Source organism: Microcoleus sp. S13_C3, assembly GCF_036700905.1.
GTDB lineage: Bacteria > Cyanobacteriota > Cyanobacteriia > Cyanobacteriales > Microcoleaceae > Microcoleus.
The window spans coordinates 1-57,671 of sequence record NZ_JAUBPT010000032.1 but is presented as its reverse complement, the minus strand read 5'-3'; the positions used below and the strand labels follow the sequence as shown (position 1 = coordinate 57,671).

General features: G+C 46.1%; 39 protein-coding genes, 1 tRNA gene and 1 pseudogene (1 of these 41 running past the window's edge). 28 read left to right on the top strand and 13 right to left on the bottom strand.

Features of this window, described 5'->3' with window-relative positions; genetic code table 11:
- Positions 1–823: the 5' portion of a DNA cytosine methyltransferase gene (locus QUA16_RS11730; protein WP_333181144.1), read on the bottom strand. The gene continues 164 nt to the left of window position 1, outside the view; 823 of the gene's 987 nt are visible here — the first part of the coding sequence; its start codon is at positions 821–823; its stop codon lies off the left edge, out of view.
- 151 nt (positions 824–974) lie between these two features.
- On the opposite strand from QUA16_RS11730, the gene QUA16_RS11725 reads away from it, so the two are divergent.
- Positions 975–2,240, top strand: a complete 1,266-nt coding sequence (locus tag QUA16_RS11725; RefSeq protein WP_333108819.1) for a folylpolyglutamate synthase/dihydrofolate synthase family protein — start codon at positions 975–977, stop codon at positions 2,238–2,240.
- Between the two features lie 5 nt (positions 2,241–2,245).
- Here the strand turns inward: QUA16_RS11725 and QUA16_RS11720 are convergent, their stop codons facing one another.
- Complete coding sequence (locus QUA16_RS11720) at positions 2,246–2,821, bottom strand: Uma2 family endonuclease (protein WP_333108818.1); 576 nt, start codon at positions 2,819–2,821, stop codon at positions 2,246–2,248.
- A 440-nt stretch (positions 2,822–3,261) separates the two neighbouring features.
- Here QUA16_RS11720 and QUA16_RS11715 point away from each other — a divergent pair, with 440 nt between their 5' ends.
- Complete coding sequence (locus QUA16_RS11715; protein WP_333108816.1) at positions 3,262–3,879, top strand: hypothetical protein; 618 nt, start codon at positions 3,262–3,264, stop codon at positions 3,877–3,879.
- The gene (locus QUA16_RS11710) at positions 3,876–4,259 is read left to right on the top strand and encodes a hypothetical protein (protein ID WP_333108815.1); all 384 of its coding nucleotides are present in this window, start codon (positions 3,876–3,878) and stop codon (positions 4,257–4,259) included. The genes QUA16_RS11715 and QUA16_RS11710 overlap by 4 nt, the downstream gene beginning before the upstream one ends.
- A 225-nt stretch (positions 4,260–4,484) precedes the next feature.
- Here the strand turns inward: QUA16_RS11710 and QUA16_RS11705 are convergent, their stop codons facing one another.
- The gene (locus tag QUA16_RS11705) at positions 4,485–5,768 is read right to left on the bottom strand and encodes a sugar ABC transporter substrate-binding protein (RefSeq protein WP_333108814.1); all 1,284 of its coding nucleotides are present in this window, start codon (positions 5,766–5,768) and stop codon (positions 4,485–4,487) included.
- 380 nt (positions 5,769–6,148) lie between these two features.
- Here QUA16_RS11705 and pilM point away from each other — a divergent pair, with 380 nt between their 5' ends.
- The 8 genes from pilM to QUA16_RS11665 all read left to right on the top strand — a co-directional run bounded on the left by pilM (position 6,149) and on the right by QUA16_RS11665 (position 23,098).
- On the top strand, positions 6,149–7,243 hold the full coding sequence (gene pilM, locus QUA16_RS11700; protein ID WP_333108813.1) for a type IV pilus assembly protein PilM: 1,095 nt from the start codon (positions 6,149–6,151) through the stop codon (positions 7,241–7,243).
- Between the two features lie 385 nt (positions 7,244–7,628).
- The gene (locus QUA16_RS11695) at positions 7,629–8,540 is read left to right on the top strand and encodes a PilN domain-containing protein (protein ID WP_333108811.1); all 912 of its coding nucleotides are present in this window, start codon (positions 7,629–7,631) and stop codon (positions 8,538–8,540) included.
- On the top strand, positions 8,537–9,337 hold the full coding sequence (locus QUA16_RS11690; protein WP_333108810.1) for a pilus assembly protein PilO: 801 nt from the start codon (positions 8,537–8,539) through the stop codon (positions 9,335–9,337). The genes QUA16_RS11695 and QUA16_RS11690 overlap by 4 nt, the downstream gene beginning before the upstream one ends.
- A gap of 618 nt (positions 9,338–9,955) precedes the next feature.
- A complete protein-coding gene (locus QUA16_RS11685) occupies positions 9,956–12,358 on the top strand; it encodes an AMIN domain-containing protein (RefSeq protein ID WP_333104274.1) in 2,403 nt (800 codons plus the stop codon).
- An 874-nt stretch (positions 12,359–13,232) separates the two neighbouring features.
- The gene (locus QUA16_RS11680) at positions 13,233–13,541 is read left to right on the top strand and encodes an HU family DNA-binding protein (RefSeq protein WP_278187376.1); all 309 of its coding nucleotides are present in this window, start codon (positions 13,233–13,235) and stop codon (positions 13,539–13,541) included.
- Positions 13,542–13,556: 15 nt separating this feature from the next.
- Positions 13,557–14,837: a threonine-phosphate decarboxylase gene (locus QUA16_RS11675; RefSeq protein ID WP_333104275.1), complete on the top strand. Its 1,281-nt coding sequence runs from the start codon at positions 13,557–13,559 to the stop codon at positions 14,835–14,837.
- Positions 14,838–15,253: 416 nt separating this feature from the next.
- Complete coding sequence (locus QUA16_RS11670; RefSeq protein ID WP_333104276.1) at positions 15,254–16,729, top strand: NAD(P)/FAD-dependent oxidoreductase; 1,476 nt, start codon at positions 15,254–15,256, stop codon at positions 16,727–16,729.
- A gap of 900 nt (positions 16,730–17,629) precedes the next feature.
- Complete coding sequence (locus QUA16_RS11665; RefSeq protein WP_333104277.1) at positions 17,630–23,098, top strand: AAA family ATPase; 5,469 nt, start codon at positions 17,630–17,632, stop codon at positions 23,096–23,098.
- 416 nt (positions 23,099–23,514) lie between these two features.
- On the opposite strand, the gene QUA16_RS11660 is transcribed toward QUA16_RS11665, so the two are convergent.
- The 3 genes from QUA16_RS11660 to QUA16_RS11650 form a co-directional block, all read right to left on the bottom strand.
- Positions 23,515–23,601 (bottom strand) — tRNA-Ser (locus QUA16_RS11660).
- Between the two features lie 60 nt (positions 23,602–23,661).
- Positions 23,662–26,271 carry a ComEC/Rec2 family competence protein gene (locus tag QUA16_RS11655; protein WP_333104278.1) on the bottom strand — a complete coding sequence of 870 codons (2,610 nt, stop codon included), beginning with the start codon at positions 26,269–26,271 and terminating at the stop codon, positions 23,662–23,664.
- A gap of 238 nt (positions 26,272–26,509) precedes the next feature.
- Positions 26,510–26,989: a DUF4079 domain-containing protein gene (locus tag QUA16_RS11650; RefSeq protein WP_015176986.1), complete on the bottom strand. Its 480-nt coding sequence runs from the start codon at positions 26,987–26,989 to the stop codon at positions 26,510–26,512.
- 708 nt (positions 26,990–27,697) lie between these two features.
- On the opposite strand from QUA16_RS11650, the pseudogene QUA16_RS11645 reads away from it, so the two are divergent.
- Positions 27,698–28,773: pseudogene (locus QUA16_RS11645) on the top strand (ISKra4 family transposase).
- A 468-nt stretch (positions 28,774–29,241) separates the two neighbouring features.
- Here QUA16_RS11645 and QUA16_RS11640 read toward each other — a convergent pair.
- A complete protein-coding gene (locus QUA16_RS11640) occupies positions 29,242–30,219 on the bottom strand; it encodes a carbohydrate kinase (protein ID WP_333104280.1) in 978 nt (325 codons plus the stop codon).
- Positions 30,220–30,438: 219 nt separating this feature from the next.
- On the opposite strand from QUA16_RS11640, the gene QUA16_RS11635 reads away from it, so the two are divergent.
- From QUA16_RS11635 to QUA16_RS11600, 8 genes are all read left to right on the top strand, one after another.
- Positions 30,439–30,576, top strand: coding sequence for a hypothetical protein (locus QUA16_RS11635; RefSeq protein ID WP_333104281.1), 138 nt, complete (start codon positions 30,439–30,441; stop codon positions 30,574–30,576).
- Between the two features lie 86 nt (positions 30,577–30,662).
- Positions 30,663–30,938, top strand: coding sequence for a photosynthetic electron transport-dependent transcriptional regulator PedR (locus tag QUA16_RS11630; RefSeq protein ID WP_006633901.1), 276 nt, complete (start codon positions 30,663–30,665; stop codon positions 30,936–30,938).
- 34 nt (positions 30,939–30,972) lie between these two features.
- A complete protein-coding gene (locus QUA16_RS11625) occupies positions 30,973–31,254 on the top strand; it encodes a hypothetical protein (protein WP_333104304.1) in 282 nt (93 codons plus the stop codon).
- 193 nt (positions 31,255–31,447) lie between these two features.
- The gene (gene hisS, locus QUA16_RS11620) at positions 31,448–32,725 is read left to right on the top strand and encodes a histidine--tRNA ligase (RefSeq protein ID WP_333104305.1); all 1,278 of its coding nucleotides are present in this window, start codon (positions 31,448–31,450) and stop codon (positions 32,723–32,725) included.
- 367 nt (positions 32,726–33,092) lie between these two features.
- Positions 33,093–33,863, top strand: coding sequence for a Uma2 family endonuclease (locus QUA16_RS11615; RefSeq protein WP_333104283.1), 771 nt, complete (start codon positions 33,093–33,095; stop codon positions 33,861–33,863).
- Positions 33,864–33,959: 96 nt separating this feature from the next.
- Positions 33,960–35,084 carry a DNA cytosine methyltransferase gene (locus QUA16_RS11610; protein WP_333104284.1) on the top strand — a complete coding sequence of 375 codons (1,125 nt, stop codon included), beginning with the start codon at positions 33,960–33,962 and terminating at the stop codon, positions 35,082–35,084.
- Between the two features lie 73 nt (positions 35,085–35,157).
- Complete coding sequence (locus QUA16_RS11605) at positions 35,158–36,381, top strand: AAA family ATPase (protein WP_333104285.1); 1,224 nt, start codon at positions 35,158–35,160, stop codon at positions 36,379–36,381.
- 2 nt (positions 36,382–36,383) lie between these two features.
- Entirely contained in the window at positions 36,384–36,959 is a 576-nt protein-coding gene (locus QUA16_RS11600; protein WP_333104286.1) for a hypothetical protein, read from the top strand.
- 21 nt (positions 36,960–36,980) lie between these two features.
- Here the strand turns inward: QUA16_RS11600 and QUA16_RS11595 are convergent, their stop codons facing one another.
- Both QUA16_RS11595 and QUA16_RS11590 read right to left on the bottom strand, forming a co-directional pair.
- Positions 36,981–38,195, bottom strand: a complete 1,215-nt coding sequence (locus QUA16_RS11595; RefSeq protein WP_333104288.1) for a class I SAM-dependent methyltransferase — start codon at positions 38,193–38,195, stop codon at positions 36,981–36,983.
- Between the two features lie 242 nt (positions 38,196–38,437).
- Positions 38,438–39,622 carry an NAD(P)H-quinone oxidoreductase subunit H gene (locus QUA16_RS11590; RefSeq protein WP_333104289.1) on the bottom strand — a complete coding sequence of 395 codons (1,185 nt, stop codon included), beginning with the start codon at positions 39,620–39,622 and terminating at the stop codon, positions 38,438–38,440.
- A gap of 57 nt (positions 39,623–39,679) precedes the next feature.
- Here QUA16_RS11590 and rsmH point away from each other — a divergent pair, with 57 nt between their 5' ends.
- The 3 genes from rsmH to QUA16_RS11575 all read left to right on the top strand — a co-directional run bounded on the left by rsmH (position 39,680) and on the right by QUA16_RS11575 (position 43,751).
- Positions 39,680–40,582, top strand: a complete 903-nt coding sequence (gene rsmH, locus QUA16_RS11585) for a 16S rRNA (cytosine(1402)-N(4))-methyltransferase RsmH (protein WP_333104290.1) — start codon at positions 39,680–39,682, stop codon at positions 40,580–40,582.
- A 562-nt stretch (positions 40,583–41,144) separates the two neighbouring features.
- Complete coding sequence (locus tag QUA16_RS11580) at positions 41,145–42,818, top strand: SpoIIE family protein phosphatase (RefSeq protein WP_333104291.1); 1,674 nt, start codon at positions 41,145–41,147, stop codon at positions 42,816–42,818.
- Positions 42,819–43,328: 510 nt separating this feature from the next.
- On the top strand, positions 43,329–43,751 hold the full coding sequence (locus QUA16_RS11575) for an anti-sigma regulatory factor (protein ID WP_333104293.1): 423 nt from the start codon (positions 43,329–43,331) through the stop codon (positions 43,749–43,751).
- Between the two features lie 505 nt (positions 43,752–44,256).
- Here the strand turns inward: QUA16_RS11575 and QUA16_RS11570 are convergent.
- A complete protein-coding gene (locus QUA16_RS11570) occupies positions 44,257–44,691 on the bottom strand; it encodes a nuclear transport factor 2 family protein (protein ID WP_333104294.1) in 435 nt (144 codons plus the stop codon).
- Between the two features lie 17 nt (positions 44,692–44,708).
- Between QUA16_RS11570 and QUA16_RS11565 the strand changes: the two genes are divergently transcribed.
- The gene (locus QUA16_RS11565; protein WP_333181142.1) at positions 44,709–44,873 is read left to right on the top strand and encodes a hypothetical protein; all 165 of its coding nucleotides are present in this window, start codon (positions 44,709–44,711) and stop codon (positions 44,871–44,873) included.
- Positions 44,874–45,028: 155 nt separating this feature from the next.
- Here QUA16_RS11565 and QUA16_RS11560 read toward each other — a convergent pair whose 3' ends face one another.
- Positions 45,029–45,991, bottom strand: coding sequence for an orange carotenoid protein N-terminal domain-containing protein (locus QUA16_RS11560; RefSeq protein WP_333104295.1), 963 nt, complete (start codon positions 45,989–45,991; stop codon positions 45,029–45,031).
- A gap of 209 nt (positions 45,992–46,200) precedes the next feature.
- On the opposite strand from QUA16_RS11560, the gene queG reads away from it, so the two are divergent.
- Positions 46,201–47,166, top strand: a complete 966-nt coding sequence (gene queG / locus QUA16_RS11555) for a tRNA epoxyqueuosine(34) reductase QueG (RefSeq protein ID WP_333104296.1) — start codon at positions 46,201–46,203, stop codon at positions 47,164–47,166.
- Positions 47,167–47,354: 188 nt separating this feature from the next.
- Positions 47,355–47,993: an HAD-IA family hydrolase gene (locus tag QUA16_RS11550; protein ID WP_333104297.1), complete on the top strand. Its 639-nt coding sequence runs from the start codon at positions 47,355–47,357 to the stop codon at positions 47,991–47,993.
- Between the two features lie 150 nt (positions 47,994–48,143).
- Here the strand turns inward: QUA16_RS11550 and QUA16_RS11545 are convergent, their stop codons facing one another.
- Both QUA16_RS11545 and QUA16_RS11540 read right to left on the bottom strand, forming a co-directional pair.
- Entirely contained in the window at positions 48,144–48,971 is an 828-nt protein-coding gene (locus tag QUA16_RS11545; protein ID WP_333104298.1) for an SWIM zinc finger family protein, read from the bottom strand.
- A 279-nt stretch (positions 48,972–49,250) separates the two neighbouring features.
- A complete protein-coding gene (locus QUA16_RS11540; RefSeq protein WP_333104299.1) occupies positions 49,251–54,080 on the bottom strand; it encodes an SNF2-related protein in 4,830 nt (1,609 codons plus the stop codon).
- A gap of 449 nt (positions 54,081–54,529) precedes the next feature.
- Here QUA16_RS11540 and QUA16_RS11535 point away from each other — a divergent pair, with 449 nt between their 5' ends.
- Positions 54,530–56,683, top strand: coding sequence for a polyribonucleotide nucleotidyltransferase (locus QUA16_RS11535; RefSeq protein ID WP_333104300.1), 2,154 nt, complete (start codon positions 54,530–54,532; stop codon positions 56,681–56,683).
- A gap of 366 nt (positions 56,684–57,049) precedes the next feature.
- Positions 57,050–57,427, top strand: a complete 378-nt coding sequence (locus QUA16_RS11530) for a hypothetical protein (RefSeq protein WP_333104302.1) — start codon at positions 57,050–57,052, stop codon at positions 57,425–57,427.
- The last annotated feature ends 244 nt before the right edge of the window (positions 57,428–57,671 follow it).

The window sequence follows — 57,671 nt, the reverse complement described above, 5'->3', positions numbered from 1 at the left end:
GACGGTAAGGCAGAGGCGAATTGGGGTCAAAAATGCGTTTGTCTTTGCCAACCAAAATCATTTTACTAGCTTGAGGATGGAGAGGTGCGTGTCTGCCACTTGCCTGAATTGTAAAAGAAGGTTCTGACCAACTTCTAACTCGATTGCGCGACATATAAATGCTCGAAAACCCCAAATCCGCACATTCGTGATTTGGGACAGAATCGTGATAATTATCTAATTTACCCTTAACTGACAGTGGCGCGGCCTGCAAATCAAAAATCGCATCTTTCAGTGTCAAAACATCGGTTCCAGGTTCGGGAAACTCAAAACCAAAACCCAGATTTTCCCGATAGCCAACAACAATCACCCTTTGCCTATCTTGCGGAACACCAAAATTTTTAGCATTCACCAACTTGTACGAAACCCGATACCCGATTTCCTCAAACTGCGATAATATATAAGTGAAAGCATCCTTGTTTCTGGGAGCCAAAATACCGCTAACATTCTCAGCTAAAAAAAACCAAGGCTGCTTGTCCCGCACAATTCTGATATACTCCCAGAAAAGTTGACCCCGACTGTCATCAATCCCCCGTTTAGCGCCGGCTTCACTCCAACTTTGACAAGGAGGGCCGCCGATTATCCCAATACAGTTGGGAATTTCATCAGATTTGATTTTTCTGATATCTCTGCGATCTAAAATGGTTTCAGGATGGTTAAACTCGTAGGTATCCCAAATAGACTTATCATATTCATTCGCCCAAACCGGATTAAACCCAGCCAAGCGAAAACCCAAATCCAACCCCCCACAACCCGAAAACAGAGAAATAATATCCAAAGCCACCTTTTTTCACCCGCAATAAATACAATAAATCAATTATAAACCTCTCTTTTCTTAGATATCTCTCTCTTTCTTCTCTCACTCTGCGCCCTCTGCGCCCTCTGCGGTAAAAAAAAATATATAATTCACACACAAACAGAATTTATCATCCTCAATGAATGCCAAACCCCTCCTCCAATCTTATCAACAGTTCGCCGTCCACCTCGGGCTAGAAAGAATCAAACAACTCCTAGAAAAACTAGACAACCCCCACCAACAAGTACCCATTATCCACGTCGCCGGCACAAACGGCAAAGGTTCAGTCTGCGCCTACCTATCATCCGTACTCACAGAAGCAGGTTATCGAGTTGGACGCTACACATCCCCGCACCTAATCGATTGGACAGAAAGAATTTGCATCAACCAAAAACCGATTTCCCCAATAGAATTGCAACAGTATCTAGAACGAGTTGTCGCCGCCAGCGAAAACAACACCGAAACTCCCACTCAATTTGAAATATTTACCGCCGCAGCTTGGCTGTATTTCGCCGAACAAAAAACAGACATCGCAGTCATAGAAACTGGATTGGGCGGAAGATTAGACGCGACTAACGTTTGCGAAACACCTCTCGCTAGCGTCATCACTTCTATCAGTCTCGACCACTGGCAAATACTCGGCCCCACCGTCGCCGATATTGCTGACGAAAAAGCGGGAATTCTTAAAGCAAAATGTCCGGCAGTGATCGGAGAATTGCCAGAATCAGCTAGAATAGTAGTAGAAAAAGGCATTCAAGAATTAGATTGTCCGGCAACTTGGGTAAAACCAGCAAGAGATTTAGGACAAGGATTCGCAGAATATCAGTTAAATCAAAATGCGGTTAAAATAAAATATCAATTGCCGCTGCTGGGAAAAATTCAACTAATGAATTCAGCAATTGCGATCGCAACTTTGCAAACTCTCCAAAACCAAGGATGGCAAATATCCCCAACCGCCATCGAAAACGGTATCGCCAAAACCCAATGGCCCGGAAGACTCCAGCAGACAACTTGGAAAAACCGCAATATATTAATTGACGGCGCGCACAACCCCGCCGCAGCTATCGCCCTGCGTGAATATGTCGATCGCCTGAACAATCACCCGTCACCGATTAACTGGGTAATCGGCATTCTTGCGACTAAAGACTGCGATGATATTTTGAAAGCATTACTCAAAAAGGGCGATCGACTTTACCTAGTACCCGTACCCGATCAAAATTCATCATCCCCCGCAGAATTAGCCACCCTAGCTCAAATTATCTGCCCGGAATTAACACTCTGTCAAGCCTTCCCCGACTTAACAACGGCCTTAGATGCTGCTGTTACAGGTGACAACCTAACAATCCTTTGCGGTTCCCTTTATCTCGTCGGCTATTTTCTGCAACAACAACAATCCCAAGCTTAAACGCATCAGAGTTGTGTTTCTTCCTCAGTAAAGATAGGAGGCCACAATTCCGAAACGGGCAATTCCCAACCGGGAAAAAGTTCTGCTACTGTTAAGATATCGCCATTTCCTAAAACAGTCGGTTCACCTGTAGAGCGATAAATAGTCACTGTTTCTTCATCAGGATCGATCAGAATTCCGACGATCGCACCCAGTTCTATAAACTTCAAAACCTTGGTTTCTATAGGCTTAATGCGATCGCTCTGAGATTTAACCTCAACCACCAAATCGGGGACAAGTTCTCCAAAATAACGCGGACTTTGGCGCAAGCGGGCGGCGCGCACAAAAGAAACATCCGGTGCTTTGACATTCGTATCCGGCATGATGAAACCGCCTGCGGAGTCAAAGACTCTCCCCAAGCGACGGGGATAAACCCAGTTACCCAGCAAGCGAATCAAAATACTGCTGATTTCACTGGATACGATGTCTGATGGCCCCACAATTGAAAGTCTCCCGTCTTCTAGTTCAATTTTGTAATCTAAACCCGCTTCGGAAAAAAGGGTTTGAACTTGGTTTAAATCTTTGAGTGTCATCGCTGGCATAAGAATTTTATCCTATTCTGAGCTGAGCTTTGATTTTAACACGAGTTAAATTTCTGAATATTTGAGGGATTTAGGCTATTTTTGTAGAAATCATCAATCAAGCTGAATTGAGAAAGGATCTCGCACGGGATAAATAAACCCGGTTTCTGGGATGAGCGATCGTTCTTATCAACAAACCTTTACCTCTAAAATAGTCGAGATTGAGCTATCCAGAGTTCTCCTCCGACTCCGGGTTGTGAAGAGGCCGTAATTTCATCACTCGATAATAACTTAAAAGCTGATATCTGCTTATATATGGCGACACAGATTCCCATTATTTAAGAATACGTCAAGTAGCAGAAAAAAGCAAGAGGCGATATAAAAAAAATTAATGCCAATGCCCAATGCCCAATTTTTGTTACAATACAAGTGAGTTTAGAAAAACTTAGAGATAGAAGTTTATGAGCAGCCTTATATCGGTGCAAACGCTAATTGAATATATAGAAGCTTTGCCAGCCCAAGAGCAAACTTTACTATTTGACGAGCTTTTCAGGCGAAACATAATCAAGCAGCTTCAGGAAAACAATACATTAGCACTAAAGGCGTCTATCATTGGAGAAAGAGAAAAGCCGCGCCAGGAAAACACCAAGGAGACAGTCAAGACAAAAACACTCTTAACAGGTAACGCTACCTGCGACATTCGCGCAGCCGATCGCACTAACTCTGGGGGCAACCTCGACAGCTCAAAGGCTCACGTAATCATTAAAAACGAATCAGACAGAACAGTCAGTGCAGCGTTGCTGGGATGGCCAGAATGTAAAGCTTTTGGCGAGACGCGATCGCAAGCACTGCAAAACCTTCACGATTTAGTAAATGCCCAGCTAGCCGAAGCAGAAATCGTCTCTGTCAAACTCACGAATAGTCGATCGAACAATCCTTGGGTGAGGTTAGCAGGTAAGTATGAAAACGATCCGCAATACGATGAGGTATTGGCACACATAGAAGAATATCGCCGCGAACTCGATGCAGAAACCGAAGCTTATTATAGTCAAATTGACGCTGCGGTTGAGACACAATGAGCCGATACATACTTGATACGGATTGTTTCTCCCTTTGGCGAAAGAATCATCCAATGATGGTGCAGCGAATCGAGGTTAACGCAGAAAATCTTGCTGTAACTATCGTAACCCTAGAGGAAGTAATTCGCGGCTGGTTCAATGTTATCAAACAGGCTTCTGAACCTTCGCAAGCGGACAAATTAGTATGGGCTTACACCAAGTTATGGGATACATTAGATGATTTCAAAAATCTCAGCATTCTGAAATTTGACCAGAATGCTTTCAATATCTATCTCATGTCAGATCTATCGCCAATTATACAATTGCCGGGGCGGGTTTGTGAGATTGTCTATTTTTGGCAAATATTATTGGTGAACCCGCCCCTACAGGAATCAGGGTAATCGAGCGGACATGATATTACACTGCGTTCCATCGTCAAATAAGACGCATCGGCAACCGAGATTTGCGGATTGGTGCTATTGTAATTGCTAATAATGCTATCCTCGTTACGCGCAACAACCAAGATTTTTCGGAAGTGCCTGATTTAGAGCAGGAAGACTGGACAATTCAACCTTAAAAGCAAGAGGCGAGTTTAAAAAAAATCCCGCCCCAGCTTCAATTAAAAACTACCTTTGATCCCAAACTTGGGCGGCATCCGCCACAGCTTGATCTACCGACTTTTCCCCTAACATCGCCGCCTGCAAATTGTCATAAATCGCCTTTTGCAACTTCTTAACATCCTTGAGAGGCGGAATCAATAGCTCGGCGGAACTCAACCCAGAAGCACTAACAACGCGAGCTCGATCTGCTGCGGGAGCATCAGCAGAAACTGTCTTAAAATAATCGTCCTGCAAAGCCTCAACCGTAGAAGGCAAAACATTAGCAGCCTTAGCAAAAGCCAACTGATTTTGAGAATTAGTCACGTACAGAGCAAACTTGACAGCATCATCAGGGCGCTTACTGTCGCGGGGCACAACCAAATTCATCACCGCCACAGTCTTCTTGCCTGTTTCCCCCGTAATTTGAGGCGCAGCAGCCGAAACAGCACCAATACTCGGCGCATTCTCAGCAATTGCTTTCAAAAACTGAGGCCCGGAAGCTAAAAAAGTAGTTTCCCCAGCTTGATAAAGCTCGATCGCCCTACGATGTCCCTGCACCAAAACATCCTGTGGCAAAAGTCCGTTCTTGTACAAATCCACCCAATACTGAAAAACAGCTTTGCCCTTAGCAGTATTAAAAGCCGCCTTACCTTTCGCATCAACCAAAGGCACACCCATCTGCACGAAAGATTGCAAAACTTCCGCCGAATCTTCCGGCACAAAAGTCACAAAAAAAGCAAACTTACCAGTCTTCTCCTTCACCTGCTTGGCAACCTGTGCCAACTCGGCATAAGTAGCAGGAGGCTTAGCAATTCCAGCCTTCTTCAACAACTCCGTATTGTAAATTGTCACCCCAGTCGTGAGATACCAAGGAATGCCAAAAGTCTTGCCGTCGAGTACACTAGCTTTCCAGATATTTGGGAGATAGAGCTCACGAACTTGCTGCGGAATCCGAGAATCCAAATCCAGCCAAGCATTGCGTCCCGCCAACAGCGAAGCAAAATCGGGATTTAGGTTCACCACATCCGGCGCAGTTTTCGCCGAAACAGCCCCCAAAATCTTGCTTTCCATCGCCGACCAAGGAACGTCCACCCAACGCACCTTCACCCCCGGATTTTCGGCTTCAAAACCGGCGATCGTCTTGTTGAAATACTCAGTAAACTGAGGTTGAAGCTGCATAGTCCAGAACTCGATTTCCTGCGTATTATTTGCCTGGGAATTAACAGCCGGCTTGCTGCAACTCACCACCGCAGCCAGCAGCAGCCCCACCAGCCCAAAAACAGCAAACAGTTGCCAAGATTTACGTTTCATAGAATAAAATTTGAGAGTTATGGGAACCGTCAGACAAAAAAGCGCTCCCCCGAATCAAGCGCGATGAGTCAGTAACAGAGTTTTGTACCTGGGTTCAGGAGCGAGATAGTCTGTTTTTGTGCAGAATCGGCGGGTTTTCGGTCGATCGAGCTGGAATTTATTGACATTCTCCGCAGAATAGCTATTGTCAAGTAAATTGGATAGCATAAAATCGGAACTAGCGATCGCGCAACACAGACGGAGCTGCGTAGCTACGGCGGGATACCGAGATTACAGCACTCTGGCGGCAGTTGGAAACCAACCCTCCAACAGGGCTGCGCGCTGAATCAGGCTGGCCAACTACAAAAGAAAAAAATAGCAATTATCGGCGACCCAATCACATGGTTAACTTTTTCAAAGGTCTACTTTCCCAACGCCAGCCAGGAATCGGGCTCGAAATAGCCCCAGACCGCATCAACATCATTCAGCTCGAAAAGAAAGGTCAGGCATTAAAATTAGGCATCCTAGCCTCAATAGAAGTTCCAGAAGACTATATACAAGAAGGACAAATAGTCGATCCGCCGGGAATGGCCGAACTAATACGTACCGTCCTCGCCGAAAACAAAATCAAAGCCAAGCGAGTAGCCACAGCCATTCCTGGCCGTGAAGCCGTCATCCGCCTCATCCCAGTTCCTGCAGAGCTCAACGAAGAAGAACTGCGGGATTACATGAACGCAGAAGCAGGACTCTACTTGCCGTTTCCCAGAGAAGACGCCGACGTAGACTATCAAAAAATAGGCCTATTTGTAGATGACGACGGAGTAGAAAAAGTGCAAGTCGTGTTAGTAGCAACCCGCAGAGAAGTTACCGACACATACATCGAAACCTTCAAAGAAGCCGGACTGGTTATAGACGTACTAGAAGTAACCAGTTTTGCCCTAATCCGCACCCTCAAAGACCAACTGCAACAATTTTCCTCCCAAGAAGCCGCAGTTCTCACCGCCATAGAATTTGACAGCACCGAGTTAGCTATAGTAGTGGACGGCATACCTCAGTTCAACCGTACCATCCCGATCGGCACATACCAAATCCAGACCGCCCTCAACCAAGCCATGAACCTGCCGCCAACCAGAGACACCAGCGAACTGCAAGGCATGACCCTGCCAGTCACAGATACAATGGGCGCATCAGGAGACGCTAATCCGGGAACAAATGCGATGATTAAAGTATTAGGAGAACTAGCAGACGAACTGCGCCGCTCAGTAGACTTTTACCTCAACCAGAGCGAAGAACTCGAAGTAGCGCAACTGCTGCTAGCAGGCCCGGGAGCTGCGATCGGCAAACTAGACGAATTTTTTATGCAAAGATTAAGCTTGCCCGCATCTCAAGTCGATCCCATCGAAACCCTAGGAGTCGAAATCAGCCAAGAAATTACCCCAGAACAGCGAGCAGGTTTAGGAGTCGCCCTAGGTTTAGGACTAAGGGAGGTTATGTGACCTAACAGTTTTAGATGAGAGAAAAACAGATTTGAGAATTTTAGGTGAAAACCCCTTCCAAAAGAAGAAGGCAGAAAGCAGAAGGTAGAAGGTAAAAGGTAGAATATATCTGAGCTAGAAGCAGCCCCTTCCTTCAGTAGAAGGCAGAAAGTTGTTTCTTTCTTCCCTAAATAAATCCTTCACTTGTACCAGCAATCTTGGGCTCTGTCTAAAATCTAAAATTTCAAATTTAAATCTATAGCAACAGCCAAAAGAGTTTGGACATTCTTAATTGCTGAAACATAAGCGGTAGATCACTTTTTCCTTCTACCTTGTGCCTTCTACCTTCTACCTTTTACATAGTCCCTTCTTCCTTCTTCCTTCTGCTATAAAATCGAGTGAAGCCATGTACAGCCTAGATATTAATTTTCTCAACGACCGTCCGGACTACAAACCCGTTGCAGCAGCCAAAAGCTCAGCTAAAAAAAGTTCCGGTGGAGCCAAAGACCAACGGCCCCTAATTGGGGCGGCGCTGTTTGCCTTCGGCATCAACGCCGCAGTCATGGGCGCCTGGTGGTCGGCCTATAACGAAAATACCCAGTTGCGAACAAAGCAAGAAAATCTCGACAAAGAACTGGCCCAGTTAAACACTCAAGCCAGCACCATCAAAGCCATCAACGCCGAAACCGACCAAGTTACCGCCGAATACAAAGCATTAGCCGGAGTATTCGACCAAATTAAACCTTGGTCAGCGATGCTGCAAGACCTCAGTGTCCGTACTCCGGCGGGAGTGCAAATTGGCAAAATCGAGCAAATCGACCCAAGTCCCTCCCCCGTTGCAGCAGCACCCCCACCCCCCGCAGCCACCCCCGCAGCCAGCCCGTCCCCAGGGGCGAGTCCGTCCCCAGCCAGCCCTACCCCGGCTGCCGCTCCCCCCCCGCCCGTCGTCCCGCAGCAGGCAGCAAAAGTACAAATTTCAGGGATAGCCAGTACCTTTGCCCAAGTTAACGACTTTATGCTGCTAGTCCAGCGCTCTCCTTTCTTCCTCAACACCAATACCAAACTGATAGCAGCGACCTTAAAAGACAACCCGGCACAAGTACAACTGCGGAACCAAAGTGCAGCAGGAGTAACAGAACTTCCCAAACTGCGGAAAGTAGTGGAATATAAAATTGAAACGACCCTTAGCCCGACGGGGGCCTCCGAGTTGCTCCCCGAGCTGCGAAGCAAGCAAGCAGACGGGCTAGCAATACGGATAGAAACACTTCAAGAAAAAGGAGTGCTAGAACCACAAAAACCAGAGGTGAAAAAACAATGACAGCAAATCAGTTTATTCCCAGCGGCGCACAAGCAGAAGAGACAGGGGCTCAGGAAATATTCGGCATTAAGCTGACACCCCAAGTCCAAGCAATCGGCATCGCGGTTCTCGGCCTCGTCATTGCCGGCGGCCTCGGCTACCAGTTCGTACAGCCAGAATTCCAAACACGCAGCGACATTAAGCAAAAAAATGCCGAAAAAGAGCACACGAGACAGCAATTGAACTCTCTAATTCAAAAAAAGGCAGAAGCAGAAGCAAAGCAAGAAGAAGCAAAACAGCGCCGGGCCAACGTGACGGCAATGTTTGCCAGCGATGCGAGCGCCAACACGCTGCTGCTTGACATGACCCAACTCGTTAATAGAATCAACGCCGGCGTGCAAGGAGATGACTTCAAGGCTAAAATTACCAAATTTGAGCCGGATATGCCCCCAGCAGCAGCAACCGCCGCGCCGGGAGCTCCAGACCCTGATATTCTGGCCGATACCTCCTTCGGGCCGTCCCTGGCTGGCAAGCTCAGACGCAAAAAATTTAAGGTAGAGTTTGAAGGCACTTTCGCTCAAACCCGCAATTTTATGCGTAACTTGGAGTTGATGCAGTCGCTGTTGGTAGTGAAGAATTTGAGATCTGAATTGCTACCATCAACTGGGGCAATTCAAGTTGACTTGGTGAAAGGGAAAATAGTTCCTGTGGAGCAGCCGCCAACTAAAATTAAAACGGCTTTTGAATTGCACGCCCTGCTGCCGTTAAAGCAAGAAGAAAAACCGCCAACTCCAGCTCCGAGTCCTGGTGCTAAGTAGCGGTAGTTGGGCGGATAGATATAGCCTTTCGAGCTCTCATCTGAGGTAATCATGGGCATAGGGCATAGGGCATAGGGCATAGGGCATAGGGCATAGGGCATAGGGCATAGGGCATAGGGCATAGGGCATACCTCACTTTTTTGAGAACCGCTATATTAGCTATTGTTCCCAACTTGCTCTTTCACAAGAAAGGAGAAGGCAGAAGGTGGAATTTTGAAGATTGAAGGTATAAGTCAAAAAATCATGAAGGCCACAAAAATATTTTTTATATGGCACTCAACAATTTGCTCTAAAACCTAATTTCTTCTAATACCAGTTTCTCAAAGTAATGGAACTGTGTAGCAATCCTTGCAGGAGTAGTAAATTTTTTACCCCACCCCAACCCTCCCCTTACAAAGGGGAGGGAGTAAGAAGTACACAAATGATGCGAGGATTGCTGTAGGATAGTTTCTAACCCTTATGTCATCAGTTATTCCCAATCGAAAATCGCCAATCGAAAAGGGCATAACTTCTCCTTTCAAAAAGGCTCGAACCATTGAATATTTTAGTCAGTTTAGCAGCTACCGACAAAAGACTGCGAACAACAAATAAATAACAAAGTGTAGTTGAGGAGAGAACGTGAAACAGCATCTACGGTTAAGTGGAGGACTCTTATGCAGCGTTGCAGGAGTTCTGATCGCGCAAGCCCCCGTCTTGGCAGGGCCGACTCAAGTCACAGGAGTGCAAGTAAGTCAAGGTAATAATGGCGTAAATATTGTCATGGCGACAGAAAAGGGCGATCGCCCGCAAGTTTTCGCCATCAATAACGGCAATACTTACCAAGCCACAATTATCAACACCCAGCTCCGCTTGCCACAAGGCAACAGCTTCCGTCAAGATAACCCCGCTCCGGGAATTTCTTCCGTAGAAATCACCCAGGTAGAGGCTAACAGCATCCGCGTTGTGGTAGCCGGCACCAACGGAGTTCCCAACGGACAAATTGTTCCGGGACAAGGCCAAAGCATCGTCCTCAGCGTTGCCGGACAGGGTGGCACAGCACAGTCTGCCCAAACTCCACCCCCGCCGCCTCCGGGACTGCCGCTGACCCAAACAGCTCCCCGGCCGGCTCCCCAAGTCCGCACCTCGCAAAACCCAGGCGTGCTGCTGCCAAATCCCGAAGTTACTGTTACCAGGAACGATCGCCCGCCCCTCCCCAGCGAAATTCAATCCCAGAGCAATCAGGCTGCGCCTTTCCAACCGCGGGCCGTGGCGCCGCCCTTGGGAGATATCGCGGTGTCTAACATCGCCCCCGGCGTCGGAAATATTGAACTGAGTTCGGGAGAACGCATCCCCCGCTTGGTGTTGCGAGATGCCCCAGTCCGGGACGTTTTGGCTCTGCTGGCTCGCGCTGCGGGCTTGAACATTGCTTTTACAGGCGGTGCTGCCCCTGGTCAACCGGGCCAGCCCGCAGTGCCTGGTCAGCCAGGAGCCTCCGGCTCAGATGAAGGGCCGAAGATTTCTTTGGACATCGAAAATGAGTCGGTGCAAGATGTCTTTAATTACGTGCTGCGGCTCAGCGGGCTGCAAGCTAACCGCCAGGGGCGGACGATTTTTGTAGGGACGAGCTTGCCGATCGACTCCCGCAATATTATCATTCGGACTCTGCGACTCAATCAAGTTCGCTCTACGGATGCAGCTAACTTTTTGAGCGCTCAAGGCGCGGAAACTCAACTGCCGATTACTCGGGTGACGATTCAAAGCGTGGGCCAGGGAAATGCGGCGCGGGATGTGGAAATTAGGGAACCCGACATTAAGGCGATCGGCGCTAGGGAAGGCACCGGGCCGCTCTTGCTGAGGGGACTGTCGGTGCTGGCGGATTCTCGGCTCAATTCCATCACTTTGGTGGGCGACCCGCGCAAAGTTGACATGGCTGTGGCTTTCTTGACACAGCTAGATTTGCGCCGCCGTCAAGTGGCTGTCAACGTCAAGGTGATCGATATCAACTTGTCGGGAAACAACACCAGTAACACCAGCTTCTCTTTCGGGATTAATGACAGTTTCTTCGTCAATGACGGCGGGGCGGCGATCGTCAATTTTGGTGGTATTAATCCGCCCGATAGGAATACTACACTTGGGGGCATCGCTAATCGAGCGATTATTGAGAACCGAGACATTCCCCAAGAATTCAGGGATACTCCTTTCTACGATGCGAACGGCCGGCGTATCGTGCCGTTTACAGGTCAAGGTCGCGATACCGCCGCCAAAGGTGTGTTCCTCCAGCCGACAGCCCCAATTACTAATGACCCCACGCGAGTTGGAATTACGGATTACACTCCAGGCTCGGCGACCGGTTCGGGAGGTGCGCTTTTTGGTCAGTTCCCGCTGTTCCAATATCCAAGACGTTTTCTGTCTAACTTGCAGGCCAGTATTACCAGCCAGAATGCCAAAATCCTGACTGACCCGACTCTGGTTGTCCAAGAAGGGGAAACGGCGAATGTGAATATCACCGAAGAAGTGATTACTAACATTCGATCGGAATCGCAGACAACAGCAGGTCAAACTACCAGAACGGTGACGGCAGAAAAAGGCCAGGCAGGTTTGCGCTTGGGAGTGGCGATCGATCGCATCGACGATAACGGTTTTGTCTCTCTGCGAGTCAACCCAATCGTCAGTGCGATCGGCCCGTCTCGACCCCTGAGCACTGGCGCAGGAGAAAATAACAGTATCACCCTGCTGGCTGAGCGCTCTTTGCAGTCCGGGCTAATTCGCCTGCGGGACGGTCAGACTTTGATTTTATCGGGGATTATCCGCGACCAAGACCGGGTTACAGCGACGAAGATTCCGATTTTAGGAGATTTGCCGATTATCGGTTCGCTGTTCAGGAGCACTAATAAGATCAACGAGCGGGCGGAAGTGATTGTATTGCTGACTCCGCAGATTTTGGATGATAGCGATCGATCGAACTTTGGCTACCAAAACAACATCAGTCCCGACGCGCGCCAACTGTTGCAGCGCAGTCAGCCCGTCCAGCCGAGACAGTAGGAACGAAGGAAAAATGCCTTGCTGTCAACTTTCCACGCTCTTTCCCCTGAGTCCGACACTCCGACAGTCCGACAGGGGTTGAAACCCCTGCCTCAAAGCGAAAGTCCTCTAAAAGAGGACTAAAGAACTCATTAGTCCTCTGCAACAGGACTATAAATAACTCTTTCAGTCGTCTTCAGACGACTTCAGCTATGAGACAGGGACTTCAGTCCCTGGCGGGTTTCGGGAGAAGGAAACAGCCCCGCCTCACGGAGGGCGGTTTCCTTCGACCTAGGGGCAAACCCCCCGTGGTTGCCCCGATACTTGAAACACCGATTCCCTCGTCCGTGGAGGGGGTAGGCACGGGGAGTAGGGGTAGCGCTACCCCTACAAAACGATGATTTCCTTGAGAAGGAAACAGCCCCCCCCACGAGGAAAGAAAGAGGGGAAAGAAACAAGGAAGAAGGAAAAAACTTTTCCTTTAGCCCTTGACAAATTACATTTTATTCCTTCTATTTCTCCTTTTTTTATGCTTTCAAATCCACCGAGGCGAGAAATCTTGTCTCGAAGGTGGTATTTTTTTACCTAAATTTTGGGATTAATTACAAAAATTAGCAAGTTGCATATAAATTAAAGGTTCCACCGATCCATAACGGTCGGCAAGACTTTAGAATAATGCAGTGAAAATTAGATGCTGTGGGGTTTTCAGCAGTTAGAAACAAAAATTCCTTCTCTGACCAATTACCCTAGGGTAATTGGTATTCAGCAGGAGTTGTGATTCGGGGAAGCGGACGGGAGCAATCGGGAACCACCCAAACCTCCCAATCCACACCTCAATCCAGTTGATAACTCACGGCTAATAGTTGAACTAACTCTGTTTAACGTAATTTTGCAAATCCAGAAGGAGTTCGCAATGAACAAAGGTGAATTGGTTGATGCAGTCGCGGAAAAGGCTAGCGTGACGAAAAAACAGGCAGATGCTGTTTTGAGTGCCGCCCTCGAAGCAATCATGGAAGCTGTCTCCGATGGCGACAAGGTGACGCTGGTCGGTTTTGGCTCGTTTGAGTCGCGGGAACGCAAGGCCCGCGAGGGTCGCAATCCCAAAACTGGCGACAAGATGGAAATCCCGGCAACCAGAGTTCCTGCATTTTCCGCAGGGAAGTTGTTTAAGGACAGAGTTGCACCGCCGAAAAACGCAGAATAGCTGGCGAACTGAGTCTTGATTAGACCTTTACACGGTGGGAATTTAGCTTGGGCAGCCGCACTGGCAGGCTGCCCTGCCTCTGCTATTGTCGATTTTTCTGCGAGTATCAGTCCTTTGGGCCCTCCTGAGTCTGCCCTGGCTGCGATTCAAGCTCACTTGAGCAGTCTGACGGCTTACCCAGACCCGGATTATGGGGAACTCAGGACTGCTTTGGGGGAGGCTTTGAATGTTGACCCGGATTGGATTCTGCCGGGGAATGGTTCGGCGGAATTGTTGACTTGGGCGGCTTGGGATTTGTCGAAGCTGGAGGCGACTTATTTGGTGACTCCGGCTTTTGGCGATTACTCGCGGGCTCTTTCGGCTTTCGGCGCGCAGGTGCTGAATTGTCCTTTGGATCTTAAATCTTGCACCATTGTCAAGAACGGGCAAGATGCCCATTCCACAAGAGATGAATTTTGTGGAACAGGCATCTTGCCTGTTCCTAAACAAGTAATTGAGCATGGTGCCACATCTGAGTTGGATCTGAAATCGTTGGACGTTGGGGCAGGAAACGAGTTAGAAACCGATGATTTGTCGGTTTCTAACCGTTCCCTTGTCTCCCCTTCTCTCCGTATCCCAGTTCCTCTTGCTCTCGATGCCCCCTCTCGACGAGGTTTGCTACTGAACAACCCGCACAATCCTACGGGTTTGCTGTTTGCTAGGGAGGCGATTTTGCCTTATGTGAAGCAGTTAGGTATGGTGGTGGTGGATGAGGCCTTTATGGACTTTCTACCGCCTTCTGAGCAGGAAACTTTGATCGATGCTGTTGAGGAGTTTCCGAATTTGGTGATTTTACGATCGCTCACTAAATTCTATTCTCTGCCGGGACTGCGGTTGGGCTGCGCGATCGCCCATCCCGATATTCTCCGCCGCTGGCAGTTACTGCGCGATCCTTGGCCTGTGAATGCTTTGGCTGCTGCTGCTGCTGCTGCTGTGGTGCGAGATACTGTTTTTGAGCGGCAAACTTGGGATTGGCTGCCTGTTGCTCGCCGAGAGTTATTTGATGGTTTGGCTAATTTGCCGGGTTTGCAGCCAATTGCCGGGGCAGCTAATTTCTTGTTGGTTGAGTCGTCGATGTCGGTTTCTTCAATTCAAAAAAGTCTGTTGGAACGACACCGGATTTTGATTCGGGATTGTTTGAGTTTTCCTGAGTTGGGCGATCGGTTTTTTCGGGTGGCTGTGCGCTCCAGGGCGGACAATCTGCGACTGATTGCTGGACTTAAAGAAGTCATTAGTCAGTTGACAGTTGTCAGTTGACAGTTGTCAGTTGACAGTTGACGGTTGACGGTTGACAGTTGACGGTTGACAGTTGTCAGTTGACAGTTGTCAGTTGTCAGTTGACGGTTGACAGTTGACTGTTAACAACCAATAAAAGTTGACAAACTGATTTATTTGTCGTTTGAGCGGACATCCCCAAGAAACCCGGTTTCTATGATAAATCTTGGGTTTTACAGCGAAGTATCTAGGAAGAAACCGGGTTTCTGACCCCGCGCGCCGATCGTCCTAAACTACTAACTAATGACTAATGACTACTAACTAATGACTACTAACTAATGACTACTAACTAATGACTACTGACTAATGACTACTGACTACTGACTAATGACTACTGACTACTGACTACTAACTAATGACTAATGACTACTGACTACTGACTACTGACTTTTTTATTTATGCTTGACTATGATTTAGTGATTATTGGTGGAACTCCGGCCGGACGTTATGCTGCTTTGACTGCAACTAATTTCCCGGCCCGCGTTGCTTTGGTGGAACCGCTAAGTAATTCCCAAGATTTGCCGACTGGGGGCAAAGAGTCGATCGACCTTGGTTTGAGATACAGCCAAACTTTGAGGGAGGCTGCTCGTTTTGCCCAGCAGATCAGCCGCCAGCAGTTGGGGGTTCGCTGGGAAGTCGCCAATTCCTCTATGCCGCTCAAATTGCGGTTTGAGGGGGTTCTCAAGTGGGCAGATGATGTTGTTTCTAATTTGTCAGAAATTGATTCTCTCGGCGTTTTGGCTGCTCGCGGGGTTGATGTTATTTTTGGCAACGGCGAGTTTGTTGCGAAACCGGATTTGGCTTTTGTTGCAGGCGGGCGAAAATTGCGATCGCTATGTTATTTGCTAGCTTGTCCAACTCTGCCGGCGATTCCCAATATTGAAGGACTTTCGTCTGCTGGCTTTTTTACTTCGGAAACTGTCGGGGAATTAGCAAAACTTCCCCAGTTGCCTAAAAGTTTGGCTGTAATCGGTGCCGATCCCAGCGGTGTCGAAGTGGCTCAGACTTTTGCTCGCCTGGGGGTTGCTGTCACTTTGGTGGTGAAAAGTTCGCACATTTTGGCTAAAGAAGACCGGGAGGCTGCTGGTTTGGTGCAAGCTGGAATGGAAGCTGAGGGAGTGCGGATTCTGACTGCTACTGAGGTGACTCAAGCTAGGGTGATTGAGGGTAAAAAGTGGATTCAAGCTGGGCCAAGGGCGATCGAAGCTGAGGAGATTTTTCTGGCTGCGGGTAGAGGACACAATTTTTCCTCGTTAAATCTCGAAGCGGCTAAGGTTAAATTCAGCGATCGGGGGGTGATTTTAAATGAAAAGCTGCAAACAACTAATCACCGCATTTACGCGATCGGTGATGTTGCTGGGGGTTATCCGTTCCCTCACATCGCTAATTACGAAGCTGCGGTTGCTGTGAAAAATGCTTTGTTTTTGCCCCTGTTTCAAATAGATTATCGCGGGATTCCTTGGGCTATTTTTTCTGATCCGCAGTTGGCGAGGGTTGGCTTGACTGAAGCGCAAGCAAGGCGCCGTTTTGGAGACGATCTGATTGTTTGTCGGGAATATTTCAAGAATGTTGAAAGAGCTCAAATGTCCGGGGATACAACTGGTTTTTGTAAGATTGTCGGGCGTCGCAATGGGGAGATGTTGGGAGCGAGTATTGTGGGGCCTCAAGCTGCTGAGTTGATTCACGCGATCGCTTTGGCTGTGCGTCACGGGATGAAGGTTGAGGCGATCGCCCAACTTCCTTATATTTGGTCGAGTTTTTCGGCAATTAACGGTCAAACTGCTGCTGTTTGGGAGTCGCAGCGCTTGGGCCGCAATACTTTTTCGCGCAATTTATGGGAGAATTTGTTTCACTGGCGCAGGTATTGGAAGTAAAAAAATCAAAGGGGTAATTGGTAATTGGTAATTGTAAGTATAGCCTTTCTCATAAAGATGAGGTACTCATGGGCATAGGGCATAGGGCATAGGGCATAGGGCATAGGCCTCCGTGGGTCTAGGGCATACCTCACCACGCTTGAGAACCGCTATATGTGAGTGGCCAAATATAATTGACTTGGGCTAGTTCCATAGTCTGCTCCTGAATTTTGGCATTTAATGCCTGATTCACTTATTAGAGTGGGCAGCTTGTTGTGGCAGTTGGAGAAATAATTCGGCTGGCAATCCCATGAATCCCAATTTATCCCCAATCTGACACACAAACTCAATTTACTCTGCTTCCCGCTTTAAATTCCGCTCCGAATTGTACTAATGACATTAAATTCTCACCTAAACTAGACATTAAGATTTAATAGGCGATCGCATTCAAGTATCGGTTTCAAAAATACTCTTAAGTACCTGATTAGCCTCTTAAATTCCTCTTCTATCACCTACTGTCGTTCAATCAGCATTAGCCTCCCTCATTTTCTACTGAGTCTTAACTCAATTATAAACCAATACGGTTCAGTTAAGCTCGATCCCCCCTAACCCCCCTTAAAAAGGGGAGTAGGGGGTGGGACAAGAACTTACTCAAAGTCAACCCCTACTCCCCAACAATCAGGGGGATGCTGCAAGGGATCTCGCCCGGAATAAATAGTTTTAACCCAAGCGTATTGAATTATAAACAGCTCTTACATAAAACCTTCCACTATTGTTTTAAACTCGTGCTTTCATAAGTTGAGCCACAAAGTATATTAAGAAAAATGTACTTGACTCAATAGCACAGCAGAGCGAGCGAAAATAGTAGATAGTAACTCTAAGAAGCTTCAGCCTTGAAAGAAGCAGTAGGAAGACGTAGATATGGGTAGCATAAAAAATCTTGTTCTAGGATATCAGATTAACGAGCAAATATACGCCGGAAATCGAACTCTAGTTTATCGCGGCTGTCGGTCTTCAGATAGGCAGCCCGTCGCGATCAAATTACTGCGAAATGACTTTCCCAGCTTCAACGAACTGGTTCACTTCCGCAACCAATACGTAATTGCTAAAAACTTAAATATCCCCGGCACTGTCAAGGCATACAGCCTGGAGAGCTATCATAACCGCTATGCTCTGGTGATGGAAGACTTTGGCGGAATTTCCTTATGTAGCTACCTTCCTAGTCTAGCATCCGAGAGCAACGAACCCCTAGAAGGCTTGCCCGTTAACGAGTTTCTTCCTATGGCGATTCAAATTGCCAACGCCCTTGACGGACTTCATCGCCACCACGTCATCCATAAAGACCTCAAGCCCGCCAATATTCTAATTAACCCCACCAGTAAAGAAGTCAAGCTGATTGATTTGAGCATCGCTTCCCTGCTGCCGCGCGAAACCCAAGAAATTCAAAATCCCAATGTCCTAGAAGGCACTTTACCCTACATATCTCCCGAACAAACTGGGCGAATGAACCGAGGCATTGATTACCGCACAGATTTCTACTCGCTGGGAGTCACATTCTACGAACTGCTGACGAGACAGTTGCCTTTCCAAAGCGAAGATCCGATAGAGTTAGTACACTGTCACCTTGCCCAGCAGCCTATTGCAGTCCATCACCTGAACAAAAGCGTTCCATTGGTGCTGTCTGAAATTGTGAGCAAACTGATGGCAAAGAATGCTGAAGATAGGTATCAAAGTGCGATCGGACTCAAGTTTGATTTGGAAACTTGTTTGCACGAGTGGCAAGAGACAGGAGCGCTGACTAACTTTAACATAGGGGAGCGAGATTTGTGCGATCGCTTCATAATCCCAGAAAAGTTGTACGGTAGAGAAAGCGAAGTATTCTCCCTGCTATCGGCCTTCGAGCGCGTCAGTGCCGGAAGCACCGAAATGATGCTCGTTGCCGGTTTCTCAGGCATTGGCAAAACCGCTGTCGTTAACGAAGTTCACAAACCAATTGTGAGACAGCGAGGCTACTTTATTAAAGGAAAATTCGACCAATTTCAACGCACCCTTCCCTTTACAGTATTTGTCCAAGCTTTTCGCGATTTAATGGGACAACTGCTCTCGGAAACCGATGCAAAAGTTGAACAATGGAAGTTGGAAATTTTGGCGGCTTTGGGCGAGAATGCTCAGGTGATAGTTGAAGTCATTCCTGAACTCGAGCGTATTATCGGACAGCAAGCGCCCGTCCCCGAACTTTCGGGAAGTGCTGGGCAAAATCGCTTCAATTTGTTGTTTGAAAAATTCATTCAAGTCTTCACAACAAAAGACCATCCTGTAGTGCTTTTCTTGGACGATTTGCAATGGGCAGACTCAGCATCGTTAAAATTAATTCAACTGCTGATGAGCGACGTTGATAACTGCTATCTCTTATTAATTGGAGCTTATCGGGATAACGAAGTTTTTCCCGCACATCCATTGATGCTGACCTTAGCAGAGATTCAGAAAACTGAAGCAAAGGTGAATACTATTACCTTAGCACCACTTGATCGAGCCGACGTAAATTGTTTAGTTGCCGATACTCTAGCTTGTTCTACAGCGTTGGCTCAGCCTTTGACAGAACTCGTTTATCAGAAAACCCAAGGCAATCCCTTTTTCAGCACACAATTCCTCAAATCTTTGCATGAAGATGGGCTAATTGAATTTAATTTTGAAGCTCGGTATTGGCAGTGCGATATTGCCCGAGTGCGAACCTTGGCACTAACAGATGATGTAGTAGAATTTATGGCACTTCAGTTGCGAAAGTTGCCAGCCCAGACCCAGGAAGTTTTAAAGTTAGCTGCTTGTATTGGCAATCAGTTCGATTTGGCGACGTTAGCAATTGTTGATGAAAATTCGCCAACCGAAACCGCATCTGCTTTATGGAATGCACTACAAGACGGGCTAATTTTACCCATTAGCGAAGTTTATAAGTTTTATCAACCAGAGGGAAATAGCGAATCGGTAATCGGTAATATCAAGAAATCTGACCAATTACTAATTACCCAGGATCAATTACCCAAATATAATTTTTTACACGATCGCGTTCAACAAGCTGCTTATTCTCTGATTCCTGAAGACCAAAAGCGCTCTACTCACTTAAAAATCGGTCAACTGTTATTAAAGAATACGCCAGAAGCCGATCGAGAAGAAAGAATTTTTGATATTGTCAATCACTTAAATGTGGGAGTTGAGCTAATTACCCAGGAGGCAGAACGGGAACAATTAGCACGATTGAATCTGGTTGCTGGAAAGAAAGCCAAAGCTGCTACCGCTTATGCTGCTGCGGTTGAAGATTTCAAGGTTGGCCAGGAATTACTGACAGAAAATAGTTGGCATAGTCAATACGAACTAACATTAGCGCTGTATACAGAAGCAGCAGCGGCGGCATATCTAAATGGTGATTTTGACCAGATGGAAAAATTAGCATCTGTCGTGGAAAACGGCGCCAAAACGCTAGGGGACAAAGTGAAGCTATATGAAGTCCAAATTCAAGCTTATATGGCGCAAAATAAGCTACAGGAAGCGCTGAATACAGGGTTGCCAGTCTTAAAGCAGTTGGGGGTAGAGTTTCCCTCCGAGCCAAATTTATCTGATATTGGACAGGCACTAGGAGAAACCGCGTCAATTTTGAGCGGAAAGGGAACTGAGGACTTAATTGATCTCCCTCTGATGACAGATCCTCAACAAATAGCAACTATAACGATTCTGTCAAGCCTATTTACTCCTGCCTACCTAGCGCTGCCGCCACTCGCGCCTTTGGTAGTTTGCAAACAGGTCAATTTATCTGTCCAATATGGCAATGCTTCTTTGTCTCCCTATGCTTTTGTCATATATAGTTTTCTTCTCTGTGGCATGGGAGATATTGAGCGGGGCTATCAGTTCGGTCAACTGGCTTTACGTCTATTGTCAAAGTTGAATGCCAAAGAAATCCAAGCCAAGACATCCGCAATGGTGCATTCTTGTATTCAACCTTGGAAAGAACACTTCAGAAATAGTTTAAAACCTTTGCTGTCAGATTATACTTGTGGGCTGGAAACCGGAGAGTTAGAATTTGCTGGTTATGCTATCTTTCACTACAGTTATTACTCGTATTTTGTTGGCAAGCAACTAACGCAACTCGAACCAGAAATAGCAACCTACGCAGATGCCGTTAGTAAAATTCACCAGGAAGCCCCACTTTCTTATCAGAAAATTTGTTGGCAAGCCGTTTTGAACTTGATAGGAAGATCGCCAGACCCATGCCATTTAAATGGAGAAGCCTACGACGAAGAGACAATGTTGCAACTGTATCATGGAACCAATAACTACCTAGGGATTCATTACTTATACTTGCATCAACTTGTGCTTTGTTATCTGTTTGAAAATTACCCAGAAGCTTTTAAAAGTAGCGCTCAAATAGAAAGTTATTTGAGCGCAGCTTCAGGGCTGATAACTGTTGCTATCTTTCATTTCTACGATTCTTTGGTGCGGTTGGCAGTGTATTCTGACACTCCACAGTCAGAACAACAGAAACTTCTCGACAGAGTACAAGCTAATCAAGAAAAAATGCAACAGTGGGCGCATCATGCCCCCATGAATCATCTGCATAAATTCTATCTAGTTGAGGCAGAACGGCATCGGGTTTTAAACCAAAAAATAGAAGCGGTCGAGATGTATGACAAGGCTATTGCCCTCGCCCAAGAAAACGAGTACATCAACGAAGAAGCAGTTGCTCACGAACTCGCTGCAAAATTCTACTTAGAATGGGGCAAGGAAAAACTGGCAAAACCATATTTAATTGATGCTTACTATGCTTACGCAAAGTGGGGAGCCAAAGCCAAGATTGACCATCTAGAACAGCGCTACCCCGAATTGCTTGCTGTGATCCTGCAACAGGAGCGAACTCGCCAGAATCCGACCGAAACAACTCACACCTCCAGCAGTGAATCATCTCTATCTAACACCAATAGAACAATTATCGGTAGCACCAGCAGTTTGGAGTTAGTAGATTTGCCGACAGTTATCAAAGCTTTTCAAGCTCTTTCCAGTGAAATAGAACTAGAGCAATTGCTAACTACTTTGATGCAAGTAGTAGTGCAAAATGCCGGAGCACAAACCGGAGCATTAATGTTGGAGGAAGGAGGAAAGTGGAGAGTTGCCGTACACTGTACAAATCGCCAAGATTGTGACTTGGAATCACTTCTAGTTGAAGAAAGCAAAGCAATTCCTCTGAACATCATTAACTACGTCAAACGTACAAAAGAAATCCTGGTATTCGATCGTGCCAACACTCAAACCACCTGGGCGGGCGATCCTTACATCATTGAGCACCAACCCAAGAGCGTTTTATGCACTCCGATTCTCCATCAAGGCAAAGTAATGGGGATTCTCTATTTAGAGAATAATCTCACAACGGGGGCGTTTACGTGCGATCGCGTCGCCATCCTCAATATCCTGTGCTCCCAAGCAGCAATTTCCTTACAGAATGCCCGACTGTATCAACAATCCCAGGAATATGCCCAAAAACTAGAGCAGTCTCTCCACAATCTTAAACAGATGCAGTTGCAATTGGTGCAGGGTGAGAAGATGTCTGCTCTGGGAAATTTAGTCGCTGGTGTAGCCCACGAAATTAACAATCCCGTAGGCTTTATCGCCGGCAACTTGCAACCTGCTCAAGAATACGTGGGGGATTTATTCAATTTGATTGATTTGTATCAAGAAAAATTTCCCAATCCCGGAGGGGAAATTGAAACAGAAATTGAGGATATGGACTTGGAGTATTTGCGAGAAGATTTGCCCAAATTGATTGGCTCGATGAAGGAAGGAGTTGAGCGCATTCGCAATATCAGTACGAGTTTGAGAACGTTTTCTAGGGCGGATAGCGATCGACCAGTTTCTTTCAATATTCACGACGGACTAGAGAGCACTCTGCTAATTCTCAAGCACCGTTTAAAAGCCAGCGAGTTCCGCCCTGCCATTGAAATTGTGAAAGAGTATGGTGATTTGCCCCTAGTGAAATGCTTTCCCGGACAGTTAAACCAGGTATTTATGAATGTGCTGGCTAATGCCATTGATGCTCTGGATGAGTCCAATAAGGGGCGGAGTTTTAGTGAAATTAAAGCCCTACCTAATCAAATCACGGTTCAAACTCTTCTGAGCGAAGACAACAATCAGGTTGTGATTCGCATTAAGGATAATGGAGTGGGGATGTCGGAAGAAGTCAAGGAAAACATCTTTAACCACTTATTCACTACCAAGTCGGTGGGTCAAGGAACTGGATTAGGATTGTCTATAGCCCACCAAATTGTTGTGGAAAAACATGGAGGTACGTTACTCGTGAATTCTTTTTTGGGCCAGGGTTCGGAGTTTGTGATTTCTATTCCGGCGTGAGCAATTCGTAGTAGGGATCTAGCGCAATTAGTGCCGCCTCGCAACTACGAGCCACGTTATTAGAAGAAACAGGAAACGGGGCACGGGGAACGAGCAATAGGCTAGGAGTTTTCGTGTTCGGAACTAGCGACTATGGACTAGGGAAACAAAGAATCTCGACTAATTCCCCCATCCTCCGCCCGCACCTTATTGGTGATTGAGACAGCGGTTTGCAACCGCCCGCTTTACCAACTCTCTTCGCTTTTTTTGTGCCCGGTTTTGAGTTAAGAGTTCCCTGGAGATTTTCAGCCTCTACCTTACCGAAATGAAAGCAGCTATCATGCTACTGAGATTGGGGAGTTGAATTTCATAATATGATAAGGTGCGCGCACCCTAGGTTAATAAGGTGCGCGCTTGACGCTTGACGCTGAGATGTACGGAGAGGGTGGGATTTGAACCCACGTTAGAGTCACCCCTAAAGTAAATTTCGAGTTTACCGCATTCAACCGCTCTGCCACCTCTCCAATTAATTTGAGATGCGAGCTAAAATTATATTACCGCACAGTGCACCACATTGTAAATCTTTATAAAAAAGAAGTTTGATTTTCTTCAGATTCCAAAGTGGTCTTAAATCCCCCTGCGGGAGTCCACTGCAGGGCTCCGTCGCGCCCTGTCCAGAATATCTGCGTTTTGGTTTGGCGCAGTTGGGCTGCGGTTTCTGGGTCGATTTCGTTAGCAGAGGCGATCGCCACTTGCGGCCCAACCGCGCTTAATAACTCAGCCGTCAGGGCTTTTCCTGACCACCACAGCACTTGAGCCGGCTTCAAGGTTCCCGTTGCGGCCAATTTTTTTTGCGCTTCCGGTGTCATTTCACCGATGAGCAACCAAGTTCGATTTCCCACCAGGAATTCTACCACGGGAATCTCCGCATTCACCAACTGCAACCGCGTCGAACCCAGATCAACTGTACTGTTAGTTTCTAAAGGAAAGTAAACGCCTTGGCGAGATTGCACAGCCGTTATAAATTCCTGATTGCTGCCACGGTGAATTTGTTTCGGAGCAGGGTTATCATAAAATGTTTTAATTGGCAAGCGTTCTAGTAATTTTCCCCAACCACTGCTCAAACCTAAATGACTGTGAGTGGCGATCGCAAAATTCACAGAATTAACTCCTTGCTGCTGCAAAAAAGGCAACACTGTAAACCTTACGGTATTTTCATCACCGCTATTAATTAGCGCCACTTTTCCCCTATCTTGAATTACTAACACAGGCTCACCAGATGTCGCCAGCAAAGTAACTTGAAATAAAGATGCTTGAACGTGCCAAGCTGGCAAAACTATGATACTTATTCCCGCCACCAGCGCCAGCGGTAAAATCCAAGCAGATGAAAAACTCGGCAGTTCAATAACTCTGCTTTTCCCCTTCTTCCCTTTCCCCTTTTCCTGGTTTTTTCCTCTGACTGCTTCCGGCTTCCGTCTTTTTTCTTCCTTCCTCCTTCTATCCGTTACATCCGTTACAGAATCCGTTGCCGAACTTCCCCCCATCCAAACCCAGCAAATTAAACTGTAAAGCGCGATTAGCTGAAACACCGATACTTGACCGACAGCTACCGAATTACCGGGTAATTGCGAGAAATATTGGGCGATCGCAATTAACCCTTTTGCCGGATAGTCCAGCAGTTGCGCTAAAATACTGCCAGCGGGCGGAAAAATCAATCCAGCTAAAGCGCTAACCATCCCCCCAATACTCAAAATCCACAGCAAAGGAGCCGCAATAATATTAACTAAAATGCTGTAAGGTGATACCACACTAAAAACGTAAAGTAGCAGCGGCAGAACCCAAATTGAAGCTGCGATCGGAACCACAACAATCGAAGCGATCGCGGGCGGCATCCATTCCAACTTTGCCATCAGCGGCGGCGTTGTCACGATTAACCCCAAAGTTGCCAAAAAACTCAGTTGGAAACCTAAATCCCAAATCCACAAAGGGTTAACCAGAAGTAAAATAGTAGCAGCAATTAACAGCAATCCCAGCGGCTTAACTTGGCGGTTCAGCACCAAAGCAAATAGTGTTCCAAATCCCATTAAAGCGGCGCGGCATACTGAAGCTTCAAAGCCGGTTAATCCCACGAGGAAAAATAAAGCACCGACGCCAAAGCTAAATTGTAATTGTTTGGAAAAACGCCTGGTTAAAGCTAGAACTAAAGCCAAAACCATCGAAACTTGAGTGCCGGAAGCTGCGATCGCGTGGGCCACTCCAGCCTGCACAAAAGAGTCGCGGATGTTGTAAGGTAAATCTACTGCTTGTTTGCCGAGGGCGATCGCACTGATCAAGGGCCCTTCGGGAACATTTAACTGTGATAGTTGCGATCGCACGATCCGCTGCCGCATCGCTTGAATTTTCGATGGCTGCATCCCGCTTGGTTCCAAGAAAGCAGCCGTTTGGCTGTTAACTCGATTTACATCCGCGATCGCCTTTTCTCTCTTCCAGTCAATTTGACGGCCTTTGAGCCCTACAAAAGCCCCTTCTCTGGCTAAATATGTTTGAAAATCAAAAGCCCCCGGATTTGACGGTGGCTGCGGTTTGTACAAGGATCCCACAACTGCGATCGTATTGTCGGCGTACAAACCTGTTGCTTGCAGCAGGGGCACTGTAACGTAGAGTTTGCCGGATACTGGGCGGTTGACAACTACTCCTCCCTCGCCGCCGTTGATTTCGCTAACTAAATCTGTTTCTAGCCAAAATTGCGATCGACCCGATCGAGTCAATCGGGGCGTACTGACAACTCTACCGCGAACTGTCACTGCCACTTCTTGAGTGTTTCCAACCGCCGGAATCAGTTTGCTGATGTCATCTATTGCCGGTTGGGGCGATCGAACTGCAAAATAAACGCTAGCTAGAAAAGCCACCAAACCCGCAACTGCCCACACCCATTTCCCTCGCGGCAGCATCTCCAACAAACTCAACTCTTCCCTCGCATCTAAGGGTGCTTCAAGAGCATTTTCTTTTTGTCTGCTGCGTCTTTTTTTAGTAACTTGGACAGAATTTTTAGTATATTTTCGCAACAATTTCGGCAGGGCGATCGCTACCGCTATTCCCAAAGCAAGTATCGCGTATCTACCCCAAGAAACCGCTGTAGAAATCAATCCCAAAATGTAGGCAAGACAGAAAATGACACCCGTTGCTTGATTCATTAATTAGCAAGTAATTAGCAATTTTTACTGTCAAAAGTAGAGTTGGTTTCAGTCCAGAACACATAATATCAATTCCGGTTATATCGGAATGATTTAACCACAGAGAACGCAGAGAACGCAGAGGAAGAGAAGAGAGAGAGACGAATAATGCCGATGAAGAGAGGATTTCATATAACCTCTGTATGTAGGGTACACATTGCGACCCTACATATACTACCACTGCCTGATAAGTCTTCTTCTAAATAGACAGCCCCAATTTTAAACCGAAAGCCGCGTGCAGCACCATAAGTGCAAGGGCCGTCGTGCCTAAATAAGCGTGAACCGCGCGCAGTGCTAGCTTATTGCCCCCAAAACCCGTCAGCGAAATCAAGCTGCCCACAGCCAGCAAAACCAGCACTGCCGAACCCGTCCAAAAATGCGGGCTCTCCATGACTGGCTGGTGCTGCATCACCAGCGACAGCAAGCCGCCTGTATAGCCCAAAGCTAAAAACAGAAACATCCACGGTGCAAGCTTGCGGTGATCCGAGCGACTTTTGAGTGCGACATCTTTATCTGTGGCCAAACGTCCCTGCCATCCCGTATACCCGACAAAACTGCCCATCGCCACTACCACGATCCCCATCATTACAGGGTGTCCCCAATGGGTAATTGGTTCGGGAATTCCTAGACTGCGAAATTGACTGGCGATGGGTTCTAGTAGTTCGCTTAAATTTACCATTTGATACTGACTCCAAACTTGGCGATAAATATTTTCGGACTAATCATTAAAATATTATAAAATATTAGTGTAGCAAGTGCGATCGCGACTTCAACTAAAACAGCAGGAGTCCCGCACTCTAACGGTACCCCGTTGAGTGTCGGGAGGAATGCGCGTGAGGCTCAAGAGCTGAACAAATTATCTATAAACGCAACAGAATTTATTCAATACGTGATACACTCTTGTCATGAAACAAGTCCTGACAGTATCTACAGGAATCAGGGTAATCGACCGGACATGATATGATGTGTGGTTAATTGCCCACAATAAAACCTATAGCGATTCTAAATGAATTGTGTAATTGTTGTAGGGGCAAACCCCCCGTGGTTGCTCCGATCCGTGGGGGGTAGGCACGGGGAGTAGGGGTAGCACTACCCCTACATATTTTTACAACTGATGCGAGGATTGCTATATAATACTAAATCGGGCTTAAATACCAGTTTATTTCGGGAGCGTGTCACTTTTGCGATAAGTAAGTAGTAGGACACAATTAATTACACAAAAATTTGGGCTACAAGCCTTGTCTAGTAAAGAATCAGCAAAAAATCAGTGTGTAATTAATTCTGTCCAATTACTTATAAATACTCATAATAAGTAGGGCAAAGGTTTTGAGCTATTGTTGGCAAAATCAGCGAAAATAATGATGTCTTAATTAGTGGCGATTGAACGATGACTCCCGAACAACAACAGGCGATTCAAACATATGTAGAGGCTATTTCGGCAATCCTGTATGCTGATTGTGACCCGAAATCGTTGAAAACATTAGAAGATATTGAGATCACGGTTAAAGATAAGGTGTTAACTCATGTGACACCGCAGATCGGAATTTTTTTATCTACTCAGCGAGCGGGACAAAAGCCGGAAGGGTAAAGAGATTAAAAAGTACATTAGGTGATTTAAGCATCACCCAAAAGCAAGCAGATAAACTAGGGTGTGGGAGTAGAAGTAGATTAAGTCCACATTTAGAGAACTGTTGTTTAAGACTGAGTGCTAACGTTGCGTATCAAAATGCAGCCAAAGATATTGAATACATAACAGGGATTACGGTTCCAGCTAAGACACAACAAAGATTAGTACATTATCAAGAATTTGAGCAGCCCATCGCAACAGCAGATATTACGGAGTTAAGTGTAGATGGTGGAAAAGCACGATTGATCACACCACTCGGAGAAAAATCGGAGTGGAAAGATTATAAAGCAATTGTGTCAGAAGCAGGGATAGTAGGTAGTTTTGACCAAAATGAGATGATCGTTAATTGGGCAAATCAACAGCCACTAGCAAAACCAGTAACTTGTCAGACGGTGATGGACATGATGGCGTATGGAATATATTCAAGGAAATTAGTTGTGAACAGGACAGAAGAGAAATTATGGACTGGTATCATTTGAATGAAAATCTTCAGAAAGTAGGCGGTTCAATTAAGCGATTGAAGCAAGCAGAAACATATTTATGGAAAGGAAATGTAAAAAGTGCAAAAGCACTATTTACAGAGTTAAAGAAAAAAACAGCAGTTAATTTTTGCAACTATTTAGAAAAGCACAAAGAAAGAATTATTAATTACGAAGTTTGCCTTCATAGATGAAATATGTTCAATTGGCTCTGGCGCAGTAGAATCAGGAATTAAGCAAATAGCTAGACGAATTAAAATATCTGGAGCAAGTTGGAAATCAGAACATATTGGGCAGGTATTGGCTCATCGATGTGCTTACTTAAATGGCTTAATTGGTAAGCGAAGAAATGTTTAAGTATAAATACTCATCGCAAAAGTGACACGCTCCCGTTTATTTCTTACTCCCTCTTAACTAGGGCGAGAGTTTGTATAGTAGCGAGTTTAATCGCCAAGTCTTATATAGCAATCCTAAATGATTCAGATAAATTTGTAGGGGTAGTGCTCAGAGTGCCTACCCCCTATCTATCGAGCAACCGGGCGTGGGATTGCCCCTACAATAATAATGCAAATGATTTAGGATTGCTATAACAGTTACTTTTTTCCTAGCAATCGGGTTTCTGAACCAAATTTAGCCCCCTCCCCGTTTTGGGGCAGGGCTGTTTCATTCTCTTGTAGGGGCAATCCCACGCCCGGTTGCCCCGATATTTGAAACATTGATTTCATCGTCCGTGGGGGGGCGGGCATTCTTGGCACCGCCCCTACAAAAGCCAGATTTTCGTGAGAATGAAACAGCCCTGCGTTTTGGGGGGAGAGGTTTTGCCTGCTAATTTTTGTACAAATACAAGAAAGCTTCTACTTCAGCGGCGGTTGGTTGAGCCGCAATTGCACCCGGTTTCATCGCTGTCATCGAACCTACCGCACTCGCATAAGTTATAACTTTTTTGGTTATTTCTGGAGTGGCTAAACTCTTAATTCCCACCTTGCATAATTGGCTGACAAAACCAGCCAGAAAACCGTCGCCGGCACCTGTTGTATCCTCAACATCTACTGTAAATGCGGGGATTTTTCCTTCATTTTCCGAGATACAATAAGCGCAACCTTTCTCGCCCGCAGTTACCAAAACGCCTTCTACGGAATCGAGACGGTAGGTAATAGCTCCAGCATCGTTAGTGTCAAACAACCATTCGGCTTCTTCCTCAGATAACTTGACAAAATCAACTTTTTTTAATATTTTTCTAATGTGCGCTTTTGCTTCGTCTGGATTTGGCCAAAACACGGGACGCCAATTGATGTCAAGTATAATTTTAACGTCGTACTTTTCTGCTAGTTCGATCGCTCGGACGATCGCCTCTCGACTTTCAGGATAAGCTAATTCTAAAGTACCTAGCACTAAATATTCGGCATTTTCAAACAGCACTTCGGGTAGTTGTGCAGCAAGGATGCGGGTGTCGGCAAAATCCGCAGTATCAAATTCGCCAAAACCGGCAAAAGATCGATCGCCCGCTTGATTCCGCAAGACATAAACTTGCCGCGTCGGCGCACTTGGATGTCGCTGCACTCCAGCAATATCAACCCCTACTTCTTGCAATACCTGCACTAGGGAATTCCCCAATTCATCCCCACCTACAGCACCGATAAATCCCGCCGCCGTCCCCAATTTAACCAAAGCACAGGCAACATTAGCAGGAGCACCGCCGGGATAGGCCGTCCAAGATTCTACCTCTTCGAGAGATACTCCTGGTTTGTCTGCTAAACAATCAAATAAAACTTCACCCAGACACAAAACGCGAGGATAAGTCATATCTATTTTAGATTTGAGATTTGAGATTTTAGACCAGCAGTAGACAGGTCAATAATGATTTTTAACCCATCCCAGAAAAATTGCCAGCTATTTTTTTATTGCTGCTCCTATAATATCAGACTTACTGATACTCGCAGTTACTCGCTCAACGGACAAGTGCAGTGCGGGCGTATCAGTTGTTTTACCTGAAAACATCTGCGGGTTTGGCCCGGATGTCAGATGCGCGCAGGTAAAGGGATCGCCCGCCGCCCTCCGGTGCCAGCAGTGCAAGTCCGTGCGGGTCATGCTGTGTCGGCGCTGAGTTTGCACTTTTTGCGATTCTACAAGCGAGTTGGTGCTTCGGGGCCGAAAGAGTAGCACAGCAAATTTAATTTGCTCTTCATACTTTATCCCTCATCCTCTAGAATTGTAGATAGGTAAATATGCAGACATAGGAAAAATTTATGAGTGGGATTGTCTCTGGAACCCCTGTCACCCTGTCGGACAGAGAATTGCAAGTGGTAGAGTTAGTAGCGGCGGGATTGACTAATGAGAAAATCGCCGAAAAGTTAGAGATTAGCAAGCGTACAGTTGACAACCACATTAGCAATATCTTGAACAAGACGCGCGCTGACAATCGAGTTACCCTTGTACGCTGGGCGTTGCAGTGGGGAAAGGTATGTTTGGACAATATTAACTGCTGTCCTCTACCGCGGCCGATCGATAAAGAAGTATCTTAAGTAGGGGTTCTGGTTGGGGACAGGCAAAGAAATGATGCAAACGGCACAAGAAAAACAACTCCGCTATCACATTCAATCCCCTGGATTGCCGCTGGCGGTGTATCGCGAAGTGGCGACCCATTTGCGTCAAGTTGAAGGGGTGCAAACCGGTTTAATCCTGCAGCAGTCGCAGCGGTTTGATTACAGTGACAGCCAAATTGGGGGTTTGTGGATACAGTATCCTGAAGCGTTCGATTTGGCAGGTCGCGAGCGAGTCGATCGCATTTTGGCTTATTATGGCGATCGTTACGGAGCCTGGGAATTATTAAGTCATTAGTTATGGGGAATTGGGCATCGGGCATTGGGAATTGGGCATTGGGCATTAATTACGAGCGCCTACAACGAACAAAAAACCTGCAAATAAAAACCAAAAACCAAAAACCAAAAACCAAAAAATAACCGCTAACTAATGACTAATGACTACTGACTAATGACTACTGACTAATGACTACTGACTAATGACTAACAAAATGAGTGCAATTAAAACTTTACCGGGAACGCGGGATATTTTGCCCGCTGAAATTCAATACTGGCAAAATATAGAAGAAGTCGCTAGAACAATATTGAAAAAAGCGGCTTATCGGGAAATTCGGACGCCGATATTTGAACAGACATCTTTATTTGAACGCGGCATTGGGGAAGCTACCGATGTCGTGGGTAAGGAAATGTACACTTTTAAAGATAAGGGCGATCGATCGACTACTTTGCGTCCAGAAGGCACAGCCGGGGTAGTCCGAGCTTTTATTCAACACAGTTTGTACGCGGCTGGTGACGTGCAGCGTCTGTGGTATGCTGGGCCGATGTTTCGCTACGAAGGCACGCAAGACGGAAGACAGCGGCAGTTTAATCAAATTGGCGTGGAAGTCTTGGGGAGTGCGAATCCTCGTGCGGATGTCGAGGTAATTGCGATCGCCTGCGATATCCTGCAAACCCTCGGTTTAAAAAATTTGCGCCTCGATATTAATTCTGTCGGAAATAAGCAAGACAGACAAAATTATCGGCAAGATTTGATCGATTATTTTACACCGCACAAAGACGAATTAGACGCGGATTCTCAAGACCGTTTGACTCGAAACCCGCTGCGGATTTTGGACAGCAAAAATCAGCGCACTCAAGAAATTGTAGCTGGTGCGCCGAGTATTTTGGACTATTTGGGAGAGGAATCGCGATCGCACTTCGAGCAAGTGCAGCTTATGCTCACAAATTTAGGAATTAGCTATCAGTTAAATCCCCGATTAGTGCGCGGTTTAGATTACTATACCAACACCGCATTTGAAATTATCTCCGACGATTTGGGAGCGCAATCAACAGTTTGCGGAGGCGGCCGCTACGACGGTTTAGTAAAGGAATTGGGCGGCCCAGATACGGCGGCAGTCGGTTGGGCAATGGGTATCGAAAGGTTGATTATCCTGCTGCAAAAGTTGCCACCTTTGCCCGCGCCGAAGTTAGATTTTTATTTGGTATCCAGGGGCGAAAAAGCAGAACAGCAATCGGTATTGTTAGCTCAAAAATTGCGAAGTGTCGGGTTTAGTGTAGAGATAGATTTGAGTGCTAGTCCTTTCAAGAAACAGTTTAAAAGAGCCGATCGCAGCGGTGCGGTTGCGTGTTTAGTTTTGGGAGATACCGAAGCAGAAAACGAAACAGTACAATTGAAGTGGTTGGCGAGTGGTGAACAAAGTGCGATCGCCCAATCGGAACTACTAGCCATGACAAACGACCTACAGCAGAAGATCATAGCTGCATATTAAGTCCGGCAGGGAATGAATTCCCTGCCTCAAAGCTAAAGTCCTCGCTATGAGGACTAATTATAGCCTTTCTCAAAAAGGTGAGGTACGAATTTTGACCTAGAAAGCTTGAGAATACAGGGTTTCTGTATACCTCATTTATCTGAAAACCGCTATATTTTAACAGTTTTCTTCTCAGTCCTCTTAAGAGGACTTTCGCTATTAGCCAGGGGTTTCAACCCCTGGCGGACTGTCGGCTTAAGTCGTTACTAATTGACTCTGCCCGGTAACGCATATCCAGAGGCTCTGCCTCGTCATTAAGCCATTAACATTAATCCCAAAAACCAAGAGATATAATTTAAACATTAAAACATTTAACCTCTGAGAAACTATGTCTGTAGCAACTAAAAATTATGAAACACAACTCACAATCACCTGGCCGCTACTACCAGAAGATTTCCAACTACCAGACGACCCAGTGGAAGACGAAAGCCAACCATTGTTAGCCGCCGCTTTGCGCCAGCCGCTAACAGGATTTCCTGAATTAATGCAGGATGCCTTAATTGTTTCCAACTTTGCCTTGTGTGCAGGAATAAGTTTCCCAGGTTCAAGCAGCGACGAACAGCGTATTATCTGCAAAGCACCAGATTGGATGTACGTGAAACCCGTCAATCCAAAAAATGTCTCTCAAGTACGCCGCAGTTACACCCCACACACAGAAGGAACCATCCCCCAAATCGTGATGGAATTTCTTTCAGAAACCTATGGAGAAGAATACTCCGTTGAATTTACCTCGCGGGTGGGAAAGTGGTATTTTTACGAGCAAGTAATCAAAGTTCCCCGATACGTCATATTCCGAGCCAAAACAGCTCATTTAGAAGTTTACGCTTTAGAATCAGAGCACTACAACTTGCAAAAACCTGATGAAAACGGACGTTATGGGATACCCGGATTGGACTTATTTTTAGGAATGTGGCAAGGAACGCACGAAGGAAGGACAGGCTGTTGGTTGAGGTGGTGGAATCCTGAAGGCGAGTTGTTGCTTTGGTCGGAAGAAAGAGTAGAACAAGAACGCCAACGGGGCGATCGCGAACGCCTCCGCGCTGAAAAATTGGCCGAAAAACTGCGTCAAGCCGGGATCGAGTTAGACGAAGAAGAGTGAAATATCAATTGATGAGCCGAGTTCGATCGTGTTTTGGTATGATGACACTCTTATGGTGCGGGAATCCAGCCCGCCCTTGGCTAACTTTGCACTCCTATGTTAATAGAACGTCTCCAGCCGATCGCCTGGGCAAAAAAACCGCGACTCCTATCCTTATTTTCTGGTTGCGGCGGCATGGACTTGCCATTCCACCAAGCCGGATTTGAGGTAGTTTGGGCGATCGACTCCAATAAATACGCCTGCAAAACTTTCAGCAGAAACATTGCTGATGTCATCATCAACGACAGCATAGAAAATATAGACATTGCACAAGTTCCCGAAGCTGAAATATGTATAGGAGGGTTCCCCTGTCAAGATTTCTCCCTAATTTGGAAGCGCCCCGGACTTGAAGGAACCAGAGGCAATTTATATACATACTTTCTCGATTTTGTCAATAAAAAAAAGCCCAAAGCTTTTGTAGCAGAAAATGTCAAAGGCTTATTAAGTGCAAATAATTATCAAGCAATAAAACAAATAATTTCTGATTTTGAAAGTATCGCTCCCGGCTACTTAGTTAAACCTAAACTCTACAACTTTGCCGATTACGGAGTTCCGCAATTTCGGCAAAGAGTGTTATTAGTTGGGATTCGGATGGATACAGGATTTAACTTTGTGCATCCTCAGCCAGAATACGGTCAAAATCGCAAACATCCTTATCGAACTGCGGGCGAAGCACTCAAAAATGTGGAAGCAGTTCTTGACAATAACCAACATCATAAAATTCAAGCCCGCACCGTTGAAATTTTAAATCGAATTAAACCGGGAGGCAATTTCTCTGATATTCCCAAGGATAGTCCATACTATGTCAAAGGCATGATCAGTCACGTTTATCGCCGAATTCATCCAGATAAACCCTCATCGACAATCATTGCTGGTGGAGGTGGCGGGACTTGGGGTTATCATTATTTAGAACCGCGTTCTTTGACAAATCGTGAAAGGGCAAGATTACAAACATTTCCCGATGATTTTGTTTTTGAAGGTTCTACGACTGAAGTGCGGCGGCAGATTGGCAATGCAGTGCCGCCGCAGGGAATCGCTGCTGTTGTTGAGGCTTTAATTCCGCTATTTAAGGGGGATTATCCGCAAGTGGATTTATATGAAATGAGTAAAAAGTTGCAGGGTATGTCAATTCAAGAACGATTAAAATGGGCTGAATTAGAACCAAGTGAAAATATTTTATAATCAGCAAGTAGTTTATAGTACAATATTTCTAAATATTGAGCTAATTATGTAGCTGATAGAGTGAATATTCAAAATGCTGAAAGAACTTCATCTAAAACAAGTCGGAACCGCCCCCCAGTTCGATGTAGAATTTGCCGATCGCATTAATTTATTTACTGGCGACAATGGTTTGGGGAAAACTTTTTTGCTTGATGTTGCTTGGTGGGTACTAACTGGAAAATGGGCGGATAGTCCAGCTTGGCCACAGCAGGGACAGGGCAATTCCCCGGAAATCACTTCTCGTTTAAGCAATCAAAAAAAATCCGATAAATATCGAAGTCTGTTTAGTTTTTCCGAACAAAAGTGGTTAGACAGTGGCAAGTATTCTAGTTTCAAAGGGTTAATTATTTACGTCCGTGTTGATGGATTTTCAGTCTTAGATCCTGCCCGTAATCGCTTAGCAGCTTATCACTTCAATTATGATAGTCTTTGGAATGGATTGATTAATTCCGAAGGAAAATTTATCTGTAATGGTCTAATTCATGATTGGGTGAACTGGCAACGTCAACCAGACCGATCTCAATTCCAACTATTATCTCGCGTCATTAAACAACTTTCTCCCGATGCTGATGAATGGATGGAACCGGGAGAACCAATAAGGGTTTCTGTTGAGGATGTGCGTGAGATTCCTACCTTAAATTTTCCCTATGGCAATGTTCCGATTATATACGCATCAGCGGGCATTAAGCGAATTTTAGGATTAGCTTATTTGTTAGTATGGACTTGGTATGAACACACAATGGCTTCTAAGTTGCGGCAACAAGAACCTCTGGATAAGATAATTCTTTTAATCGATGAAGTTGAAGCTCATTTACATCCACAGTGGCAACGATCAATCTTGCCAGCTATCTTAGAAGTAGCAACAAACCTCGAAAATGAAATGAAACTTCAGCTAATAGCTACAACTCATTCTCCGCTGCTACTTGCCTCAATCGAGCCTGAATTTGATGAGGAGCAAGATAAGTTATTTTTGTTTGAGTTACAAGGTAAAGATGTAACTCTTAATGAAGTTCCTTGGACAAAACATGGCGATGCTGTTGGCTGGCTAACTTCAGATATTTTTGGGTTAAAACAGGCTCGTTCCCGCGAAGCAGAAATAGCGATTGAGGCTGCGTATACCTTCATGCGAGGAGAAAGCATGGAAACTTTTCCTGAATACCTCAGAACTAAGGATCAAATTCATCAGGAACTCCTGCGAGTTTTACCAGAACACGATCGCTTCTGGCCGCGATGGATTGTGAGCACCGAGGTAGAGTAAAGATGATGCGATTTACTCCGCCAGCGGAACCAGCAGATTTTGAGCAACAAGTGCGACAAGCAGGCAATAATTGGTTAGTTAAAAATCCTGGTAAAGAACCAAAAGATTTTTGGTCTACCTTCAAACCTCAATTAGCTAAAGACTTCCAAAATCTTTGTGGCTATTCAGTTATGTACATACCGAGTCGGATGGGTACTGTAGATCATTATTTGAGTAAAAGTAAAGCAGAAAATCGGCATTTGATTTATGACTGGAAAAACTATCGCTATGCTTTGCAACGGGTAAATAGCTGCAAAGGAACTTACGATAGACAAATTCTCGATCCGTTTGAAGTAGAAGATAATTGGTTTGAGATTATCCTACCTTCTTGTCAGTTGGTTTTGACTGATGCGATTCCTTCCCACCAGCGCGATCGAGCCGAATTTACCCTCAAAAAGTTACAGCTTCAGAATAGTGAATGGGTGATAGAACAACGTCAGGAGTGGTATCGGATGTATCTAGAGAACGAACTTAATTTAGAAGGGTTAGAAAAGAAAGCGCCTTTAATCGCTCGTGCGGTTAAAAAACAGCTTAATTAGTTAATAATCAATCTCAAATAATCAATCAGGCACCATCAAACCCTTCAAAATTCTCCCCTTTTCCTCCTCCCTCAACCCTTTACACTGCACCAAAACCCCAAAACCGCCCAAACCCATCGGATCGATCAATTGATGCAAAGCCTCCCGTCGCCGCAAAAACGTTGCCACATCCAATACTTCCGCATGATTTGTTGATAGAGAAGCAATACGATCGCCCAAACCCAACGCCATCAAAAACAAAGCCTGCTGAGTAAACCCTACCACATCCAAACCGCACAATTCCCCCTGCCTTTCCAACGCCGTAAAATTAACATGAGCCGTTAAATCCTGCCGCCCCACATTAATATAAGGATTGCTGTGATATCGGTGGCGATAATAACACTGTAGCGTCCCCTCACTGCGCCTCGGATTGTAATAGCGGTGCGCCGGATGGCCGTAATCAATAGTTAACAAATATCCCCGCTGCAACTTTTGAGCAACTGTACTCATCCAGTCTAAAGCTACTAAATTCACCTCACTGCGATAGCCATCCCCGTAAACACTCGCCGATAAATCGACTCCCAATAACTCAAAATATTCAGCAATTTTAGGTGTAGAAACTTCGTCAACTACCTCAACAAATTTTATTTGTTCTTGTATATTTTTGGGGGTTTCTGCGGCAACGTAAATCTCCCTAACTTGCCCTTCTTCCCGAATGAATTGATGTACTGGTAAAGCATCTACTAACTCATTAGAAAAGAAACAACCGACAATTGAGTTATTAACTATCTCATCCCAATTGCACCACTTAACACACTTGATATCGGCTAGAATTTGCCGCTGTTCCGCTTGGAGCCCAGGGGAAAGTTCAATAATAATGTATTCTAAAATATGAAAGAAATCGGGATATTGCAGTTGCAGATATTGCAGCACATTTTCGGCAAAATTTCCCCGCCCAGCGCCCATTTCTACAATCGCGAAGTTTTGAGGTTTGCCTAGAATTTCCCACATTTCCACAAACTGATCCGCCAAAACCTCAGCAAAATCAGCACCCCAATGAGACGACGTGATAAAATCGCCTTGTTTGCCGATCGACGGGCGATCGCTATTATAATAACCGTACTGCGGATGATATAATGCCAAATCCATATATTCAGCAAAAGTAATACGCTGCTGGGGACTGGCGGCAATTCTTTCGCAGATTAAAGCGCAGAGCTCCGGGTTGCTGTCATTGATATCTGGTTGATGAACTTTCATAATTTATCGAATCAAAGTTGATGTTATTTCATTTGTCAATGAGAGATTTTTTTTATTAACCGCAGAGGGCGCAGAGGGCACAGAGGAAGAGAGAAGAGAGAAATAAGGTACATTTTAGCGACGTTAATAGCAATATTAATCGAGCTCCATCGGCGTTTATCCGCGTTTATCTGCGGTTCAAAAAAATCAACCCGGTTTCCTAAAAAAACCGGGTTAAATTCTCAGATAAAAACCGACAAAACCTACCTGTCAACCGAGCCCATAATAATGTCGATACTCCCCAAAATCGCCACCAAATCCGCAATCTTCACGCCGCGCACAATGTGAGGCAAAATCTGCAAATTATTAAAATCCGCAGCCCGAATCTTCCAGCGCCAAGGAAACACACTATCATCCCCGATAATATAAATCCCCAACTCACCCTTGCCGCTTTCAACGCGGACATAATGTTCGCCCTTGGGAATCTTAAAAGTCGGGGCAACTTTTTTGCCAATAAACTGATAGTCAAAACCATTCCATTCAGATTTTGGCCCGCTTTCTAAGCGCTTGGCTTCCAAATTCTCGTAAGGGCCGCCGGGGAGTCCTTTCAAGGCTTGATAGAGAATCTTAACAGACTCGCGCATCTCCCGAATCCGTACTAAATACCGGGCTAAACAATCGCCACCAGCTTCGGTACAGACTTCCCAGTCGAAGTCGTCATAACATTCGTAATGGTCAACTTTCCGCAAATCCCAATTTACGCCGGAACCGCGCAACATGGGCCCGGAAAGTCCCCAGTTAATCGCTTCGTTGCGAGAAATAGTACCCAGCCCTTCAATCCGGCGGCGAAAGATTGGATTGTTGGTAATTAAACGTTCGTATTCGTCAATTTTGGGAACGAAATAATCGCAGAAATCTTGGCACTTATCTACCCAACCGTAGGGCAAATCGGCGGCAACTCCGCCAATGCGGAAATAGTTATTATTAACCATGCGATAACCTGTGGCTGCTTCCCACAAGTCGAGAATTGGTTCGCGATCGCGCATAGTATAGAAAAAAGGAGTTTGCGCGCCCACGTCCGCCAAAAACGGCCCTACCCACATCAAGTGGTTAGCAATCCGGTTCAACTCCAGCATGATTACCCGAATATAACTAGCCCGTTTGGGGACAGCAATATTTGCCAACTTTTCCGGTGCATTCACTGTCACCGCTTCGTTAAACATCCCCGCAGCGTAGTCCCAGCGGCTCACGTAGGGCACGTACATCACGTTGGTGCGGTTTTCGGCGATTTTTTCCATCCCCCGGTGCAGATAGCCCAAAACAGGCTCGCAGTCCACCACATCTTCCCCGTCCAGGGTGACGATTAGCCGGAGTACCCCGTGCATGGAAGGGTGGTGCGGGCCCATGTTGAGCACCATCGGTTCGGTTCTAGTCTCAATTCTTGACATAATTAAATGAATTAATGATTACTAGCTATTGTTGATTTTTGTTTGGCTTTTATGATTATGAAGGATATCGAGCTCTCTGAGAAGGAGACCCTTGGATCGGATGTCAGTATTGACACCTATCACGTTCCAGTTTTGGGAAGCGAGTTAATTGCGGGTTTGGCTGTGCGTCCAGGCGGCCGCTATTTGGACGCGACGCTTGGGGGCGGCGGACACACGAGTTTGATTTTAGCGGCGGCGCCAGATGTTACAGTGGTGGCGATCGACCGCGACGAACAAGCCATCCGTTTTTGCCAAGCCCGATTTGCCAACTCGCCCGTTGAGTTTTGGCACGGCAACTTTGCTGAATATCAGTCCCCAGAGGCCGAATTTGATGGTATCATAGCAGACTTGGGCGTCAGCTCTGCTCAGTTCGATACACCGGAACGGGGATTTAGTTTTCGCCACCCAGCTCAACTAGATATGCGTATGAACCAGCAGCAATCTTTGACGGCAGAAGAGATTATCAACCACTGGGAAGAAGTTAAACTAGCAGATATTATTTACAAGTACGGCGAGGAGCGACTGTCGCGGCGCATCGCGAGGCGGATTGTGCAAAGCCGTCCTTTTCAAACTACAACAGAACTTGCAGGGGCGATCGCCTCCAGCTTCCCCCCCAAGCAGCGCAACGGCAGAATCCATCCGGCCACCCGTACTTTCCAAGCTTTAAGGATAGCCGTCAACTCCGAACTCGCTTCTTTAGAAACTTTCCTAAACCTTGCCCCACGGTGGTTAAAACCCGGTGGGAGAATCGGAATCATTACCTTTCACAGTCTCGAAGACCGACCAGTCAAGCACCAACTCAGAGGAACACCCAATTTGCAGGTACTGACAAAAAAGCCGATCGTGCCACAATCCGAAGAAGTCGCTAGAAATCCCCGCTCTCGTTCTGCTAAGCTCAGACTGGCAGAAAGATTAGCTTGATTCGGCAGTAGTAATATGCTTGCTGCAAAAAGTTCAGAGATTAAGAGGACTTGCATCCTGCAATCAAGTACGATGCGGCAAAGATGTAGGGAATAGCGCCAACAACCCACCACTAACCCTCCGGGTACAGTGGGGCTTGAAATACAGCCGGTGTTGACCAGACTTAGGTAGCAATACTTGCGTTAGTAGTAAGTGTTAAAATTCACACCGAGGACAGTGCCCAGCTAGTTAAGAACTCTGCAATCAGAGCATTAATTAGCCGTTTTGAATGCTGGTGTGTTTAGAAAAGTACCGACTGCTAACAAGGTCATTGCTCGTATCACAGCGTTAAAGCTGACTCGGGAATTTTCCCTATTGAAGCGGCCTACCGAGGCGGGTTACAGTATCGAAAGCCTCTCATCTGTGCGAACAGATGGTGCGAAAGGAATGCTCACCTTGAGGTAAAACGGGTTTCTTTAACTCAACTTGACGTAACTGATATGTTGCATATATCCAGCCCTCCTTTTCCTCCCGCCACCTTGCTGAATACAGCTATGGTGGGGGTTTTCAAGGGGGAAGAAAGATGAGTCGGGGAGATGGAAGCAAGCTGAAACTGATGGTAGTCGATGACGAACCCGACAACTTGGATTTATTGTACCGGACGTTTCGACGCGACTTTCAGGTTTACAAAGCAGATAGCGCCCTCAGCGCCCTGGAAGTTCTAGACGAACAGGGCGAGATGGCGGTGATTATATCTGACCAGCGGATGCCAGAAATGAATGGCACCGAGTTTTTGGGGAAAACAGTCGAGCGATTTCCCGATACGATTCGGATTCTGCTAACGGGATACACCGATGTTGAAGATTTGGTTGAGGCCATCAACTCAGGTCAAGTTTTCAAATACATCACCAAACCGTGGAATCCAGAAGAACTCAAATTGGTGATCAATCAAGCCTCAGAAACTTACAAATACTACAAGCAGCGCAGCGTTGCATTGCGCCGCGCTTTACGCAAGGAATCTCTGTTCAATGAGGTAATGAGCGTGATTCGCGGGTCGCTAGATTACTCTAGTATGGTACAAACTATTGTTCAAACCGTAGGTCAAACTTTTGAGGCCAACTATTGTATGCTGCGGCCGGTAGAAGCCGATCGACTATTGCCGAGTACCTTCCCCTACCAAGCCCAAACCTCTGAAGCCAGTAGCTTTTCTTTTGATGAAAATTTGCTGGTTCAAGCTGTAGCCACCCGCCAAACTCAAGTGAACTCCAACAGTGGGGGGCAGGGTAACTCGGTTGAGATTGCCGTGCCCCTGACTTACCAGCAAGAATTGCTGGCGGTACTGGCTTTGTCCCAGATTGGCGGCACTAACCCTTGGTCAGCAGAAGAGATAGAGTTAATAGAAGGTGTAGCAGCTCAAGCTGCTCTCGCCCTGTCTCAAGCTAAGCTATATCAGCGCACTCTGGATTTAGCCAAGCAGATGCAAAACGAGTTGGAAGTGGCTCGCCAAATCCAAACAAACTTGTTGCGCCAAAGTTGGCCGGATTTTGAAACTGTCAGGGTGCAAGCTTGCTGTTATCCCGCGCGGGAAGTGGGTGGGGACTTTTTTGAAGTCTACGTCCACTCCCAAGGGGATATTTGGATAGCGGTGGGAGATGTTTCGGGTAAGGGAGTTCCGGCTGCTCTATTTATGGCGAGCGCGATTTCGGTGATGCGTCGGGAACTTTCCCAAGAAGTTTCTCCAGAGCCCGATCGAGTTATGCACAATATGAATAGCAGTATGTCTGACGACCTGATCGGCAACAACCATTTTATTACAATGGTTGTAGCTCGTTACACTCCGTCAACCGGACACCTGGCATTTGCTAATGCCGGTCACATTTACCCGATTGTTTGGTCTCACTCGGAGGTGAAAGCTCAAGCCGCTAGCGGTAAAACGCCAGCCGAGCCGAATTTCCTGAAAGCTCGTGGCATTCCTTTGGGGATACTACCAGTTTGGAGAGGCAAAGCAGGTACGATCGAATTAAAGTCAGGAGATGTATTTCTGCTGACGAGTGACGGGATTACTGAAGCTAGCGTGACCACTGAAGCGGTCGCAGGGGGTGTACCAACCCGTTCTATGCTACAACAAGAAGGGCTTTGGCAACTCTTGATTCAGGAACCTGGTTCTTTCAACTTGGACAATTTGTTGGCTTACATCCGAGCCGATAATCCCGTTCAGGAAGACGACCAAACCATACTCTCTCTGGAAGTTCTTTGAATCTGTCAGCGACTCCCGACGCATAGTCGGGGGTGAGAGCCGAAAAAACTTAAGCCCTGCTTGTTGACGGCCCATAGAGTAGTCCTGCAAAGGACGGCGTTATCGTCAACAGTCAAAAACCACAGTAAAAAACCTAGCCGGCGATGGCGCAGCTAGTTTCCTGAATCGCTTTCCTGGGGGATTAAATACCTGTCAAGGGTTAAGGTAGAAGGCATTCGTCAGAAAAAACCAACGCTTAAAAGCCAAGGATTGAAACACAGATTTTTTATACCTCGCTGCTTGCAGTCTCGGTATAATTATCAATTGTTAGTGGGCTTTAGACTCATAACAAAAGTTTTCAACTATACTCTTAACTTCTGCCTTATACCGAATGACGAATGCCTGATTTTTAACCAGAAAAGGCTAGTATCCCCCGATTAGTGACAAGTATTGAGGCCGAATCCATTCGGCGCGTCGTGTTTCATACCTGGTGTGAAGACACAGGGGTTTTCAAACTTACGGGATTTTTTTATGAATACTGAGCTTCATGTGCCAAGCGACTTGCGGTTTTTAACAATTGTTGAAAATTGGTTGCTGAGCAGTTTGGAAGTAGAGCTAGGAGAGCACGTCGATTGGCCGCGTCAGTCGAATCGTTTGCGCTTGGTGTTAGCAGAAGCCTATTCTAACGTGATCCGCCATGCTCACAAAGATCAACCCAATTTGCCCGTGTTAATTCGCTTGAATTTAAAAAATAGGGATATTGGTTTAGAAATTTGGGATTACGGTAAAGGTTACGAAATGGATACTTACAATCCCCCGATGCCGGAAGCTAAACAGGAAAGCGGCTACGGCTGGCTGATTATGAGCAGACTTATGGATCGGGTGGACTACACTTTGCAAATAGACGGTCGCAACTGTCTCAAGTTGGAAGCGAGTTTGCCGGAAAAATCTTAATTAGTCATTAGTCATTAGTCATTAGTCATTAGTCATGAGTGATTAGTGATTGACAATGCACTTTTTGGCTGGCTTTGGCTGTCTGTCGCACGGTGCGGTGACAGCCACTTTTTCGTGCAGTATCGTCAATCGATTTTAGATTTTAGATTTTAGATTTTAGAATTGAAGCATTGACTTGCGCGAGATAAATACGTTCGGCAAGTTTCATCGGATACAGGTTTTTTATTTCTGGACGGATGAATCACGTGGCGGGTATCCTGGATGCTTTCGGTCAGCCCAAGGGGAGACTGTAAGACTGTAGGGGTACAGTCCCGATCGCACAAATACCGCATAAACGGGGTTTTTATACCGTTACTGGCACTTCACCAGAGATTTGGATAAAAACCCGGTTTCTGCCTGATTCGGGCGATAAAAAGCCGATTAACCTGTCGATCGCACGATTTTAGCTATGACGTGCGATCGACAGGTCAAACCAAAATAGACAATTTAAATCTGAAACAGATTATTAAACATCAAATTTCTTCTGCGACCGCATATTTAGCAATTCTTGGGGAGAAGCTAACAGTTTGACCGTGACAGAAAGGAGTTTTTGGTCAGAATTGAGCAAGAACAGCCATGCGACATTAACAGCAAATGCGGAAGTTTGCACCCGGCCGCTGACCTGAACTTCTACTTGGCCATCTTCTAAAATTTGGCTGACACCTTTCTGGGGTTCTAGCTGCATTCCTCGCGCTTCTTTTTTGAGATAAGTGGCGATCGAGATGCTGCCGATAATTGGATCTTCAAACGGGGCGTGCAGAACCCCATCATCGGCAAATAAATTAGCCGTCGCGTCAAAATCGCCCGCGTTTAAAGTTTCAAAATATTGCAGTATCCGTGGCATTGTAATGCCTGCAATCTTGATAGAGGTAGTTAAAATAGGTCGAGTTGTCGCGGTCATAAAACAAGTGATTTTAGATGAATGATTATACTGTAATCATTCTCTTTGTCGCAGCAAATCCCTCAAAAGATATAAGTAGGGCTAGGAAAATAATTCTCCGAAAAAAGGAGGAACCGGAGAGTGTCGATCGCAGCTTTCAGATCCACCAAAATCAATACTACTTTCAAAAAATGCAAGTGTAGCCAAGCTGCAAACCCTAATACCATCAGTCATTTCCCATCCTTATAATTCTTGAATCTAAAATCTAAAATCTAAAATCTAAAATGATAGAAACCCAGACACCTGACGGCATCTGGGTTTCTGGCCAAGTCTGTTTGACAGACCGAACCCGAATATTCTATTTACGCATCAAATTGAGCAATTCTTTAGGAGATGCCAACAAGTCGATCGCCACAAAGAAAATTTGACCTTGGGGATCGAGCAAAAACCGCCACGCAATGTTCATGCCCACATTCGCGCCGAACCAGGGAGTTTCGACTTTGCCAGTGACTTTCACTTGTCGGTAGCCATCTTCTGCAGGTTCCGATACGCCTTGCTGGGGCATCATTTTCAGTCCGATGCACTCTTCCCGCATATAGTTGAGGATAGCGTCGCGACCGACGATCGGCTTTTGGAAAGGCGGTTGCAGGGCACCTTCTTCAGCAAATAAACCGACGGCTGGGGTGAAGTCGAAGGCGTTCATGTAGTCGATGTAATTGAGCACAGTCTGCTCGCTGATACCCTCAATTTGGGTTTTCACCCGCTCTTTTGGATCGGTGGGAGTGCTGCGGGGGGCTGAGCGTTTGCCGTACTCTTGGCTGAAATCGGGATCGTAGCCCATGTGAACTACGGTGTTGCGAAGTACGGTAATTTGCTGACCTGGATCTAGTTTCTTGATGGTTTCCAAAACTGTGGTGGCTTCGGGAGACATTTGATAGCCCGCGGGGATCGGAGCGACAACGCCCTGTTTCATCAACTGTCCCAACTCGTACCAGAAACCGAGTTTGGTATTGACGCGCAAGGAAGTGTAAATCCGACCGATTGTAGTGTCGGCGTTGCTGGCTAGGTCAAACATGGTTTTGCTTTGAGCAGCCGGCGACATCTGCTTAATTTCGCTGAGGATGCCTTCGACAAGCGCCATGCTGGCTACTCCTGGGGCTGCTGCGGTGATGGAAACGCCCATTTCGGTGTAGGCATACCAGAGTAGTGCGAGTTGGTCTTCAACGCTGAGTTTGTAGAACGCTTCCGTGGTAGCCGGAACAACGCTCGCAATCTCGGTGTTTGAGAAAATAGATTGAGCTGATTGAATACTAACTGCCATGTGTATGCTGTGAGATTCGCTGTCGGTTTTACTTGCGTACTTGAATTAGCGAATCGAATTCTCCCTAAATTAAATTATGTAACATTTTTGACATTTTGGAGTTCAAATTTATAAATATAAAGATTGTGAAATTATTATCAATTCTGTCCCACAATTAATCTTAAGATTAGTAGACTTATGGCGCAATTTGTGCTGTGGTTCCTTACCAGATGAAAAAATCAATTAATAGCGATCGCATTAAGCAAAAAGCCCTTGAGTTGGGATTTCACAAAGTCGGGATAGCCTCAACAGACACGGATTTAGATCTAGAAAAACAAAGATTGCAAGCTTGGCTGGACAAGGGTTATCAGGCGGATATGGCATGGATGGCAAACCCGAAACGGCAGGATATTCAATTGGTGATGCCAGAGGTGCAGTCCTTAATATGTGTCGCCATCAACTACTACACGCCCCACCAACGCCCCTCAAATCCCCCTTGTGAGAGGGGGGTCGAGGCAGAGGTCGAATATGCTAAAATCTCTCGCTACGGTTGGGGGCGGGATTACCATAGAATTTTGCACAAAAAACTGAAGGTTTTGGCAAATTGGGTGCGATCGCAAGGCGAGGGAATTGAAGCGCGGTATTATGCTGATACCGGGCCGATTCAGGATAAAATGTGGGCGCAGCGTGCTGGGATTGGCTGGATTGCCAAAAATGGTAATGTAATTTCGCGCGAATACGGTTCTTGGGTGTTTTTGGGAGAAATCTTGACTAATTTGGAGTTAGCGCCCGATGAGTCTCATATGGAACATTGCGGTACTTGTACTCGCTGCATTGAGGCGTGTCCGACGGGGGCGATTACTGAGCCTTTTGTGGTGAATGCCGATCGATGTATAGCCTATCACACGATCGAGAATCGAGCAGAAAAATTGCCCGACGAAATTGCATCTAATTTACAAGGTTGGGTAGCAGGTTGCGATATTTGTCAGGATGTTTGTCCTTGGAATCAGCGATTTGCTAAACCAACTGATGTTGCAGAGTTTGAGCCTTATCCTGAAAATATAGCGCCGACACTTTCAGAATTAGCCGACATCTCCGACGAAGAATGGAACCGCAGATTTACCGCTTCGGCGCTGCGGCGAATTAAACCCGAAATGCTGCGGCGAAATGCGAAAGCCAATCAAATTAACCCTTAAAAGTTGAGATGTTCGCGCTCAGGGTGCGCCCATAAGCACCTTACCCTATACATAATAACCGTAGGGGGCGCACGGAGCACCCTGACCCAATACATTATGCAGTAAGTCATTCCCCCATCTAAAATCTAAAATCTAAAATCTAAAATCTAAAATTGTATGATCCTCCGTTCCTTATTTGCTATTGTCCAATGACCCAAGTAATTATTTTTGATTTTGACGGTACTTTAGCAGATACAATCGATATTCTTCTAAGCATCACCAACCGTTTGTCAGTAGAATTAGGCTTTAAGTCTGCCACCAAAGAGCAAATCGCTCAACTGAGCAATTTAACTTCTTGGCAACTCCTTCAGTATTCTGGCATTTCTATCTTCAAATTCCCGCTGTTGATTAGAATGTTGAAAGCAGAGTTACGCAGCGAAATTCCCAATATTCAGTTATTTCCTGGAATTAAAGAAGTTTTACTAGATTTAAAAAAACAGGGATTTCAACTGGGCATAATCACATCTAATTCCAGAGAAAACGTCTTGGCCTCGCTGGAAAAAAATGGTTTGCCAGACACTTTTACATTTATTTACTCTGGTTCAACTTTTGGCAAACATAAAGTTATTAATAGCTGGCTAAAAAGAGAACATATAAATCCTAAACAAGTCGTTTACGTGGGAGATGAGATTAGAGATATAGAAGCTGCTCGAAAAACCGGAATTAAGGTAATTGCTGTAGGTTGGGGTTTTAATTCTCAGGAGGCTTTGGTGGCACACAATCCCGATTTTTTGATTCAAAGCCCCCAGGAATTGATAGAGATTATGAGTAATGTGCGGGAAGTGTAAACTGAAATTGCAAACAGTAAGACTCGTCGGTTGAAATCTATTCTCGACAAACTCTCGTTCCAGCAGAGAGAAACTAAAGAATAAAATGGGTATTCAAGCCGGATTTTTATCAGCCATAGTCCCTAGTATCATCTATGGGAATAAATTATGTTAATCTCCTTCGCCCCGTTTCAGTGCTGCTAAAACTGCTTGCTGGCTAACTGCTTGGTAGATTTTGCTAAAATGCTGCTTGACAGCCTCTGATGCAGGGGAGGATTTGCTAGCGGTTCCTTTTCCGTCGGTTGCGAGGGGAATTGGGCCTAAGATATCTAATACTGTTTCGCTGCTGGGCGGCGGTACAATCACTACTAAAGATGATTCTAGCTGCTGATTGTATTCCCAAAAGCGATCGACCTTCGGCAATTTAGAATTGGTAGTGGGGGCATTTTCGCCGGATTTGAGTTGGGAATTTTCCTCTCCTTCCGTACCCCGTCTTTGGCGGAGTGCTGTCAATATTTGCTCTTTAGTTCTTCCGCGCAGTTGAAAGAGTACGAAAGGGTCTTCGCCGAAGCGATCGCCCAATAAGTAGTATACTGCACTGATGTGTTTGCAAGGGTTTTTCGGGTCAGGACAGCTACAGCGCGATCGAATATCAGATAAACTTAACGGAAATAGCGTTTTGCCCGCTGCTGCAAATACATCTTCAATATTGTGCGGCATTTCTCCTGCTAACAGTTTAGCTGAAAAAACTGCTCTTTGCGACATATTTTCAATCACATAATCCCAATCTTCATCGCTCAATGTATCGAGTCCTAAAGAAACTAGATAGGGTTTGGGATCGGTTCCTTGAACTATGGCAATTACTTCTTGATTGGGAAATTTAATGCTGAGAACTTTACCTTCGCGTGCATATTGCCAGCCACGTTCTAAGCGCTTTTTGAAGCGGTAGGTATTGATTAAATCTAACCACTGTTGTGTCCACCATTCTCTGTCAATCATTTATTTGGGAATTGGGAATTGGGCATTGGGCATTGGCCAAACAGGTAATTCGGATGCTGGAGTCAATCGATTTTAGATTTTAGATTTTAGATTTTAGACTGAAGCATTGACCCCACGGATAAATTCGGGGGGCACGTTTCATCGGATACAGGTTTTTTATTTCTCCCCGGATTCATCCGGGGGCTTGTATCCTGGATGCTGGAGTCAGAAAGGAAAAAACAGCTATCCCTGTATCCGTGACATCCGTGTCGTGCTGCTGGGAATTGGTAATTAATCATATTATTCTTCTTCCGTTTCTATGATAGCATTGCGATCGAGGATTAGTAAATTGCGAAGTTGGTCTGTATCTAGTTCGGTGAGCCAGTTTTCGCCGGCGCTGACAACTTGTTCGGCTAGAGCTTTCTTACTTTCAATCATATCGTGTATTTTCTCCTCTAACGTACCTGTGCAGACAAATTTGTGGACTTGCACATTGCGAGTTTGACCGATGCGAAATACGCGGTCAGTTGCCTGATTTTCTACTGCGGGATTCCACCATCTGTCATAGTGGAAAACGTGGGTTGCTCTGGTTAAGTTCAAACCGGTGCCGCCAGCTTTTAAGGATAAAATCATAATCGGCGGCCCTTGGGGGTCGTGCTGGAAGCGATCGATCATTTCTTCCCGCTGCTGCTGCTTAATTCCTCCGTACAAGAACAAAACTTCTCGCCCTAAATGCTGTTCTAGATGGGGTTTCAGGAGTTTTCCCCATTCAGCAAATTGAGTAAAAATTAAAGCCCGATCGCCCTCAGCGATCACCTCTTCTAACATTTCCACCAACCGCTGCAATTTCCCCGATTCCTGACTCTTAATCTCCAATTCTTTCGGCTTAGCTTCTGCTTTCACAAGAGCCGGATGGTTGCAAAGTTGCTTGAGTTTTACCAGCAAAGCCAGAATCATTCCCCGGCGCTGAATGCCTTCTGCTGATTCTAATTCCGCTATTGACTCTTCGACTATTTTCTGATATAATACCGCCTGTTGAGTCGCCAGTCCGCAAAATACAGTCATCTCCTGTTTTTCGGGCAAATCTTGGATGATTTCTTTGTCAGTTTTCAGGCGGCGGAGGATGAAAGGCCGAACGAGCGATCGCAAAGTCTGCAAAGATTCTCGATCTCCGTATTTCTCGATCGGAATTGCAAATCGGCGCTGAAAGAAATTGCGCGGCCCCAAATAGCCAGGATTGAGAAACTCCAAAATTGACCACAATTCTTGCAGTCTATTTTCCACCGGAGTTCCCGTCAGCGCAATTCTAAAAGATGCCTCGATTTGCCGCACCGCTTGCGACTGCTTCGCCTCGGAATTTTTAATATTTTGCGCTTCATCTAAAACCAATCCTTGCCACTTAATGCCTTGAAATTCCTTCGCATCGCGAAACACCAGCGCGTAACTGGTAATGATTAAATCCTTTCCCTTAATCGCCGCAGCAAATGCTTTGCCTTTAGCGCGTTGGTCTCCGTGGTGTAGCAATACTTTCAGCGTCGGGCCGAACTTCTTGACTTCGCGTTCCCAGTTGCCCAATACCGATGTCGGACAAACCAGTAATGTCGGCCCTTCCAAGGAATCTTGTTCTTGTAAATGCAGGAGAAAAGCAATTAGCTGAACAGTATTGTGGCACAAAATATTATTGGCAACAAAATTGTGATGTTTGCCCACCTCAAAATCATAGACCCACCCACTGTACTCAAAATCCTCAATTTCTTCTATTCTGCAATAAAATACTTCGCGATCGAGTATAAGTTGCAAATTTTCTCGGACACTATCTAACTGCGCTACATTGAGATTTGCATAAGCCTCTAGGGTCTGATTCGTCCATTTAGAAGGCTTTAGCTGGCGGTACTCCTGTTCTGCGGAACCACCAAGCACATTTTCCATACCTGCTACCACCTTTCCTAGGCTGATGCGGGAAAACTGCTGGGAACCGTTAATATAAACAGGATTGTGCATTCCGAAATGGCGCAATGGTAATTTTGTAATTTCCACTGCACGAGCGACGATATCAGAAGCAGGAATTCCCTCAACATTGGTGTTGCAAGGCAATTCGCAAATCTGCTCTAATTTACGCTGTTTTTCGGGATAGCCAAAACCAATTTCTTGGAAAAATATGCGCGCTGAGTTACCGCCGAAAGTACCGATATAATAGGTGCGAAAAATCCCGCTGCCATTGGTGGCGCATTTCTGTTTAGTGGCGATTCGCAGCCAAATTCCAAAGCGCCGCAGCAATGTAGAAAGTTGTTGGATGATTAAAGGCGAAGCGGTGCTAATTTCGATATTTCGCGTGTTAAGAAAGACAGAACCTTCAGCATCAAAGTAGTTTCTGAGAAAAATCCGAATGCTATCAAGATTGGCTTGCATGATAAATTGCGGGAAGCTTTTCTCGGCTGACAGTTTCCCCCACTCGTAGCCTTTAGCCTCAAGAAAGCATTGGTACGATCGACTGCATACAACCAAGTTTGCTGCTGTCTGCTTAGCACGAGTACGAACAGCAGGATTATTGATTTTTACTCCATACTTTTCGCCGATCCGGTGCAGTGCGACACGTAACTCTTGAAGAACTGTCGCATCTTTTTGTGCGATCGAGAGTACAGCCCGATCGCGCTGCTCATGTCCCTCAGCTATTTGCCAAGCCAGAAACTTGACAAAATCGGGATCTTCCGGCTTTCCTTCCCAATACAATTTAGCAGGAACGCAAACATAATCTCCAACCTTGAGGTCATTTGTCCAGCCATCGCGTCCTAACAATTTGTGGCGGCGGGTAATTGTGATGCTGCTACCATCTTGTAGTTTGATGGTTCGCAACTTTTCTTGCACTTGCTGGCGGTAAAGTCGTCGAATAGTCGCCTGTACAATTTTGCCTGTTTCCTGATTTATGGAATTTACCAGTAATTGCTCGTTAGGTTCAGACCAAAAGCCCTCACCGTCGAATTCTGTTTTTCCGGCATAAGTTTCCCATATTTTTTCAGCTTTTTGTAAAAAGCCATTGACAAAAAGCAAAGTTTGTGGTAAGGCGCATTTACCAGTTCCCATATCGTCCGCGAGACAAGCACCCAAACCCCAGCGTTCTAAGAATGCTAACCAGCCTGCTCCTAGGGCTTGATAAGGCCGCAATTGTCCTCGGAAACTAGCCGGAGTTGCGATCGCACTTACCGCTTGATTATCGCTCAAAGTATTCAACAATTCCTGAAGTTGACCCGTAGCCTCAAAATTCACCACAGGCAATTTCTCGATCATCTGAGAATCGCCCGACGCCAAACGCAAAGCATCCTCCAAAGAAAGAGTCATTTGCTCTTTGCGACTAGCAAAAAAAGTTTGAGCAGCCCTCACATCCGGCGCGCGCAACTCCACCCACTCGCCGTTAATTTCCACCAAAGGCGAATTCAACGCGATCAATCTGTCAAATTCTGCCTTAGAAAGGCGCTGTCCGCCGATCGTCAATTCCCACTTAAAATTTAGCAGACTTTGCAATCCCAACCCGCCTTTCGCCGGAGTCACTTTCGGAGTTTCCGCTTGAATGCTCAAACCCAAACGACTCGCCCAACCATCCGTCTTTGTCAAACTCGGCGGCAAAACTACGCCCAACCCGCTATCAGCAAACCGCCAAGCTACAGACTTAATAAACTCGTATGCTTGCAGCGGATTTAATTGGCAAGATTGAGGCCGCTGTGCTTGCAAACTCGGTTCAATTAACGGATAAAGTTTCGAGGCTAAACCCAAGCCGCTGAGCAAAGTTTCTTGAGGCAATTCTATTGTCCGCCCCGCATAAGCCAAACGCTCAACTGAGTTGTTCCAAACAGTTGTCGCATCTACCAAAAATTCGTTTTCATCTGCTGCTTGCAAGCAATAATTTAAATTCCAGTTGGCTTTACCAGGAGACGGCGGTATGAGTTGAAAACAAGTGCGAAATTGGCTGTGTTGAGATAATTGGTTTTGCAGCGGTGCAGTCCAAGCAGTCAGCTTGGTTGCCAAGTTTTCCAATGCTGCTGTTTCTACTTGAACTCTCCCAGATTCCTGCTGCAAAGCTTGTAGCCATTCGCGCACAGGAGAAACTGCTTTGATGTCTAAAGTAGAGCTACCAGCAGATCGCACTTGACTATCTACAATACTACTCAAAAAGCCTAACACCAATTCCTCCGCCCCCATCGGCAAATCCACCGCTAAAGGCAATTGACTCAATTCTTCTTCCTTTTCCCCTCTTCCTTCTTCCTTCTTCCTTCTTCCTTCTTCTTCCTTTTCCCCTCTTCCTTCTTCCTTCTTCCTTCTTCCGACGGACATCGGACTGACATCCGTTACATCCGTTACATCCGTTACATCCGTTACATCCGTTACAGAATCCGTTGCCGAACTTCCTTCTTCCTTCGATTGATATGTTCTGCAAGCCGTCGGCATTTGCTTGACAAAAGTGGCGAGGCGGAGTGTATCTGTAGAACTATCTAACAGCGGTTGCCATTTGGCAATAGCAGAACCGTCGGACTGTTTCTCCAATCCAGGCAAAAATTTGCATCTTGCCAACAAATCCAAACTCCACCTAGCAATATGAGACCAAAAACGCAAATCTGAGCCGACAAAAGAGTCTGCTTCCGTGCTGTTAAGCGGTAGTGATTGCAAGAAAACAAAAGCTGTTTGAGGGTTGAGACAAAAACCCTCGACTTGCCAGGGATAAAGGTAAATTTCCTCGGTTTTAGCGGGTTCCTCAAGTGCTGCTGCTGAGTGCTGCGGCATCAAACTTGCGTTCGATTCTGAGATTTGGGTGGGAAGTGCGATCGCCCGAATTTCCTTTTGAATTGAGGAGTCTGGGGTGGGAATTTCTGCGTTTTGAGTTTTGGGCGATCGCCTAGTTTTTTTGCTTTTTTCCGGTGGAGTTTCTGCGGTTTCCGGTAATTGCCAGTTTAGTTTTCCCGACTGTTGCAAGAAATTTAGGAAAATCTTAAATTCCGATTCGGTCATTGCTAAGGGATGCGGTAAATTCCTCCCCGATTCTAGGGTTTCAATTGCCCCAATTTTCCGCCAAGTTTCTCCCCAAATAAATAAGCAACTTTTCTCATCCTCTAGGAGCCAACTGCCGTGTAAAATTGCCATATTTTTTTACCCTGATATTTGTATTTAAGTGCGAGGTTGACTACAGCATTTATATGGAATTTATGAAATTTTTATTTAAAACAAACCGAGAAAATTTTGAGCCAGATAGGAATTAGGTAGAACCTGTATATTTAGGTACTTATGGCACACCTTACCGCTGATTCCCTGACCTAGATAACTAAATCCCTCTTCCTTCTTCCCTCAACGTCCCAGTTCCCAAACGAAAATAGATCGTACCATCTATGGAAGGCGTTTAGCGGGCGATCGACCGGAGAATCGACCCCAGACTGCAAAAAATAATTCGAGAGTATAAATGCTTATAAGCCAGACGCAGACAGTCGATCACGGGGCGATTATCCCTGTCTTTTGGCGTCGGACTCTCAAACATCCTGTGGTAATGTTACGATCCCGACAGAGAAAGAATGTGGTAGATAAGGAAGCAGTGCTACATGGTAGAGATAGACAAGTCAATATCCTTCGATGGACGGGATATTAGACTGAAGATTGGTTTACTAGCGCCTCAAGCAGGCGGTGCAGTTTTGATTCAGTCAGGTGACACGGCCGTTTTGGTGACAGCGACTCGATCGCAGGGGAGAGAAGGAATTGATTTCCTGCCCCTGTTGGTGGATTACGAAGAGAGACTCTACGCTGGCGGTAAAATTCCCGGTGGATTTTTGCGCCGGGAAGGGCGCCCCCCAGAAAAAGTGACTTTGACTGGCCGTTTGATCGATCGACCGCTACGCCCGCTATTTCCAAGCTGGCTGCGAGATGACATCCAAGTTGTAGCCACAACGGTTTCGATGGACGAACAAGTGCCACCAGACGTTTTGGCGGTGACGGGGGCTTCCGTAGCGATACTGCTGGCGAAAATGCCGTTTTACGGGCCGATGGCGGCAGTGCGAGTCGGTTTGGTAGGGGACGATTTCATCATCAACCCCACCTACAGCGAAATCAAAGAAGGCGAGTTGGATCTCGTGGTAGCCGGTTCTCCTGACGGAGTAATCATGGTGGAAGCCGGCGCTAACCAATTGCCCGAACAGGATATCATCGAGGCGATCGACTTCGGCTATGAAGCAGCCTGTGACTTGATTCAAGCCCAGCGCGAAATTATGGCGGAATTGGGCATCGATTTGGTGGTAGAGGAACGGCCATCGCAAGATTCGGCCCTGGAAAACTTTATTCGCGATCGCGCCCAAGAACCCATCCGCATCATTTTGTCAAGATTTGAAAAAGACAAAACAGTACGGAATGCAGCATTGGATGAAGTTAAGGCAAATGCAGTCGAAGCTGCGATCGCCGAACTCCCGGAAGAGGACCCGGTAAAAGTAGCGGCCACCGCCAACAGCAAGGCGATCGGCAACGTTTTCAAAGACGTTACCAAAAAAATGATGCGGAAGCAGATCCTCGAAGATGGCGTCCGTGTAGACGGCCGCAAGCTAGACGAGGTGCGACCCGTTTCTTGTCGCGTAGGCGTGCTGCCGTCGCGAGTACACGGCACTGGGTTGTTTAATCGCGGGTTGACTCAAGTCTTGTCCGCAGCTACCCTGGGAACCCCAGGAGACGCCCAAGACTTAGGAGACGACTTGCACCCGCAGCAAGACAAACGCTACCTGCATCACTACAATTTCCCGCCGTTTTCGGTAGCAGAAACCAAGCCGATGCGATCGCCCGGACGCCGAGAAATCGGTCACGGAGCCCTCGCAGAACGCGCTTTACTGCCGGTTTTGCCATCCAAAGAAGATTTCCCCTACGTGATTCGCGTAGTTTCAGAAGTCCTTTCTTCCGACGGTTCCACCTCAATGGGTTCAGTTTGCGCCTCAACGCTAGCATTAATGGATGCAGGCGTTCCCCTTTCCCAACCCGTCAGCGGCGCGGCAATGGGCTTAATTAAAGAAGGCGATGAAGTCAGAATTTTGACTGACATTCAGGCAATTGAAGACTTCTTAGGCGACATGGACTTCAAAGTAGCCGGTACCGACACCGGGATTACTGCTTTGCAGATGGACATGAAAATCAAAGGTTTGCCCTTAGATGTAATTGCCAATGCCATCCGCCAAGCCAAACCCGCCAGACTGCACATTTTAGAAAGAATGCTGGCAAGCATCGACACTCCCCGCAAGGAAATGTCGCCGTTTGCACCACGTTTGCTAACCCTGAAAATCGATCCAGAATTTATCGGTTTGGTAATTGGGCCTGGTGGCAAAACGATCAAAGCCATCACCGAAGAAACCGGTGTCAAAATAGACATCGAAGACGACGGAACCGTGACAATTGCTGGCAACGACAGCGAAAAAGCTCAGCGGGCATACAACATTGTCCAAGGCATGACGCGCAAGTTAAATGCAGGAGACGTGTATGTCGGCCGCGTAACTCGAATTATTCCGATCGGCGCTTTTGTCGAAATTTTGCCCGGAAAAGAAGGAATGATTCACATTTCCCAGTTAGCCGACTACCGCGTTGGCAAAGTGGAAGACGAGTTAGCTGTGAACGATGAAGTGATTGTCAAAGTGCGAGAAATTGACAATAAAGGTCGAATTAATTTGACCCGCTTGAATATTCATCCCGACGAAGCGGTAGCCGCCCGCGAAGCGCTGAATAAATAGTTTACAGTTGGTAATTGGTAATTACTTATAGAGTAATTGCTAATTGCTAATTGCTAACTGGTGATTAGTAATTGCTAATTGCTAATTGAGATTAAATCTGATTGTTTCAGATTGATTTGGGAGTAGGTGCGCGACAGCGACAGATCGACAAAAGTGCGATCGGCTGTAGAAGTTAATAAAGTCGCGCACTTTACCCTCGGCGGTTGAAACCGCCACTACACAAATTAAGTTCACTCCTAGCGGACTCAATCAAATATAAAGTTACCTCTTTTATCATTCGGCGGTTGAAACCGCAACTACAGAAACGAAGTCCGCCTACGCGGACTGAATAAAATATAAAGTATGCTTAGAGGGAGGCATAAATCAATGCCGAAACGGTTGATCGTTTTCAAAACAGAATCGCTTTCTTCCCCTGGATGGGAGGATAGATTGCTTTCCCATACAGGTGCTCTCACGAGTATCCTAGCAGAACACTACGACTACTCAAACAAACCTCTGCCTAAAACGGGCGATCGCCTGCGAAACTTTGGTCAATTTAAGGAGAGTGCAGATCCTAAATCCCCTGCTGCGAGCACTCACGTTCGCTGGGGAGATTGGGAGGTTTCGCGCGTAGAGGAGTACAGGCCTGAAATTCCGAATGCTGAATATGACTGTTTAGCGGTGTGCTACTGTTGCTACTCACCCATTGATCCCGAATGGAAAGAATTGCCGAAAATTCAAGTTTCCCAACTGCAAAAACATTAAAAAAACAAAATATCCAGATGCCCGACTTCTTGAAAAAGTCTGGCATCTAAAAGAAGATGAAATCAAATCATACCAATTTAATGTGAAGTTGCATATATTTCGATCCCCCTCGCATCCCCCTTAATAAGGGGGATTTTGACGACCAAGCTCTTGTCCCCCCCTTATTAAGGGGGGTTAGGCAGGGTGGATTAATTGTCCCCAAGTAAATTATAATAGTCGAGCGCGCTCGGATGATCGTCCGAGC

Excerpts from the sequence above, each read along its gene's own strand:
- QUA16_RS11725 (WP_333108819.1), top strand. The coding sequence starts at position 975 with ATGAATGCCAAACCCCTCCTCCAATCTTATCAACAGTTCGCCGTCCAC.
- QUA16_RS11720 (WP_333108818.1), bottom strand. The coding sequence starts at position 2,821 with ATGCCAGCGATGACACTCAAAGATTTAAACCAAGTTCAAACCCTTTTT.
- QUA16_RS11715 (WP_333108816.1), top strand. The coding sequence starts at position 3,262 with ATGAGCAGCCTTATATCGGTGCAAACGCTAATTGAATATATAGAAGCT.
- QUA16_RS11710 (WP_333108815.1), top strand. The coding sequence starts at position 3,876 with ATGAGCCGATACATACTTGATACGGATTGTTTCTCCCTTTGGCGAAAG.
- QUA16_RS11705 (WP_333108814.1), bottom strand. The coding sequence starts at position 5,768 with ATGAAACGTAAATCTTGGCAACTGTTTGCTGTTTTTGGGCTGGTGGGG.
- pilM (WP_333108813.1), top strand. The coding sequence starts at position 6,149 with ATGGTTAACTTTTTCAAAGGTCTACTTTCCCAACGCCAGCCAGGAATC.
- QUA16_RS11695 (WP_333108811.1), top strand. The coding sequence starts at position 7,629 with ATGTACAGCCTAGATATTAATTTTCTCAACGACCGTCCGGACTACAAA.
- QUA16_RS11690 (WP_333108810.1), top strand. The coding sequence starts at position 8,537 with ATGACAGCAAATCAGTTTATTCCCAGCGGCGCACAAGCAGAAGAGACA.
- QUA16_RS11670 (WP_333104276.1), top strand. The coding sequence starts at position 15,254 with ATGCTTGACTATGATTTAGTGATTATTGGTGGAACTCCGGCCGGACGT.
- QUA16_RS11665 (WP_333104277.1), top strand. The coding sequence starts at position 17,630 with ATGGGTAGCATAAAAAATCTTGTTCTAGGATATCAGATTAACGAGCAA.
- QUA16_RS11655 (WP_333104278.1), bottom strand. The coding sequence starts at position 26,271 with ATGAATCAAGCAACGGGTGTCATTTTCTGTCTTGCCTACATTTTGGGA.
- QUA16_RS11650 (WP_015176986.1), bottom strand. The coding sequence starts at position 26,989 with ATGGTAAATTTAAGCGAACTACTAGAACCCATCGCCAGTCAATTTCGC.
- QUA16_RS11640 (WP_333104280.1), bottom strand. The coding sequence starts at position 30,219 with ATGACTTATCCTCGCGTTTTGTGTCTGGGTGAAGTTTTATTTGATTGT.
- QUA16_RS11635 (WP_333104281.1), top strand. The coding sequence starts at position 30,439 with ATGCGCGCAGGTAAAGGGATCGCCCGCCGCCCTCCGGTGCCAGCAGTG.
- QUA16_RS11630 (WP_006633901.1), top strand. The coding sequence starts at position 30,663 with ATGAGTGGGATTGTCTCTGGAACCCCTGTCACCCTGTCGGACAGAGAA.
- QUA16_RS11625 (WP_333104304.1), top strand. The coding sequence starts at position 30,973 with ATGCAAACGGCACAAGAAAAACAACTCCGCTATCACATTCAATCCCCT.
- hisS (WP_333104305.1), top strand. The coding sequence starts at position 31,448 with ATGAGTGCAATTAAAACTTTACCGGGAACGCGGGATATTTTGCCCGCT.
- QUA16_RS11615 (WP_333104283.1), top strand. The coding sequence starts at position 33,093 with ATGTCTGTAGCAACTAAAAATTATGAAACACAACTCACAATCACCTGG.
- QUA16_RS11610 (WP_333104284.1), top strand. The coding sequence starts at position 33,960 with ATGTTAATAGAACGTCTCCAGCCGATCGCCTGGGCAAAAAAACCGCGA.
- QUA16_RS11605 (WP_333104285.1), top strand. The coding sequence starts at position 35,158 with ATGCTGAAAGAACTTCATCTAAAACAAGTCGGAACCGCCCCCCAGTTC.
- QUA16_RS11600 (WP_333104286.1), top strand. The coding sequence starts at position 36,384 with ATGATGCGATTTACTCCGCCAGCGGAACCAGCAGATTTTGAGCAACAA.
- QUA16_RS11595 (WP_333104288.1), bottom strand. The coding sequence starts at position 38,195 with ATGAAAGTTCATCAACCAGATATCAATGACAGCAACCCGGAGCTCTGC.
- QUA16_RS11590 (WP_333104289.1), bottom strand. The coding sequence starts at position 39,622 with ATGTCAAGAATTGAGACTAGAACCGAACCGATGGTGCTCAACATGGGC.
- rsmH (WP_333104290.1), top strand. The coding sequence starts at position 39,680 with ATGAAGGATATCGAGCTCTCTGAGAAGGAGACCCTTGGATCGGATGTC.
- QUA16_RS11580 (WP_333104291.1), top strand. The coding sequence starts at position 41,145 with ATGAGTCGGGGAGATGGAAGCAAGCTGAAACTGATGGTAGTCGATGAC.
- QUA16_RS11575 (WP_333104293.1), top strand. The coding sequence starts at position 43,329 with ATGAATACTGAGCTTCATGTGCCAAGCGACTTGCGGTTTTTAACAATT.
- QUA16_RS11570 (WP_333104294.1), bottom strand. The coding sequence starts at position 44,691 with ATGACCGCGACAACTCGACCTATTTTAACTACCTCTATCAAGATTGCA.
- QUA16_RS11565 (WP_333181142.1), top strand. The coding sequence starts at position 44,709 with ATGAATGATTATACTGTAATCATTCTCTTTGTCGCAGCAAATCCCTCA.
- QUA16_RS11560 (WP_333104295.1), bottom strand. The coding sequence starts at position 45,991 with ATGGCAGTTAGTATTCAATCAGCTCAATCTATTTTCTCAAACACCGAG.
- queG (WP_333104296.1), top strand. The coding sequence starts at position 46,201 with ATGAAAAAATCAATTAATAGCGATCGCATTAAGCAAAAAGCCCTTGAG.
- QUA16_RS11550 (WP_333104297.1), top strand. The coding sequence starts at position 47,355 with ATGACCCAAGTAATTATTTTTGATTTTGACGGTACTTTAGCAGATACA.
- QUA16_RS11545 (WP_333104298.1), bottom strand. The coding sequence starts at position 48,971 with ATGATTGACAGAGAATGGTGGACACAACAGTGGTTAGATTTAATCAAT.
- QUA16_RS11540 (WP_333104299.1), bottom strand. The coding sequence starts at position 54,080 with ATGGCAATTTTACACGGCAGTTGGCTCCTAGAGGATGAGAAAAGTTGC.
- QUA16_RS11535 (WP_333104300.1), top strand. The coding sequence starts at position 54,530 with ATGGTAGAGATAGACAAGTCAATATCCTTCGATGGACGGGATATTAGA.
- QUA16_RS11530 (WP_333104302.1), top strand. The coding sequence starts at position 57,050 with ATGCCGAAACGGTTGATCGTTTTCAAAACAGAATCGCTTTCTTCCCCT.